At 64.1% G+C, this 55,186-nt stretch carries 55 protein-coding genes (2 of these 55 only partly in view); 20 read left to right on the top strand and 35 right to left on the bottom strand.

Annotated features, from left to right (window positions below):
• From ACZ5TH_RS11885 to ACZ5TH_RS11835, 11 genes are all read right to left on the bottom strand, one after another.
• On the bottom strand, window positions 1-528 hold the 5' portion of the coding sequence (locus tag ACZ5TH_RS11885) for a Rossmann-fold NAD(P)-binding domain-containing protein (RefSeq protein WP_464795108.1). 279 nt of this gene lie to the left of the window's left edge; only the first 528 of its 807 coding nucleotides appear in the window; it begins with the start codon at window positions 526-528; its stop codon lies off the left edge, out of view.
• Between the two features lie 18 nt (window positions 529-546).
• Window positions 547-909, bottom strand: a complete 363-nt coding sequence (locus ACZ5TH_RS11880) for a HesB/IscA family protein (RefSeq protein ID WP_464794041.1) — start codon at window positions 907-909, stop codon at window positions 547-549.
• Window positions 910-1,017: 108 nt separating this feature from the next.
• A complete protein-coding gene (locus ACZ5TH_RS11875) occupies window positions 1,018-1,497 on the bottom strand; it encodes an SUF system Fe-S cluster assembly protein (protein ID WP_449470706.1) in 480 nt (159 codons plus the stop codon).
• Window positions 1,490-2,713, bottom strand: a complete 1,224-nt coding sequence (locus ACZ5TH_RS11870; RefSeq protein ID WP_464794040.1) for a cysteine desulfurase — start codon at window positions 2,711-2,713, stop codon at window positions 1,490-1,492. The genes ACZ5TH_RS11875 and ACZ5TH_RS11870 overlap by 8 nt, the downstream gene beginning before the upstream one ends.
• Window positions 2,710-3,462, bottom strand: a complete 753-nt coding sequence (locus tag ACZ5TH_RS11865) for a SufD family Fe-S cluster assembly protein (protein WP_464794039.1) — start codon at window positions 3,460-3,462, stop codon at window positions 2,710-2,712. The genes ACZ5TH_RS11870 and ACZ5TH_RS11865 overlap by 4 nt, the downstream gene beginning before the upstream one ends.
• The gene (gene sufC, locus ACZ5TH_RS11860) at window positions 3,459-4,205 is read right to left on the bottom strand and encodes a Fe-S cluster assembly ATPase SufC (RefSeq protein WP_464794038.1); all 747 of its coding nucleotides are present in this window, start codon (window positions 4,203-4,205) and stop codon (window positions 3,459-3,461) included. Before sufC ends, ACZ5TH_RS11865 begins: the two co-directional genes overlap by 4 nt.
• A 3-nt stretch (window positions 4,206-4,208) precedes the next feature.
• Window positions 4,209-4,664, bottom strand: coding sequence for a hypothetical protein (locus tag ACZ5TH_RS11855; protein WP_464794037.1), 456 nt, complete (start codon window positions 4,662-4,664; stop codon window positions 4,209-4,211).
• Entirely contained in the window at window positions 4,661-5,149 is a 489-nt protein-coding gene (locus tag ACZ5TH_RS11850) for an endonuclease domain-containing protein (RefSeq protein WP_464794036.1), read from the bottom strand. The genes ACZ5TH_RS11855 and ACZ5TH_RS11850 overlap by 4 nt, the downstream gene beginning before the upstream one ends.
• 41 nt (window positions 5,150-5,190) lie before the next feature.
• A complete protein-coding gene (gene sufB, locus ACZ5TH_RS11845; protein ID WP_464794035.1) occupies window positions 5,191-6,675 on the bottom strand; it encodes a Fe-S cluster assembly protein SufB in 1,485 nt (494 codons plus the stop codon).
• 13 nt (window positions 6,676-6,688) lie between these two features.
• Window positions 6,689-7,099, bottom strand: coding sequence for an RrF2 family transcriptional regulator (locus ACZ5TH_RS11840; protein ID WP_449470695.1), 411 nt, complete (start codon window positions 7,097-7,099; stop codon window positions 6,689-6,691).
• Between the two features lie 113 nt (window positions 7,100-7,212).
• Complete coding sequence (locus ACZ5TH_RS11835) at window positions 7,213-8,157, bottom strand: helix-turn-helix domain-containing protein (protein WP_449470693.1); 945 nt, start codon at window positions 8,155-8,157, stop codon at window positions 7,213-7,215.
• 342 nt (window positions 8,158-8,499) lie between these two features.
• On the opposite strand from ACZ5TH_RS11835, the gene ACZ5TH_RS11830 reads away from it, so the two are divergent.
• Window positions 8,500-9,570 (top strand): quinone-dependent dihydroorotate dehydrogenase, encoded by a 1,071-nt coding sequence (locus ACZ5TH_RS11830; protein ID WP_464771623.1) that lies wholly within the window; start codon window positions 8,500-8,502, stop codon window positions 9,568-9,570.
• Window positions 9,571-9,628: 58 nt separating this feature from the next.
• Window positions 9,629-11,329, top strand: coding sequence for a gamma-glutamyltransferase (gene ggt, locus ACZ5TH_RS11825; RefSeq protein ID WP_464794034.1), 1,701 nt, complete (start codon window positions 9,629-9,631; stop codon window positions 11,327-11,329).
• A 108-nt stretch (window positions 11,330-11,437) separates the two neighbouring features.
• Here ggt and ACZ5TH_RS11820 read toward each other — a convergent pair whose 3' ends face one another.
• The 6 genes from ACZ5TH_RS11820 to pspA all read right to left on the bottom strand — a co-directional run bounded on the left by ACZ5TH_RS11820 (window position 11,438) and on the right by pspA (window position 14,062).
• The gene (locus ACZ5TH_RS11820; protein WP_464794033.1) at window positions 11,438-11,932 is read right to left on the bottom strand and encodes a hypothetical protein; all 495 of its coding nucleotides are present in this window, start codon (window positions 11,930-11,932) and stop codon (window positions 11,438-11,440) included.
• Window positions 11,933-11,999: 67 nt separating this feature from the next.
• The gene (locus ACZ5TH_RS11815) at window positions 12,000-12,422 is read right to left on the bottom strand and encodes a SufE family protein (RefSeq protein ID WP_449470688.1); all 423 of its coding nucleotides are present in this window, start codon (window positions 12,420-12,422) and stop codon (window positions 12,000-12,002) included.
• Between the two features lie 35 nt (window positions 12,423-12,457).
• Window positions 12,458-12,691, bottom strand: a complete 234-nt coding sequence (locus ACZ5TH_RS11810) for a hypothetical protein (RefSeq protein ID WP_449470687.1) — start codon at window positions 12,689-12,691, stop codon at window positions 12,458-12,460.
• A 21-nt stretch (window positions 12,692-12,712) separates the two neighbouring features.
• The gene (pspC, locus tag ACZ5TH_RS11805; protein ID WP_464794032.1) at window positions 12,713-13,093 is read right to left on the bottom strand and encodes an envelope stress response membrane protein PspC; all 381 of its coding nucleotides are present in this window, start codon (window positions 13,091-13,093) and stop codon (window positions 12,713-12,715) included.
• A gap of 1 nt (window position 13,094) precedes the next feature.
• Window positions 13,095-13,376 (bottom strand): envelope stress response membrane protein PspB, encoded by a 282-nt coding sequence (gene pspB, locus ACZ5TH_RS11800; RefSeq protein ID WP_449470683.1) that lies wholly within the window; start codon window positions 13,374-13,376, stop codon window positions 13,095-13,097.
• Window positions 13,377-13,393: 17 nt separating this feature from the next.
• Complete coding sequence (pspA, locus tag ACZ5TH_RS11795; protein ID WP_449470682.1) at window positions 13,394-14,062, bottom strand: phage shock protein PspA; 669 nt, start codon at window positions 14,060-14,062, stop codon at window positions 13,394-13,396.
• A gap of 147 nt (window positions 14,063-14,209) precedes the next feature.
• Here pspA and pspF point away from each other — a divergent pair, with 147 nt between their 5' ends.
• Window positions 14,210-15,226: a phage shock protein operon transcriptional activator gene (gene pspF, locus ACZ5TH_RS11790; protein WP_464794031.1), complete on the top strand. Its 1,017-nt coding sequence runs from the start codon at window positions 14,210-14,212 to the stop codon at window positions 15,224-15,226.
• A 108-nt stretch (window positions 15,227-15,334) separates the two neighbouring features.
• On the opposite strand, the gene ACZ5TH_RS11785 is transcribed toward pspF, so the two are convergent.
• Window positions 15,335-16,213, bottom strand: a complete 879-nt coding sequence (locus ACZ5TH_RS11785; protein WP_464794030.1) for a 3-hydroxybutyryl-CoA dehydrogenase — start codon at window positions 16,211-16,213, stop codon at window positions 15,335-15,337.
• Window positions 16,214-16,426: 213 nt separating this feature from the next.
• Between ACZ5TH_RS11785 and ybgC the strand changes: the two genes are divergently transcribed.
• The 6 genes from ybgC to pal all read left to right on the top strand — a co-directional run bounded on the left by ybgC (window position 16,427) and on the right by pal (window position 21,060).
• On the top strand, window positions 16,427-16,897 hold the full coding sequence (gene ybgC / locus ACZ5TH_RS11780; RefSeq protein WP_464794029.1) for a tol-pal system-associated acyl-CoA thioesterase: 471 nt from the start codon (window positions 16,427-16,429) through the stop codon (window positions 16,895-16,897).
• Entirely contained in the window at window positions 16,894-17,616 is a 723-nt protein-coding gene (gene tolQ / locus ACZ5TH_RS11775) for a protein TolQ (RefSeq protein WP_449470678.1), read from the top strand. The genes ybgC and tolQ overlap by 4 nt, the downstream gene beginning before the upstream one ends.
• 125 nt (window positions 17,617-17,741) lie before the next feature.
• Window positions 17,742-18,221, top strand: coding sequence for a protein TolR (gene tolR, locus ACZ5TH_RS11770; RefSeq protein ID WP_460987120.1), 480 nt, complete (start codon window positions 17,742-17,744; stop codon window positions 18,219-18,221).
• An 18-nt stretch (window positions 18,222-18,239) separates the two neighbouring features.
• The gene (locus ACZ5TH_RS11765; RefSeq protein WP_464794028.1) at window positions 18,240-19,166 is read left to right on the top strand and encodes a cell envelope biogenesis protein TolA; all 927 of its coding nucleotides are present in this window, start codon (window positions 18,240-18,242) and stop codon (window positions 19,164-19,166) included.
• Entirely contained in the window at window positions 19,163-20,485 is a 1,323-nt protein-coding gene (gene tolB / locus ACZ5TH_RS11760; RefSeq protein WP_460987118.1) for a Tol-Pal system beta propeller repeat protein TolB, read from the top strand. Before ACZ5TH_RS11765 ends, tolB begins: the two co-directional genes overlap by 4 nt.
• Window positions 20,486-20,544: 59 nt before the next feature.
• Window positions 20,545-21,060 carry a peptidoglycan-associated lipoprotein Pal gene (pal, locus tag ACZ5TH_RS11755; RefSeq protein WP_449470672.1) on the top strand — a complete coding sequence of 172 codons (516 nt, stop codon included), beginning with the start codon at window positions 20,545-20,547 and terminating at the stop codon, window positions 21,058-21,060.
• A 164-nt stretch (window positions 21,061-21,224) separates the two neighbouring features.
• Here the strand turns inward: pal and ACZ5TH_RS11750 are convergent, their stop codons facing one another.
• From ACZ5TH_RS11750 to ACZ5TH_RS11740, 3 genes are read right to left on the bottom strand one after another with little or no spacing between them, the layout of a single operon-like run.
• On the bottom strand, window positions 21,225-21,674 hold the full coding sequence (locus ACZ5TH_RS11750) for a MarR family winged helix-turn-helix transcriptional regulator (RefSeq protein WP_464771615.1): 450 nt from the start codon (window positions 21,672-21,674) through the stop codon (window positions 21,225-21,227).
• A gap of 48 nt (window positions 21,675-21,722) precedes the next feature.
• Window positions 21,723-22,025, bottom strand: coding sequence for a hypothetical protein (locus tag ACZ5TH_RS11745; protein ID WP_464787847.1), 303 nt, complete (start codon window positions 22,023-22,025; stop codon window positions 21,723-21,725).
• 23 nt (window positions 22,026-22,048) lie between these two features.
• Window positions 22,049-24,925, bottom strand: coding sequence for a M16 family metallopeptidase (locus ACZ5TH_RS11740; RefSeq protein ID WP_464794027.1), 2,877 nt, complete (start codon window positions 24,923-24,925; stop codon window positions 22,049-22,051).
• Window positions 24,926-25,171: 246 nt separating this feature from the next.
• Here ACZ5TH_RS11740 and clpB point away from each other — a divergent pair, with 246 nt between their 5' ends.
• Complete coding sequence (gene clpB / locus ACZ5TH_RS11735) at window positions 25,172-27,751, top strand: ATP-dependent chaperone ClpB (protein ID WP_464794026.1); 2,580 nt, start codon at window positions 25,172-25,174, stop codon at window positions 27,749-27,751.
• A 101-nt stretch (window positions 27,752-27,852) separates the two neighbouring features.
• Here clpB and ACZ5TH_RS11730 read toward each other — a convergent pair whose 3' ends face one another.
• From ACZ5TH_RS11730 to xseA, 4 genes are all read right to left on the bottom strand, one after another.
• The gene (locus ACZ5TH_RS11730; protein WP_464794025.1) at window positions 27,853-30,924 is read right to left on the bottom strand and encodes a TonB-dependent receptor plug domain-containing protein; all 3,072 of its coding nucleotides are present in this window, start codon (window positions 30,922-30,924) and stop codon (window positions 27,853-27,855) included.
• A gap of 318 nt (window positions 30,925-31,242) precedes the next feature.
• Window positions 31,243-32,082 (bottom strand): M23 family metallopeptidase, encoded by an 840-nt coding sequence (locus tag ACZ5TH_RS11725; RefSeq protein ID WP_464794024.1) that lies wholly within the window; start codon window positions 32,080-32,082, stop codon window positions 31,243-31,245.
• Window positions 32,079-32,291: a DUF2093 domain-containing protein gene (locus tag ACZ5TH_RS11720; RefSeq protein ID WP_449470660.1), complete on the bottom strand. Its 213-nt coding sequence runs from the start codon at window positions 32,289-32,291 to the stop codon at window positions 32,079-32,081. Before ACZ5TH_RS11720 ends, ACZ5TH_RS11725 begins: the two co-directional genes overlap by 4 nt.
• A 33-nt stretch (window positions 32,292-32,324) precedes the next feature.
• On the bottom strand, window positions 32,325-33,830 hold the full coding sequence (gene xseA / locus ACZ5TH_RS11715) for an exodeoxyribonuclease VII large subunit (protein ID WP_464794023.1): 1,506 nt from the start codon (window positions 33,828-33,830) through the stop codon (window positions 32,325-32,327).
• A 7-nt stretch (window positions 33,831-33,837) separates the two neighbouring features.
• Here xseA and purD point away from each other — a divergent pair, with 7 nt between their 5' ends.
• Window positions 33,838-35,115 (top strand): phosphoribosylamine--glycine ligase, encoded by a 1,278-nt coding sequence (gene purD, locus ACZ5TH_RS11710; RefSeq protein WP_464794022.1) that lies wholly within the window; start codon window positions 33,838-33,840, stop codon window positions 35,113-35,115.
• A gap of 78 nt (window positions 35,116-35,193) precedes the next feature.
• Window positions 35,194-35,703 carry a hypothetical protein gene (locus ACZ5TH_RS11705; RefSeq protein WP_464794021.1) on the top strand — a complete coding sequence of 170 codons (510 nt, stop codon included), beginning with the start codon at window positions 35,194-35,196 and terminating at the stop codon, window positions 35,701-35,703.
• Here the strand turns inward: ACZ5TH_RS11705 and ACZ5TH_RS11700 are convergent.
• Window positions 35,700-36,659, bottom strand: coding sequence for an acyltransferase family protein (locus tag ACZ5TH_RS11700; RefSeq protein ID WP_464794020.1), 960 nt, complete (start codon window positions 36,657-36,659; stop codon window positions 35,700-35,702). The two genes, ACZ5TH_RS11705 and ACZ5TH_RS11700, sit on opposite strands and share 4 nt — an antisense overlap.
• 114 nt (window positions 36,660-36,773) lie before the next feature.
• On the opposite strand from ACZ5TH_RS11700, the gene ACZ5TH_RS11695 reads away from it, so the two are divergent.
• Entirely contained in the window at window positions 36,774-37,499 is a 726-nt protein-coding gene (locus tag ACZ5TH_RS11695) for a GDSL-type esterase/lipase family protein (protein WP_464794019.1), read from the top strand.
• 32 nt (window positions 37,500-37,531) lie between these two features.
• On the opposite strand, the gene ACZ5TH_RS11690 is transcribed toward ACZ5TH_RS11695, so the two are convergent.
• The 4 genes from ACZ5TH_RS11690 to mutY are packed head-to-tail and all read right to left on the bottom strand — an operon-like array spanning window position 37,532 to window position 41,691.
• The gene (locus ACZ5TH_RS11690; RefSeq protein WP_464794018.1) at window positions 37,532-38,341 is read right to left on the bottom strand and encodes a 3'(2'),5'-bisphosphate nucleotidase CysQ; all 810 of its coding nucleotides are present in this window, start codon (window positions 38,339-38,341) and stop codon (window positions 37,532-37,534) included.
• Complete coding sequence (locus ACZ5TH_RS11685) at window positions 38,328-39,674, bottom strand: TldD/PmbA family protein (protein WP_464795107.1); 1,347 nt, start codon at window positions 39,672-39,674, stop codon at window positions 38,328-38,330. Before ACZ5TH_RS11685 ends, ACZ5TH_RS11690 begins: the two co-directional genes overlap by 14 nt.
• 40 nt (window positions 39,675-39,714) lie before the next feature.
• Window positions 39,715-40,617 (bottom strand): NAD(+) diphosphatase, encoded by a 903-nt coding sequence (nudC, locus tag ACZ5TH_RS11680; RefSeq protein WP_464794017.1) that lies wholly within the window; start codon window positions 40,615-40,617, stop codon window positions 39,715-39,717.
• Window positions 40,618-40,632: 15 nt separating this feature from the next.
• Window positions 40,633-41,691, bottom strand: coding sequence for an A/G-specific adenine glycosylase (gene mutY / locus ACZ5TH_RS11675; RefSeq protein WP_464794016.1), 1,059 nt, complete (start codon window positions 41,689-41,691; stop codon window positions 40,633-40,635).
• Window positions 41,692-41,717: 26 nt separating this feature from the next.
• Between mutY and ACZ5TH_RS11670 the strand changes: the two genes are divergently transcribed.
• The 4 genes from ACZ5TH_RS11670 (at window position 41,718) to smc (ending at window position 47,299) form a co-directional block, all read left to right on the top strand.
• Window positions 41,718-42,260 (top strand): DUF721 domain-containing protein, encoded by a 543-nt coding sequence (locus ACZ5TH_RS11670; RefSeq protein ID WP_196224990.1) that lies wholly within the window; start codon window positions 41,718-41,720, stop codon window positions 42,258-42,260.
• A 45-nt stretch (window positions 42,261-42,305) separates the two neighbouring features.
• On the top strand, window positions 42,306-42,986 hold the full coding sequence (locus tag ACZ5TH_RS11665; RefSeq protein ID WP_464794015.1) for a thioredoxin domain-containing protein: 681 nt from the start codon (window positions 42,306-42,308) through the stop codon (window positions 42,984-42,986).
• 45 nt (window positions 42,987-43,031) lie between these two features.
• A complete protein-coding gene (locus ACZ5TH_RS11660) occupies window positions 43,032-43,766 on the top strand; it encodes a thioredoxin domain-containing protein (RefSeq protein ID WP_449470648.1) in 735 nt (244 codons plus the stop codon).
• A gap of 92 nt (window positions 43,767-43,858) precedes the next feature.
• The gene (gene smc, locus ACZ5TH_RS11655) at window positions 43,859-47,299 is read left to right on the top strand and encodes a chromosome segregation protein SMC (protein ID WP_464794014.1); all 3,441 of its coding nucleotides are present in this window, start codon (window positions 43,859-43,861) and stop codon (window positions 47,297-47,299) included.
• Between the two features lie 15 nt (window positions 47,300-47,314).
• On the opposite strand, the gene ACZ5TH_RS11650 is transcribed toward smc, so the two are convergent.
• Together ACZ5TH_RS11650 and ubiA are read right to left on the bottom strand one after the other, a co-directional pair.
• The gene (locus tag ACZ5TH_RS11650) at window positions 47,315-48,763 is read right to left on the bottom strand and encodes a phospholipase D-like domain-containing protein (RefSeq protein WP_464794013.1); all 1,449 of its coding nucleotides are present in this window, start codon (window positions 48,761-48,763) and stop codon (window positions 47,315-47,317) included.
• Complete coding sequence (gene ubiA / locus ACZ5TH_RS11645; RefSeq protein WP_464794012.1) at window positions 48,760-49,662, bottom strand: 4-hydroxybenzoate octaprenyltransferase; 903 nt, start codon at window positions 49,660-49,662, stop codon at window positions 48,760-48,762. Before ubiA ends, ACZ5TH_RS11650 begins: the two co-directional genes overlap by 4 nt.
• A gap of 87 nt (window positions 49,663-49,749) precedes the next feature.
• On the opposite strand from ubiA, the gene ACZ5TH_RS11640 reads away from it, so the two are divergent.
• Window positions 49,750-50,496 (top strand): 16S rRNA (uracil(1498)-N(3))-methyltransferase, encoded by a 747-nt coding sequence (locus ACZ5TH_RS11640; RefSeq protein WP_464794011.1) that lies wholly within the window; start codon window positions 49,750-49,752, stop codon window positions 50,494-50,496.
• A 112-nt stretch (window positions 50,497-50,608) separates the two neighbouring features.
• On the top strand, window positions 50,609-51,982 hold the full coding sequence (locus ACZ5TH_RS11635; protein ID WP_464794010.1) for a glutamate--cysteine ligase: 1,374 nt from the start codon (window positions 50,609-50,611) through the stop codon (window positions 51,980-51,982).
• Between the two features lies 1 nt (window position 51,983).
• On the opposite strand, the gene ACZ5TH_RS11630 is transcribed toward ACZ5TH_RS11635, so the two are convergent.
• From ACZ5TH_RS11630 to ACZ5TH_RS11620, 3 genes are read right to left on the bottom strand one after another with little or no spacing between them, the layout of a single operon-like run.
• On the bottom strand, window positions 51,984-53,285 hold the full coding sequence (locus tag ACZ5TH_RS11630) for a methyltransferase family protein (RefSeq protein ID WP_464794009.1): 1,302 nt from the start codon (window positions 53,283-53,285) through the stop codon (window positions 51,984-51,986).
• Between the two features lie 44 nt (window positions 53,286-53,329).
• Window positions 53,330-53,968: a DUF1345 domain-containing protein gene (locus tag ACZ5TH_RS11625; protein ID WP_464794008.1), complete on the bottom strand. Its 639-nt coding sequence runs from the start codon at window positions 53,966-53,968 to the stop codon at window positions 53,330-53,332.
• A gap of 40 nt (window positions 53,969-54,008) precedes the next feature.
• The gene (locus ACZ5TH_RS11620; RefSeq protein WP_464794007.1) at window positions 54,009-54,584 is read right to left on the bottom strand and encodes a peptidase S14; all 576 of its coding nucleotides are present in this window, start codon (window positions 54,582-54,584) and stop codon (window positions 54,009-54,011) included.
• 136 nt (window positions 54,585-54,720) lie between these two features.
• Between ACZ5TH_RS11620 and ruvA the strand changes: the two genes are divergently transcribed.
• Window positions 54,721-55,186, top strand: partial view of a Holliday junction branch migration protein RuvA gene (ruvA, locus tag ACZ5TH_RS11615; protein ID WP_464778572.1) — the 5' portion only. 143 nt of this gene lie beyond the right edge of the window; only the first 466 of its 609 coding nucleotides appear in the window; its start codon is at window positions 54,721-54,723; its stop codon lies beyond the right edge, outside the window.

Raw genomic sequence — 55,186 nt, 5'->3', positions numbered from 1 at the left:
GCCGCTCACGATGTCATCGACATGGGCGCGGCTGAAAATCTGATCGGGCAGGTCGATCCGGTGCGCCTTGCCTTCGCGTACACGCTCGATCGCCGACCGGCCCGGACCATAGATGCCTGGCAGGCGGAAACAGCTCATGTCCTCGCGAAGCCCGCGCCAGTCGCTGTCCGCTTGCACTCGCGCCGCGCGGCGGCCCGAGCCGATGGGGCTCGCTTCGTCCACCCAGGCGCCCGCAGCATCGCCGTAAACGCTGGTCGAGGACAGATAGCCGCTCCAGAGGGCCGGGGCGGCAGCGATCGACGCGCCATAGCGGGTGAGCACAGGGTCGGCCTCGCCTTCCGGAGGGACGGAAGAGAGGATGTGGGTCGCTTTGGCGATGCTGGCGCGCACGGCATCGTCGTCATCGAAGGCTATTGCCTCGCAATCGGAGATCCGGCGCACGCCTGTCACCTCCCACCCCTCGCCGCGCAGTCGGGCGGCAAGGCGGGAGGCGGTGTAGCCCATGCCAAGGATCAGCATGTGGGGGATCGCGGGGTCCCTCCCGAACTAGACCGTGAAGCTTTCGCCGCAGCCGCAGCTGCCCTTGGCATTGGGATTGTTGAAGACGAACCCTGCGGTGAAGTCATCCTCCACCCAGTCCATCGTCGATCCCACCAGATAGAGGACCGACGCGCCGTCAATGTAGAAGGTGCCCCCGGGCGTTTTGATCTTTTCATCGAACTTCGCTTCCTCGGTCACATAGTCCACCGAATATGCAAGGCCCGAGCAGCCGCGGCGTGGCGTGGACAGCTTGACGCCGATCGCCCCTTCGGGAGCCTGGCGCATCAGGTCGGCGATGCGCGCTTCCGCGTTGGGCGTCAGGATGACAGCGGCGGGCCGGGCACGGGTCTTGGTGGTCGTCTCGGTCATTCTTCGTTCTCCTCCCCTCCCGCTGGCGGGAGGGTCAGGGTTCCGCGCGAAGCTCGCTGCGCTCGCGCCCACCCCTTGGTCCCCTCCCACCTGCGGGAGGGGAGATGGTTATAGCATCCCCAGTTCGAGCTTGGCTTCGTCGCTCATCTTCTGCGGGTCCCATGGCGGGTCCCAGACCAGATTGACCTGCGCATCGCCCACGCCCGGCACCGCGCCGACGCGCAGTTCGACTTCACCCGGCATGGATTCGGCCACCGGGCAATGCGGTGTGGTGAGCGTCATCGTGACGACGACATGGCCGTCCTCGGTGACGTCGACGCCGTAGATCAGGCCGAGGTCATAGATGTTCACCGGGATTTCCGGGTCGTAAATTTCCTTCAGCGCATCGATGACGCCGTCATAAAGGCTGCCGCCCGGCTCACCCACAGGCGTTTGCGCGGGCTTCTGTGCAAGGAAGCCGTCCAGATAGTCGCGCTGGCGCGGCGCGGCATCCGCTGCCGCCTCCTCCACGCGCGCTTTGGGCGGTGCGTTCACGGCGTCCACCTCTTCCACCAGAATCTGCCGTTCCCCGGAATTTGCCTCAGTCATTGGCGAAGATCTTCCTCACTCGCTCTATGCCCTTGACGAGGGCATAGACATCGCCCTCATCGCTATAAATGCCGAAACTTGCCCGGGCCGTCGCTTCGACGCCCAGATGGCGCATCAGCGGCTGGGCGCAATGATGCCCGGCGCGGATCGCAACACCCGTTTCGTCCAATATGGTGCCGACATCGTGCGGATGCACCCCCTCGACTTCGAAGGAGAGGATGCCCGCGCTGTCCTCCGGGCCAAAAACGCGCACGCTGTTCAGGCTCTCCAGCGCCACCCGCGCCTTGGCCACCAGCATGCATTCATGGGCATGGATCGCGTCGAGCCCGATCGCCTGCACATAGTCGATAGCGGCGGACAGGCCGACGACACCGGTGATATGCGGCGTCCCCGCCTCGAACCGGGTCGGTGCAGGGGCGTAGGTGGTCTTTTCGAAGGTCACCTTGTCGATCATCGACCCGCCACCCTGATAGGGCGGGATGGCGTCGAGCAGTTCCTTGCGGCCCCACAGCACGCCAATGCCGGTCGGGCCGTAAAGCTTGTGCGCGGAAAAGACGTAGAAATCGCAATCGAGCGCCTGCACATCCACGGCAAGGCGGGGCACGGCCTGGCAACCGTCGATCAGGATTTTGGCGCCAACGCTGTGCGCGATGTCAACCGCACGGCGGACGTCAAGGACGCTGCCCAGCACGTTCGACACATGGGCCAGCGCGACCATCTTGTGCGCGGGCGTGATCATCGCCTGCATGGCGTCCAGGTCGATCTGGCCGTCGGCGGTGAGCGGCACGACGTCAATCGCTGCGCCAACCCGTTCGGCGACGATCTGCCAGGGCACGATATTGCTATGATGCTCCAGCATCGACAGCAGGATGCGGTTGCCTGCCTTTAGCTGCGTTCCGGCCCAGCTGTGCGCGACGAGGTTGATGCCCTCAGTCGCGCCACGGACGTAGACGATCTCGCTATCGGATGCCGCGCCGATGAACTGGGCAACCTTGCGGCGGGCGGCTTCATAGGCCAGCGTCATGTTGGCAGAGCGCTCATAGACGCCGCGATGGACGGTCGCATAGTCGGGGCCATAAGCGCGGGCGATGACGTCGATGACGGCGTTGGGCTTCTGCGCGGTGGCGGCGCTGTCCAGATAGTGCCAGCTGCCGACACCGGGGAAGTCATCGCGCAACCGCAAAACGCCGTTCGGTTGTTGTGTCTGGTCGGTCATACCAGCGTCTCCAGCTTGGCGATCGCTGCGGCTTCGAGGCTGTCCTTAACCGCCTCATCGGCCACGTCGTCGAACACGCCAGCGACGAAAGCCTTCAGCAGCAGCGTCTTGGCGGTGGCCGGGTCCATGCCCCGGCTCGCCATGTAGAACAGCGCCTGACGATCCAGTTCACCCACGGTCGCGCCATGGGCGCATTTCACGTCGTCGGCGTAGATTTCCAGTTCGGGCTTGGCATTGGCCGTGGCGGTGCGGTCGAGCAGCATCGCCTTTATCGACTGGAAAGCGTCCGTCCGCTGCGCATCGCGCGCGACGTTGATGGAGCCGAGATAGCTGCCTGTTGCGCGTTGGCCGAGGATCGAGCGGATCGTCTGCCCGCTGGTCGCGTCCGGCTCGGCATGGGTGACTTTGGTGATGATCTCCAGCACCTGATCCCCGCCGCCGATGATCGCGCCGTTCAGTTCGAAATGGCTCCCCTTGCCCAGCGTCACCGCGAAGGTAACGCGGCCCAACTTGCCGCCGATGTTGAGCACATGAAAATCGCAGCGCGCGCCGTCCGCGATGGTGATGACATAATCATGCACCGCCACCGCGCCCTCGCTCGCATCCTGCAACAGATGGTGGCGCGACGTTTGTCCGGTCGCGACATCGATCCGCGTCGGCGCGGGCGTCGGCCAGATGGTGGCCACAGCTTCCAGATCGCTGTAGCGCCATTCTTCCGCCTTGCGCGTGGGAAGGGTGAGCGTCGTCACGCCGCAACCACCTCCGCATAGCCTTCGCGCTCCAGTTCCAGCGCGAGTTCGGGGCCGCCCAACTTCACGATCCGGCCGCCAGCCAGCACATGGACATAGTCCGGCTTCACATAATCGAGCAGGCGCTGATAGTGGGTTATCAGCAGCACCGCCTTGTCGGGCTTGCGCATGATGGCGTTGATGCCCGCGCCCACGATCTTCAGTGCGTCGATGTCGAGGCCGGAGTCCGTTTCGTCGAGGATCGCCAGCTTGGGATCGAGGATGCCCATCTGCACCATTTCCGCGCGCTTCTTCTCGCCGCCCGAAAAGCCGACATTCACCGGACGCTTCAGCATCTCCATGTCGAGGCCCAGCAGCGCTGCCTTTTCCTTGGCGAGCTTGATGAACTCGCCGCCGTTCAGTTCCTTCTCGCCGCGCGCGCGGCGCTGCGAATTGAGGCTCTCGCGCAGGAATTGGAGGTTGGACACGCCGGGGATTTCGACGGGATACTGGAAGCCCAGGAACAGCCCAGCAGCGGCGCGCTCATGGGGGTCCATGCTGAACAAGTTCACACCGTCCAGAGACGCCGTGCCGCCGGTCACTTCATAGTTTGGACGGCCGCCGAGCGTGTAGGCCAGCGTGGATTTCCCCGCGCCGTTCGGCCCCATGATCGCGTGGATCTCGCCCGCCTTGATGGAGAGCGACAGGCCCTTCAGGATCGCCTTGCCGTCGATTTCGTTGGTCAGGTTCTCAATCGTCAGCATTGGTTATCCCTTATGCGCGCGCTGAAGCGTCCGCGCGGTCCAGAAGGCCATGTCGCGCACATCGCCCGGCGCGGGGAACAGCGTGTCGATGTGGCGCTTGATCGGCATATAGGGCCACCAGTCGGCGCCAGGCTCGGGCGAACCCTTTTCCAGCAGCCCGGTCACGAACTCCGTCACCGGCCCCATGCGGGCGAGGTTGGGCGCTTTCGCCTTGTGGAAGGCCTTATCGGTCCTCAGCTTCTCGGTGAAGGCTACGTCGCCCTTCTCCAGCGCGGCGCGGCATTCGGCCTGATAGGCGTCGAGGTCGCCGAAATCCTTGGCGGCGCGGGCCTGAAGCTCGCCCTCTTCCAGCTCATAATCCTCCGTCAGGATGCGGATCGCGGCGGTCCATGACTGGCCATTGCTCACGTCCTCCGCGAAATCGGCGAGGGCATCCTGGATATCGTCTTCGTCGCTCAAGAGTGGGCTTCCTCTGAAAGCCCCTTCCCTTCAGGGGAGGGGTTGGGGTGGGGGCTGTGCCAGCGATCCGGCGCGCCGTCCAAGATGGCCAGCAACCGTTCGCACACGCCTTCAATATTTGTCATCACGTCATGGTTTGAGAAGCGCACGACTTGATAGCCGAGTTGCGCCAGCCGCTGGTCACGTGCTGTATCCGACCCCTCTGAGTGGGTGTCGCCATCGATTTCGACTGTCAGCGCCTTCTGTGGGCACAGGAAGTCGGCGATGCTTGCGCCGATCACAGACTGCCGGCGGAATTTTTGATCGCCGAGTTGAGACCGAGAGAGTTTCGCCCAACGGCGCTTTTCAGGCTCTGTCGGCTCACGACGCAGCTCGCGGGCGAAGCCGTCCCACTGAGCGAGGTGCCCAGCCGACAGCCCCCACCCCCGGCCCCTCCCCTGAAGGGGAGGGGAGTTCAGGCGGCGTGCTTCATCGCTGACGCTCAAGCCGCTCCCCTTCAGGGGAGGGGTTGGGGTGGGGTTATGCCTCAACCGACCGAACCCTCCAGCGAAATGCCCAGCAGCTTCTGCGCCTCGACGGCGAACTCCATCGGCAACTGTTGCAGCACTTCCTTGGCGAACCCGTTCACGATCAACGACACGGCGCTTTCCTGATCCAGTCCGCGCTGCATTGCGTAGAAGAGCTGGTCGTCGCTGATCTTGCTGGTCGTCGCCTCATGCTCGATCTGCGCCGAGGGGTTGCGCACCTCGATATAGGGCACGGTGTGCGCGCCGCACTGGTCGCCCAGCAGCAGGCTGTCGCACTGGGTGAAGTTACGCACGCCCTCCGCGCCGGGAGCCACGCGGACGAGGCCGCGATAGGTGTTGTTCGAGCGGCCCGCGCTGATGCCCTTCGACACGATGGTGGAGCGCGAGCCCTTGCCATTGTGGATCATCTTGGTGCCGGTGTCGGCCTGCTGCATATTATTGGTCAGCGCCACGGAGTAGAACTCGCCGACGCTATTCTCGCCGTTCAGCACGCAGCTGGGATATTTCCAGGTGATGGCGGAGCCGGTTTCCACCTGGGTCCAGCTGACCTTCGAATTGCGCCCCTGACAGAGCGCCCGCTTGGTCACGAAATTATAGATGCCACCCTTGCCATTCTCGTCGCCCGGATACCAGTTCTGCACGGTCGAATATTTGATCTCCGCATCGTCCAGCGCGACCAGTTCGACCACGGCGGCGTGCAGCTGATTCTCGTCCCGCATCGGTGCCGTGCAGCCTTCGAGATAGGAGACATAGCTCCCCTCGTCCGCGACGATCAGCGTGCGCTCGAACTGCCCCGTATTCTCCGCATTGATGCGGAAATAGGTGGAAAGCTCCATCGGGCAGCGCACGCCCTTGGGGATGTAGACGAACGTCCCATCCGAAAAGACCGCGCAGTTGAGCGTGGCGAAATAATTGTCGTGCATCGGCACGACCTTCCCCAGCCACTTCTTCACGAGGTCGGGATATTCGCGCACCGCTTCGCTGATCGAACGGAAGATGACGCCCGCTTCCTCCAGCTCCTTGCGGAAGGTGGTGGCGACGGACACGGAGTCGAATACGGCATCGACAGCGACCTTCCGGCTACCCTTCACCCCCGCCAGCATCTCCTGCTCGGCGATGGGGATGCCCAGCTTCTGATAGGTGGCGAGGATTTCGGGATCGACCTGATCCAGCGAGTCCAGCTCTGCCTTCTTTTTCGGCTCGGCGTAATAATAGGCGTCCTGATAGTCGATCGGCGGAATGTTGAGCTTGGCCCAGTCCGGCGACTCCATCTTCTGCCACATGGCGAAGGCTTTCAGCCGCCAGTCCAGCAGCCATTCCGGCTCCTTCTTCTTGGCGGAGATGAAGCGGACGGTATCCTCATTCAGGCCCTTGGGCGCGAAGTCCTGCTCGATGGCCGATGACCAGCCATGTTCATAGGCAGAGGCACGCTCGGCGGCCTCATGCGCTTCCAGATTGCGAACAGTGATCGTCTCTTCGGTCATGCCATTTCTCGTGTCAGGCCAATTCTCGGGTCAAACTGGCGATCGTCACCCCGGCCAAGGCGGATCGTATCGCATTGTTCGCGACATTCATGTGCGGGCGTACGCGGCAGCCATGTTCCAGCGTGCAATCATGGGCGCCCTGTTCGGCGCAGGCGGTCATGGCGATCGGCCCTTCCACCGCTTCCACGACATCCACCAAGGTGATCGCCGCCGCAGGTCGGGCGAGCCGCACGCCGCCGCCCGTTCCGCGACTTGATTCCAGCAGCCCCGCAGCCGAGAGACGGCTCACCAGCTTTTGCGCGGTGGGCAGCGGGATGCCGGTTTCGCTGGCAAGCGTGGTCGCATTCATCTTTGCCGCTCCGCAATGGCGCGCAGCGGCGGACATCAGCACCACGGCATAATCTGCGAAACTCGAAAGTCTCATCGTTGGCAAGCGTCCCGGTTGCGAACCATTCTCAAATCGGATCGAATCAATCCGATTGCGCATGTGGTCGCGCGGGCGCGTGGAATCAAGCCATTTCTATGAGTCCGCTCGTCTCAGCTGAAACGGTTCAGCACCGCCACGTCCGCACCCAGCGAGCGCCGCAGCAGGGTAAGCTGTGCCACGGCCGTCGGTTCGGTCTGCAACTGGTGCGGGGTCAAGCCGATGAAATGCTTGATCTCGCGGATGAAGTGCGACTGGTCGTAGAAGCGGCCATCCTCGCATAATTCCTGCCAGCTATGCTGGTCCAGCGCGATGCGCGCACTGCATCGCAGCGCCCGATATTTCCGCGCCAGCAGCTTGGGCGGGCAGCCATAATAGCGATTGGTCAGCCGGGCGAGTTGGCGCGGTGACAACCCCGTTCGCTCCACCAGCGCTTCAATTCGGGGCGATCCTTCCCCCATCAGCCATGCATCTATGGATTCCAGCAATTGCCAGGTCGAAATGGGCAAGGGTTTCACCAATTGTCCCAGAACAGACCAGCAATGGGCAGCTATGGCCTCCGGGTCACGCATGGTCGCCAGGCTGGCCCGAAGCGCGGCCATCGCTCCCTTTTTCTCAGGGGCCATGTCCCGTACACGATCGGCAAGCGCGTTGGCGTCGCCGCCGTCCAGGCTGACCCACCCGGCCGGGAGCAACGACACGCCCACGACGCAGGCGGGTCCATCCAGTTCAAACCGGGTCGCGCCGAGGGTCGGGCCTAGCAGGCATATATCCGGTGTGGCCTCCACCGTTCCATCATGGAAATGGTAGCTTCCTGTCCCTTGCACCATGAACCGCAACTGGGGAACGTCGGCACGTGTCACATCCAGATAGCGGTCAGCGCTTTCGGTGAAGAGGTAAACCGAGCCGAAATAGGCCCGCAGATGTTCGGGCGGCGCGAAATAGCTTAATCGAACCGGACCTTGAGCCGCTTCCACCATATAGGAAAGCGACGGGTCTCCGTCCTTTTCCCTGCCATTTGGCACCCCCCCGGATGCACTGTCGCGATGCGGCCCCATATTCACCCCACCAGCGCACTATGATGCTTCTTCGCGCCCGCGCAAGAGCGATACTGAGGAAACCACCGATTTTTCCGAACGGCTTCGAAAAAAAATGGCCCGGCGGTTTTACCCGCCGGGCCAGTAAAAGGTCTCGTCAGCCAAAGATGGCCAAGAGCCTTCGGGTCGCAGCACTTTCATAAGTCCGAATCGGACTCGGTTGATTGGATGGATCGGACATCTCGTGGGTTGAATCAGGACTAAAATGAATGATTTCGCAGCAGAATTTATCGTTGCGGGCCACCTGTTGCCCCTTTGCCACAGCGACTCGACGCCGGCCTGCCGCAATGGCATAGGCGCCCCATGTCCTATCGCCTTGTCAGCCCGCTTTTCTTCGCGCTCGATGCAGAACGCGCGCATCATTTTTCGGTCATGCTGCTCCGCTTGATGCCCGTTTCCCCTCCACCCGCACCGGACGCCGCGCTGGCCCAGACGGTGGCGGGCATCCGCTTTCCTAATCCAGTCGGACTGGCTGCCGGCTATGACAAGGAAGGGCTGGTCGCGCACAAGATGCATGCGCTGGGCTTTGGGTTCACCGAACTCGGAACGCTCACCCCGATGCCGCAGGCGGGTAATCCCAAGCCTAGACTGTTCCGCCTGGTCGAGGATCGCGCCGTCATCAACCGCATGGGTTTCAACAATGGCGGCCTGGCGGCGGCGGCCGAGCGCGTCGCCAAGCGCCGCCGTCCTGCTGGCGATGGGCCTGCACCGATCGTCGGCATCAATATCGGCGCGAACAAGGACGCTACCGACCGCATCGCCGATTATGTCACCGGCGTGACCTGCATGGCGCCGCTTGCCGATTATCTGACGGTCAACATCTCATCCCCCAACACGCCGGGACTGCGCGCCTTGCAGGACAGGGCAGCGCTGGACCAGTTGCTGGGCGCCGTCATGGCCGCGCGTGGCATGAACGGGGGCCGGGACGGAGGTCACCTGCCGCCCGTCTTCCTGAAGGTCGCGCCCGATCTGGAGCCTGCCGATGTCGAGGATATCGCCGCCGCTTGCCTGGACCATGGGGTGGACGCATTGATCGTGTCCAACACCACGATTTCGCGGCCCCCGCTCCGGTCGGTCCATGCCAATGAAAGCGGGGGATTGTCAGGCGCGCCGCTCACCGATCTGTCGCTTCAGCGGCTGTGTGACTTCCGCCGGATATTGGGCGCGCGCCTGCCCTTGATCGGCGTTGGCGGCATCGGCAATGCGGAACAGGCCTATGCCCGGCTCCGCGCGGGGGCGAGCCTGATTCAGCTGTACAGCGCGCTTGTTTATGAAGGGCCGTATCTCGCCCGGCGCATCAATGCGGGGTTGAAAAAGCTGATGGCGCGGGATGGCTTCACGCATATCAGTGAGGTCATCGGCATCGACAGCTGATCTCGATGGTTGATCTCGGGGACTTGCGGCGGCCCGGCCGGACGATAGGGTGCGGGGCATGACGCCTCGCCTCACTGGCCTGCTGGCCCCTGTAACCCTCGCCTTCCTATATGCCGCCCCTGTCACGGCGCGCGAGCCTGTCTCACTCAATGCCACGGTTTCCGCCGCCGATCCGCGCGCGGCGGCGGCGGGGCAGGAGATGCTTCGCCAGGGCGGCAGCGCGACCGACGCCGCGATCGCCATGATGCTCGCCCTTAACGTAGTCGAACCGCATAATAGCGGCATCGGCGGCGGCGGCTTCCTGATGCATCATGATGGCGAAACGGGGGTGCTGGAGTCGATCGACGGGCGCGAAACCGCACCGGCAGCGGCCCGGCCCGACCGTTTCATCGGTGCGGACGGTCAGCCACTCGCCTTCAGGTCGGCCTGGCCCGGCGGCTATTCCGTAGGCGTGCCCGGCAACCTCCGGCTCGCCTGGGAAGCCCATCTCAAATGGGGTAAGCTTCCGTGGGCGGCGTTGTTTGCGCCTGCGATCCGCCTGGCCGAAGATGGCTTTGAGGTCCGTCAGAGGCTCGACACCGCGATGAAGGCGGTCGCCCCCATCTGGGCCGACTTTCCCGAGATTCAGAAGTTCTTCTGGATAGATGGCGCGCCCGCGCCTGTTGGCACGATGCTCAAAAACCCTCCGCTCGCTGCCCTGTTTCGGCGCATCGCCGCGGAAGGGCCAGACGCTTTTTACAAGGGCGAGACCGCACGGGCGATCGCCAGCACAGTCACCAACGCGCCCAAAAATCCCGTGCCCATGACGGAGGCCGATATCGCCTCCTATCAGGTGAGGGCGCGCAAGCCGGTCTGCGGACCGTATCGCGGCTACAGCATCTGCGGCATGGGTCCGGTTTCGTCCGGCGGGATCACCGTCCTGCAAATCCTGGGGATGGTCGAACGCTTCCCACTGGCGCAATGGGGGAAGGATGATCCCCGCTCCTGGCATGTCATCGGCGAAGCCATGCGCCTCGCCTATGCCGACCGCGACACCTGGCTGGGCGATCCCGCATTCGTGTCCGTGCCGATCGCGGGGCTGATCGACCCGGCCTATCTCAAGAAGCGATCGGCGCTCATCGCGCTTGGCCGCACCCTCAACGACTATCGCCCGGGCAGCCCGCCGGGCGCCGAGGCACGGACTGCGGCCCTGCCACAGCCGGAAAGCGGCACCAGCCATTTCGTGGCGATCGACCGGGATGGCGATATCGCGGCCTGGACCTCCACCATCGAAAGCTTCTTCGGCAGTCAGCTGATCGCCGATGGCGTCATCTTAAACAATGAACTGACCGATTTCAGCTTCACGCCCGAAAAGAACGGCGCGCCTGTCGCCAACCGGGTAGAACCGGGCAAGCGGCCGCTGTCCTCCATGTCGCCGACGATCGTCTATGACGGGAAAGGAACGCCGGTCTTCACCGTCGGCGCTGCGGGGGGGCGAACGATTATCATGCAGGTGGCGAAGGCCCTGATCGCCCATTTCGACTGGGGCTTGTCCGCGCAGGATGCCATCGCGCTGGGCTTGGAGTTCTTCGACGCCAACGGCCTTGTGCTGGAGCAGGGGACGCCGCTCGAAGCGATGAAGGCGCCGCTCGAAGCCTGGGGCCACAAGGTCACGATCGCTCCGATGGGATTGAAAGCAAATGCGGCGGAGCGCGCGCCCGACGGCCACTGGCGGGGCGCGGCCGATCCTAGAAGCCCCGGGGTTTCGCTTCAGGAATAACCGTCCAAAACCCGTCATCCCAGCGAAAGCTGGGATCTCAGGCCTCACTGCGCACCCGCACGAGATCCCAGCTTTAGCTGGGATGACGGCTGTTCGCGACGCCGGCCCTCACTTCTTCAAATCCAGCCCCGCGACTTTAAACTCAAACGGGAAGGTCTTGTCCTTCGAGCCAACCACCAGATTGACCTTCAGCACCTTCGTCCTCTTGATCGCCTCATCGGCGTTGGCTGCGGGCAGCACCTCTATCCCGTCCTTGTTTTCCGTCATCCGCCCACGCCAGTCATGGCTCTTACCATCATCGGTCACCGCCGTGACGCGGCAGTCGGACAAGTCGCAGCTGAAAGGCGCGCCCACCAGCTTCACGGTCACGTCCGCGCCACCTTCCGGCATCGGTTGTACCAGCAGCACGGAAAATGTGTCTTCGGCCGTCATCGTCTGCACGCTATTCGCGCTGCCGATATAAGCGACCTTGGGCTTGCCGCCCTCGCCTCCCTCATATTTCCACGTCTGACCGATCTGCTCGCGCTGGGTCGGCCCCTCCTTATCGCTGCCAGAACAGCCCGCCAGCAGGCTGATCGCCGCCAGCGCCAATAGGCTCCGCATCGCGCATCTCCTCAACTTCCGTTTCGATCACGCAAGGAGAACGCCCAGGCGCCCGCAGGTTTCCTACTTAGCTGTATCGCTCCGCAGTCTGCCGAATGAGTGCAATCATGTTGGGGATGCCCTGTGTCCGGTTGGAGCTGAGCTGATTCTTGAGGTCGAACGGCGCCAGCGCGCCTTCGATGTCCGCAGCGCCAATCTCGGCGGGCGCCTGATCCTGCACGGTCAGCAGGACCAGCGCGATGATCCCCTTGGTGATCGCAGCATTGCTGTCCGCCAGGAAATGCAGCCGCCCATCGTCGCGCACCGTCGGGTAGACCCACACCGCCGCCGAACAGCCTCGCACCAGCGTCGCATCGGTCTTGAGCGCGTCGGGCATCGCCTCCAGCGCGCGCCCAAGGTCGATCAGCAGTCGGTAACGGTCATCCGCGTCCAGAAATTCATATTCTTCCTGAAGATCGGCAAGGGCAGGCACATCGGTCATATCCCGCATATAGGCAGAAAAGCGGCCCGCGAAAGCCGCTTTCCTTACAGATCGACGCCCGCCGCGATCGCTTCCAGCTTGCGGATACGTTCCTTGAGGTCGGCGACCTCGATGCGCGCGCTGGCCGAAGGCGGCACAGCGTCAACGTCCGGCCGCGCCAGCTCCGCACGCTTCAGTGCCAGCCAGCCGTTCCAGCCGCGCAAAGTGGCCGCCGCGACGATCAACAGTGCGATAATGCAGCTCGCCGCGATGGTCAGCGTAAAAGCCAGCTCCTGCATGCCGTCCTCCGAACGCCTTGCTCAACGCAGGCTGTCGATCTCGTCCGCCAGCCTCGTGTTGCGGCTGGTGTAGAATGTCTCGATATCCGCCAGACGCCGGTCGATGTCGCGAAACTTCGATCGCACGTCCCGTGCCGACCGCGCCGGATTGGTCCGCACGCCTTGCCAAAATTTCTCGTCATCCCGGTCGGCATAAAGGCCCAGCGGCTTGTTCTCGGCAAAATAGGCAGCGGCGAAATAGGCGATCAGCGACCAGGGAAAGGCGCCCATCAGCGTCACCAGCACCGCGCCGACGCGAACCCACGTCACGTCGATGCCGGCATAGTCGGCGATGCCTGCGCACACGCCCATCCATTTGCCATTCTGCTTGTCGAGGTAGAATTTCGTACGGCGCGCGGCCATGTCAGTTCCTCCTGCCAATATCCTGGCGGTCGAGATCATAAGCGTCGTCGAGCGCGGAGCGCGACGGACGGAAATCGGGATTATCGGCGGCAACGATCCGCTCGACCGTTTGCAGCCGGTCTTCCAGCCGCCGCGCAAGCAGGTGCATTTCGTCCAGCAACCGCTCATCCTCATCGGTGATCTTGGGCGCCTGCTTCCACTTGGTCGTATAGTGCAGGATCAACCAGGGCATGCCGATGAACAGCATGCCGCAGATCATGATCGGTAAAAACACATCCTCCATGCGTCACGCTCCCCTGTTCAAGCTGTCCTGTTCATGCTGGCTTTCATCGCGGCGAGTTCGGCATCGACCTTCTCAGTCGACTGCAACTCGGCAATTTCCTCTTCCAGCGTCTTCTGACCCTGGCCCAGATTCAGCGCATCCGCGCGCCCTTCGGCCATATCGACGCGGCGCTCCAATATGTCGAAGCGGGCGAAGGCCTCATTCACCTTCTCCCCAGCATAGGCTTCGCGCATGCGGACACGATTTTGCGCGCTTTCCATCCGCGTGACCAGACTGTTCTGCCGGGTCCGCGCCTCGCGCAGCTTCCCTTGCAGCTTGGCGATATCCTCTTCCGAAGCCTTCAGCGCCTCGTCCAGCACCTCGATTTCATGGGAAAGCTTCTCCGCCATGTCGGCCGCCTTCTGCTTTTCGACCAACGCCGCCTTGGCCAGGTCCTCGCGATCCTTGCTCAGCGCCAGCTGCGCCTTCTCGGTCCAGCTGTCCTGCAAGCCCTGCAGCTTGCCGATATGGCGGCGCATCTCCTTCTGATCAGCGATGGTCCGCGCGGCGGACGCACGCACTTCGACCAGCGTTTCCTCCATTTCCAGGATGATCATGCGGATCATCTTCGCGGGGTCTTCGGCCCGGTCGAGCAGGTCGGTGACATTGGCGGCAATGATGTCGCGCGTGCGAGAAAAGATACCCATCGGAACTGCAATCCTTCGTTCAGCGGCTTTGCCCGCCTTCTTTGCAGGAGCCGTGCCAATTCGTGAAAAGCCGGAATTTCCTGCGTTGACTCCCTCCAGCTCCAATTAATCTTGCCAATAAGTGGTGATTTTCACCATAATATGGTCATGGAACGAAACAGCCAGTTCATCGGCCAGTCGCTGCCTTTCCTTGACGCAGTCGAGCAGGCGGGGCGCGCCGCCGAACTCGATCGCCCGATCCTGGTTGTTGGCGAGCGTGGCACGGGCAAGGAACTGGTCGCCGAGCGACTCCATCGTCTTTCGCCGCGCTGGGGGGAGCCGCTCATCGTCATGAACTGCGCCGCGCTTCCCGAAACGTTGATCGAGGCTGAGCTGTTCGGTCATGAACAGGGCGCCTTCACCGGCGCCACCCGCGCCCGCGCCGGCCGGTTCGAGGAAGCTGATGGCGGCACGCTCTTTCTCGATGAACTGGCGACCCTCTCCATGGCCGCGCAGGAACGGCTGCTGCGCGTCATCGAATATGGCGAAGTCACCCGCATCGGCGCATCGCGGCCAATGACCGTGGACGTCCGCATCATCGCCGCCACCAACGAAGACCTGCCCCTGCTCGCCGAAACAGGCCGCTTCCGCGCGGACCTGCTCGACCGGCTCAGTTTCGAAGTCATCACCCTGCCACCGCTTCGGGCGCGGGAGGGAGACGTAGCCGTGCTCGCGGACCATTTCGGCCGCCGCATGGCCGCCGAACTGGGATGGCCCGAATGGCGTGGCTTCACGCACGACTGCCTCGCCGCGCTGGAAGGGCATGGCTGGCCCGGTAATGTCCGCGAACTGCGCAATGTCGTGGAGCGGGCCGTCTATCGCTGGGAAGAGCCCTCGGCTCCCGTCGGCCGGATCATCTTCGACCCCTTTGCCTCGCCATGGAAGCCGCAGGCGCCGCCGCCCAACGCCAGTGCAGAGGAACCCAAGCCCGCCCCCGCAACCGGCTTCACCGACGTAAGCGACCTGCGGGCCGCCGTGGACGCGCATGAAGCCGCGATCGTGCAGGCAGTGCTGGAACGCCACCGCTACAATCAACGCGCGACCGCCAAGGCTCTTGGCCTAAGTTATGACCAGCTGCGCCATTGTTTGAGGAAACATGGCTTGGGTGCTGAGCGCCCGCTCTAGCTACTACCGTTCGGGCTGAGCCTTTGAAGCCCTTTTGCTTCTTCTTGCGCCGCGCTCAAGGGAAGTGAAGGGCTTCGACAGGCTCAGCCCGAACGGACGGGTGATAAGTTAGCGGGTCGGGACAGGCTCTGGCCCCGAATAGTCATAAAAGCCCTTGCCGGTCTTGCGCCCCAGCCAGCCAGCCTCGACATACTTCACCAGCAACGGCGCGGGGCGATATTTGGAATCACCAGTCGTCGACCGCAGCACGTTCAGAATCTCAAGGCAGGTATCGAGCCCAACAAAATCCGCCAGCGTCAGCGGACCCATGGGATGGTTCAGCCCCAGCCGCACGCCCGTGTCGATGTCGCGAATGTTGGAAACCCCTTCGCCCAACGCAAAGATGGATTCGTTGATCATCGGCAGCAGGATGCGATTGACGACGAAACCGGGGGAATCGAACGCCTGCACGACATGCTTGCCCAGCCGCTTGGTATAGGCTTCGATCGTCGCGACCGTTTCATCGGATGTCGCCAGCCCACGGATCAACTCGATCAGCGCCATGACCTGCACGGGGTTGAAGAAGTGGATGCCCACGAACAGCGTCGGATCGGGAACCACCTGCGCCAGCCGGGTGATGGGGATGGACGATGTGTTGGTCGCCAGGATCGTGCCCGGCGTGATCACCGCAGCGACATTGGCGAAGATGCTGCGCTTGATCTCTTCCCGCTCGGTCGCGGCTTCGATCACCAGTTGAGCCTCGGCCAGCGGAGCCAGGTCACCGCTCGGCCGGATGCGGGCGAAGGCGGCTTCGGAATCTTCCTGGCTCAACTTGCCCTTTTCGACCGCACGGGCAAGCTGCTTTGAAATGCCCTGAAGCCCCTTTTGCGCGCGCGCCAGATCGACGTCGCACAGGATCACATCATAGCCAGCCTGCGCGCTGACCTGCGCGATCCCCGCGCCCATCTGACCAGCGCCGATGACGCCCACGGTCTGAATGTCGGTCATGCTAATGTCCTCGCAAAAATAATTTGTCGCCCACTAGCGCCATGGGAAGCAGGGGGCCAGCGCTTTCGAGCATCCATCACAACGGCTGCTGTGTTAATCAGGGCTAGCGCGCCGCGTTTGTGGGACGGATAGCCCTGGCTGCCCGGCAGGCCGCTTCGGCCCTGTTCATTTCCGGCTTTGCCTGCCGCCTGCTTGATGGTTAAAAGGCCGCGCATGTCCGTTTCAGCGTCCATGCCCGAGCCGGCAACCGGAAGGTTCATTGCCGCCGTGCATCACTTTCCCTTGCGTGTCTATTTTGAGGATACGGACCTGTCCGGGCTCGTCTATCACGCCAATTATCTACGTTATATGGAGCGCGCGCGATCCGACATGCTGCGCGTGGCCGGGATCGATCAGCGCGCCGCGCAGGAAGATGGCACCGGCGTCTATGCCGTCACCAGCCTCCAAATCGCCTATAAGCGCCCGGCCCGGCTTGACGATGATTTACTGGTCGAAAGCCGCGTGACGGCCATTCGCCCCGTCGCCTGCACCATTCAGCAAAGAGTCAGGTGCGGCGATGAAATACTGACGGACGGCGAAGTCTCTGTCGCCTTCCTGACCAGCCAGGGCCGTCCCACACGGCAGCCCAAATCCTGGATCGACATTTTCAGCCGTTTGATGAGAGGGGAAGACATCAACCCATGAGCCTTTCGATGCCCGACGTTGGCGCCGCTGTCGGCGCCGCCACCCAAGCTGCGACCATTTCGCCGCTCGCCCTGTTTTTGCAGGCCGACATTGTCGTGAAGGTGGTGATGCTGGGCCTCGTGCTCGCCAGCATCTGGACCTGGGCGATGATCATCGGCTTCACCTTCACCCTGCGCAAGGCCAGCCGCCACAGCAGCGCGTTCGAGGATGATTTCTGGAAAGCGGAAGATATCGACCGCTTCTATGAGGCGCGGGGCAAGTCGTCCGATTTCCCCGCTGCCAAGGTGATGGCCGCAGGCGTCACCGAATGGCGCCGATCGACCGCGCAGAAGGTGATCGACCGCGACGGCACCCGCGACCGGCTGTCGACGGCTATGTCCAGCATGATCGCGGCAGAGGTCGATCGCCTGTCCGACCGCCTGAACATCCTCGCCACCATCGGCTCGGTCGCGCCCTTCGTCGGCTTGTTCGGGACCGTCTGGGGCATCATGCGTGCCTTCACCGCGATCGCAAAGGAGCAGAACAGCTCGCTCGCCGTTGTCGCGCCGGGCATTGCCGAAGCGCTCTTCGCCACGGCGATCGGCTTGTTCGCCGCCATCCCGGCGGTCATCGCTTACAACCGCTTCAGCCATGGCATCAACCGCATGGAATCCAAGCTCACCCGCTTCGCGGACGGCTTTTATTCGACACTCAGCCGGGAGTTGGAGGCGCAGCGGTGATGGCACCTCTCACCATCATCCCACCCCATTTCGTCATCCCAGCGAAAGCTGGGATCTCGTGCCTCGCGCCCGGCCCTATCCGGCCTGAGATGCCAGCTTTCGCTGGCATGACGGAGGTCGTGTAAATGGCCATGTCCGGCCCACCCTCTCACCGCCGTGGCCGGGGCCGCGCGCCGATGGCGGACATCAACGTCACCCCTCTGGTCGACGTTATGCTGGTGCTGCTCATCATCTTCATGGTGACTGCCCCGTTGCTCGTCACCGGCGTTCCGGTGAATCTTCCGGAAACCCGCGCCAAGGGGCTCGATCAGGATCAGAAGCCGACCGTCGTCTCCATCGACCGCGACGGCGGCCTCTACATCGACGAGACACAGATCAGCGATGCTGACCTGCCGGATCGCCTCGCCGAGATCATGTCCGCCAACGCAGGCAAAGCCGAACCGCCGCAAATTTTCCTGCGCGCGGACACGGGCCTCGACTATGGCCGGGTGATGCGCGTCATGGGCGAACTCAACCGCGCCGGGCTTAACAAGGTCGCGTTGGTCAGCACCGGCGGTGACGATGCCCCAATCTCCTCAGGCGCCGTCAGCGGCGGTTCAGAATAGGGACCATAGGACTCGGGGATGGAACGTGCGGAGAAAATCGGCCTTGGCGTGGCGACGGCGGGACATGTCCTGCTGTTCGGCTTGCTGTCGGTTGGCTTTCTCGCCACCCCCAATCCGCTCAAACTAAATTCGCCGCCGATGGACGTCAGTTTGGTGGACGAGGCCGCGCTGCAATCCGCCGCGCCGCAAATCTCGACCCAGCCGCCGCCGCCCAGCATCGCGCCGGAAGCAGGCCCGACCGAGGATGCGGCACCGGCGCCCGTTCCTGAACCCGCGCCTGTGCCGGAGCCGGAGCCGACACCCGCCAAGCCCGAACCGGCCCCGGCACCGGCAAAGAAGGACGTGGCAAAGCCCCAGCCAAAGCCGAAGCCAAGGCCCGCGCCTACACGGCCAGCGGCCAAGCCGACGCCCGCCAAAGCGAAGCCCGCCGCCGCGCCGGCCCCGGCCAAGGCCGCGCAAAAGCCTGCCGCAAAGGCCAAGCCCAATGCCCCTGCCCGCGCGTCCGGTCAGGGCAAGGCGGAAAAGCCCAAGGGGTCGCTGCTCGGCAAGGATTTCCTGAAAGGCATCGACACTGAAGCCGACGCCCCGCGCAAGGCCGCGCCGCCGCCCGCTGCGACCATGGGTCCCGTCCAGAAGGCTGCGCTTGACCGCCTCATCGGCGATCAAATCTATCGGCATTTGAAGCTCCCTTCCGGCGCGGACGTGGAACAGTTGGTGGCATTTCTGGAGGTGAAGATCGACCGCAATGGCCGGGTGATCGGCAAGCCCGAAGTGATCGACGTGCAGGGCCAGACGGCCAGCAACAAGCCGCAGGTCTCCATCTACAAGGAACGCGCCGTACAGGCGGTCATGCAGGCGTCCCCTTTCCAGGGGCTGCCGGACGAATATTATGAACAGTGGAAATGGCTCAAGCCGTTGAGAGTCTACGCAAGGAAAGCGCGATGAGAAGCTTTGGAATAACCGCACTGCTCGCCCTTTGCGCAGCCTTTGCCAGCCCTGCGATGGCCCAGTTGTCGGTCGATGTGACCGGCGACATCGACAGCAACCTCAAGATCGTCGTGCCCGCCCTGCCCCCGCAGGCGGAGGTGTCTACCCCGGCCGGTTCGTCCAGCGAATTGGGCCGCAAGATCGCCGAGGTGATCGCCTCCGACCTCAAGGGTTCGGGCCTGTTCGACCCTTCCGGCCCCGGCGGCATCCCCGCCATCGCCTTCCCCGAAGTCACCAACCCCGCCTATGACAAATGGGGCGCCTATCAGGCGCTGGTGCAGGGCTTCGTCCGCACCACGGGCGGGGAAGCGGACATCACCGTCGGCTGCTATCTCTATGACGTGGCGCTCAAGCAGGAGCTCACCCGCCAGGGTTATGTCGTCGCCCCCCGCGACTGGCGCCGCGCCGCGCATAAATGCGCAGACGCCATCTATGCGCGCCTGTCGGGCGAAAGCCCCTTCTTCGACAGCCGCATCGCCTATATCGCGGAAAGCGGCCCCAAAGGGAACCGCACCAAGCGCCTTGCCATCATGGATAGCGATGGCGCCAACCACCGCTTCATCACCAATGGCCAGTCCATCGCGCTGACCCCGCGCTTTTCGCCCGACTATAAGTCGATCGTCTATGTGAGCTATCTGGGCAGCCGGGTGCGCATCTATGTCTATGACATCGGCACCGGCCGTCAGCGGCTCGTCACCGAAAGCAACAATGCCACTTTTGCTCCGCGCTGGTCGCCCGATGGCCGCAACATCCTCTTTTCGATGGCGGTCGCGGGCAATACCGACATCTATCGCGTGTCGGCGCAGGGCGGGCAGCCCGTCCGCCTCACCACCGCTCCGGGCATCGATGTCGGGGGCAGCTATTCCCCCGATGGCACCCGCATCGTCTTTGAAAGCGACCGTTCGGGTAGCCAGCAAGTCTATGTCATGAACGCCGACGGCTCCGCCCAGCGCCGCATCAGCCACGGCGGCGGCCGCTATGCGACGCCCGAATGGAGCCCGCGCGGCGACCTCATCGCCTTCACCAAGATCAGCGGCGACTTCAAGATCGCCGTCATGACGCCGGACGGCGGCAATGAACGCATCCTCACCAATGGCTGGCAGGATGAGCAGCCGACCTGGTCGCCCAACGGCCGCGTCCTGCAATTTTTCCGCACCTCCGCCGGGCGCGAAGGCACCAGCCAGGTCTGGCAAGTCGACCTGACCGGCGTCAACGAGCGCCGCATCCCCACGCCCTTGAGCGGCTCCGACCCTGCATGGGGTCCGCTGCTGCCCTGATAGGGAACCACATCATCGCGCAAGCGTAACGACCGCATGGACTTTTTGAGGAGCCTCCCATGAAACTCAACCGCCCCCTTTTGATCGCCGTGTCCGTCCTCGCGCTCGCCGCCTGCGGCAAGAAGGCGCCCAAGGACCTGCCACCCCCGCCCGCAACCGATACCAGTGCGCAGACCGGCACCGGGACCGGCACGACCACTGGTCCGGTCAAGGGCAGCCAGGAGGATTTCGTCGCGTCGGTCTCATCCGACCGCATCTTCTTCGACACCGACCAATATGATGTCGATGCGCAGGACCAGCAGACTTTGCAGAGCCAGGCGGCATGGTTGCAGCAGAACCCCAATGTTCGCGTCACGATCGAAGGCCATGCCGACGAGCGCGGCACCCGCGACTATAATATCGCGCTGGGTGATCGCCGCGCCAATGCCGCGAAAAACTATCTCGCCTCACTCGGCATCGACCCCAGCCGGATCAACACGGTCAGCTATGGCAAGGAACGTCCGGCTGCGCTGGGTTCGGATGAGGCCGCCTGGGCACAGAACCGCCGCGCTGTGACGGTGACTGTTCAATATTAAAAAGCCTTCGGGTCGCACCAGGCTTTAGGAAGCCCGCGGTTTTCGGACCGGCGGGCTTTTCTGTGTCAGGATATGGCAACGGGCGCTCCGCTCCTCCCGCTACTTACGACAGGCGCTTGGGGTAGCAACTCCGCTTTGGGAGCACTCACAAATGACGGCGCGTCCTAAGCCTGTTTGCGCCGTTCAGCGATGCGGCGAGTGAGGAGTTGCATCATGTTGACGGTGATCTCGACGGCAGCTTCGGGGACGCCGTCGAACAGCTGCTGCGACAGGTCATCGAGCCGTGCTTCGATCCGTGCTGCAAGGTCGCGACCTGCATCGGTGAACTCCACCCGGTTCGATCGCTTGTCTTCCGGATGCGGCAGGCGCTCGATCAATCCCATCGCCGCCAGCCCGTCCAGCGTCCGCACCAGCGAGGGCTGGGTAATGCCCAGCTGATCGGCAAGGTCAGCCTGCCGCACGTCGGGTCCCAGCCGCGCGAGGTGCACCAGGCACCAGCCCGCGCTAGAGGACACCCGCAATTCCGCCAGCGCTTCGTCCGCCAGTTGCCGCCAGCCGCGCGCGACCAGCGGGAACTGCTGCACCAGCCCCTGCGTCAGGCCGGAACTAGACATCAGGATAATCCCAGGGTGGCGCGGCCGGTCATTGGCGGAAACGTCCGCTTAAACGCGACGCGTGCCGGAAAAGCCCGCCGCGCCAAACGCGCCCAATTGCATGGTGCCGTTGATCGCATCACCTTCCACGACCGCTTCGCATTCCATCGTGATGGGCATGGGCATGGTCATGTTCATCTTCCAGTTGAGCTTGTCTCCGTCGACCTTGCCCTCGGCGACGTCCAGCGACCCCATCATGCCCGCGAAGGTGCCGTGAAAGCTGGCGCCGTTGCTGATGACGGTGAACACGCCCTTCTGATCGCCCAACGGCGTCTTTGCCACGCAGTCATAAGCGCCATCGACATTCGCCATCACTTCATCTCCTCAAGCTGCCATCAATCGGCAAGGGTTCCCATTTCGACGGGCAGGCCCAGCGCGTCAAGCTGCGGCCGGACCAGTTTTGCATCGCCCACGACGACCCAGATCAGCCGCACGGGATCGATCGCCTCTCGCGCAGCCTTGTCGAGGTCGGCGGCGGTCATCGCGCGGTAGAGGCCCGGCAGCGTTTCATAAAAATCGTCCGGGCGGCCGAGCAGCCGGTTGCGCATCATCGCCCCCATCAGGTCCGACGATGTTTCGAAGCTGCCCGGCAGCGACAGGATCTGGCTGTTGATGGTCTGGTTGCGTTCGGCCTCTGTCGTGCCCTTGGCGGTCAGGAAATCGGCAATGTCGTCGCGCGCGGCGGCGATGGACGCGCCGGTCTTGTCGGTCTGGACGGGAGCATAGACGAGCAGGGGGATGGTTTCCTTGACGCCGGGCAACGCGGTGCCAGCGGAATAGGCCCAGCCTTTCGTTTCACGAAGGTCCATGATCAGGCGCGAGGTGGAGCTGCCGCCCAGCACTTCGTTGGCGGTCTGCAGCGTCAATGGGTTGTCGGTGCCCTGCTTGCCCGTCAACAGGCCCGCCAGGATCATCGATTGCGGGCTTTGCGGCTTGTCGACCAGGATGATCCGCGCGGGGCGCGCCATCCTGTCCATGCGGAACAGCTTCTTGCCCTTGGCCACGGCAGGCGTCTTCCAATCGCCGAAGCGCTTTTCGAGCAGCGGCATGATTTCGGCCAGGCTGGCGTCGCCGGTCACGAAGATGGTGGCATTGTCAGGCCGCATCCACTTGTCGTGAAAGGCGGCAAGATCAGCGCGGGTCGCCGCCTTGACGCCGCTGGCTGTGCCCGATCCGGTGAAGGGGATGCCGTAGGGATGCGCGGCGCCATAGAGCAACGGCGGCAGCAGGCGCTGGGCGATCGGCATCGGTTCGGTTTTCTCAGCGGCGATGCGGGTCAGTAGCTGACCCCGGATGCGCTCCACCTCGGTCGGAGCGAAGGCGGGGTTGCGAATGACGTCGGCGAGCAGGCCGAGCGACGCATCGAGATTGGGCTTGAGCGCATAGAGGCCGACATTGGTGCTATCCATGCCGTTGCTCGCGCCGATCGACGCGCCCAGCCGTTCCTGTTCTTCCGCAATCTGCACCGAACTGCGCGTTTTCGTGCCCTCATCCAGCAGCGCCGTGGTCAGCGCGGCCGTGCCCAGTTTTGCCTTGTCGTCGGCGGCATTGCCCGCGTCGAAGGATACCGACACCCGCACCACCGGGACGGTCGCGCGCCGGGCAAAAACGACCGGAATGCCGTTCTTGAGCCGCGCTTCCTCGACAGCGGGGAAATCCAGATCCTTGACCGGCTCGATCGGCGGTTCGGCGACCCGCGTGGGTGGCGGAGGCGTGGCGGCTACCGGCGCGGGCTTTTTGGGATCGCGGAAATAGGCGGGGTGGTGCGTGGCGTTGCCCGCGAGCGCATTATCCTCCGCCGTCCGTTCACCGGGCGCCACCGTCAGCCGGAATACCGGACGCCCGAGCCATTTGCGGGCGGTGTCGCCCACCGATTGCGGCGTAGCGGCGGCGTAGAGGGCGAGGTCCTTCTTATATTTGCCCGGATCGTCGGAATAGACCGCCCCCTCTGCCAGGGTCACCGCCTTGCCGCTGAAGCCGCCGACCTTTTCCAGACCGCCGATCGTACCCGACAGCTGCTGGGTCGCGGCGCGTTGAACCTCGTCGGCGGTAGGCCCCTTGGCAAGATAGTCGGCCAGCAATTGGTCGAGCCGCCTGCCGACGGCGGTGGCGTCCTGCCCCGGCTTCACGTCAACGGTAATTTCCGCGATCGACAGCTTTTCGAACGGTTGGATGCTGGCCTTGACGCCGACGGCCACTTTCTCGTCGCGCACCAATATATTGTCGAGGCGGGAGGATTTAAGGCCGCCGAACACCGACATCGCCAGATCGAGTTGGGGCAGGTCGGCCGAATCGGCGCCCGGCACGATCCAGTTGCGGTAGAGCCGGGTCGCCGCGACATTGTCGTGCATCAGCTTGTCGACTTGCCTGTCGAGCGTCGGCACGGTGGCGTCCACATCCTTTGGCGCAGGACCGGCCGGGATGTTGCCGAACCATTTTTCGACCTTCGCTTTGGCGGTGGGCACGTCGATATCCCCGGCCAGCACCAGCACGGCATTGTTCGGGCCGTAGTGGGTCTTGAACCAGTTCTGCACGTCGGCAAGGCTGGCTGCATTCAGGTCCGCCATCGATCCGATGGTCGAGTGGCGATAGGGATGGCCTTCGGGCAGCATGGCGGCAAGCTGGGCATATTCGACCAGACCGTATGGCTCATTCTCGCCCATCCGCTTTTCATTCTGCACGACGCTGCGCTGCGCATCGAGCTTGGTTTGCGTCACCGCGCCGAGCAGGTGACCCATGCGGTCGGATTCGAGGAACAATGCCCGGTCGAGCGCGCCGGTCGGCACCGTTTCGAAATAATTGGTGCGATCGAACCAGGTCGTGCCGTTCCAGTCGGTCGCGCCGATATCCTCCAGCCGTCCAAAGAATGGCCCATCGGCATTTTCCGAACCATAGAACATCAGATGTTCGAACAGATGAGCAAAGCCCGTCTTGCCCGCAGGCTCGAAGCGAGAGCCGACATGATACCAGACCGACACCGCCACCACGGGAGCCTTGCGATCGGTATGGACGATGACGCGCAGGCCGTTTTTCAGTGTGAACTGCTCATAGGGAATATCGACGGCGGAAACGAGGCTGGAAAGCGGGGCTGAAGCCGTCTGAGCCGCTGGGGCAGCAAGCGCGACGGGGACTGGAAGGGCGATGATCGACAGGCTTATTGAAGACAGGCCAAGCGACAGAGCCAGGCGACGCGAGGTGGAGGAAAAAATCATGGGCGCCCTCATCGAAGCTGGAGATCATCGCCGGGGAGGCGGCAATGGCTGGCCGCAGCATAGCGGCGCATGGGGACGGCGCAATATGCATTGGATGGACGGCGCGTCGGGATCGGAGGCTTATCTCCCTCTAATATGGGCAGGTTTGCGCCGAGCGGTCGAGCAATGCTAAGGATAATTGCGTAGCGCCTCTTGTGTGGCTTTTATGCAACATTACATCGTGGCTAGTTTCACGAAGGGCTTCCTATGAACCTCGAAAAATTCACTGACCGCGCCAAGGGCTTCCTGCAATCGGCGCAAACCGTCGCGATCCGCATGAGCCATCAGCGGATCAGTCCGGAGCATCTGCTGAAGGCGCTGCTGGAAGACAATCAGGGCATGGCTTCCGGCCTGATCAAGGCGGCGGGCGGCGATCCCGCTGTCGCGCTGCGGGAAACCGATGCAGCGCTGGCCAAGGTGCCTGCGGTGTCGGGCAGCGGGGCGCAGCAGACGCCGGGCCTCGACAATGACGCGGTGCGGGTGCTGGACAGCGCCGAGCAGGTGGCGGCGAAGGCCGGGGACAGCTTTGTCACGGTTGAGCGGCTGCTGCTGGCGCTTTGCCTGGCGACCACGAGCGCGGCGGGCAAGGCTCTGGCGGCGGCGGGACTGAAGGCGGAGGCGCTGAATAGCGCGATCAACGATCTGCGTGGCGGGCGCACGGCCGACACGGCAGGCGCGGAGGATCGCTATGATGCGCTGAAGAAGTTCGCGCGCGACCTGACCGAGGCGGCACGCGAGGGCAAGCTGGACCCGGTGATCGGGCGCGACGAGGAAATTCGACGGACGATCCAGATTCTGGCGCGGCGAACCAAGAATAATCCCGTGCTGATCGGCGATCCCGGCGTGGGCAAGACCGCGATTGCGGAGGGCCTCGCGCTGCGCATTGCCAATGGCGACGTGCCCGATACGCTGAAAGACCGCACGCTGATGGCGCTTGACATGGGATCGCTGATCGCGGGCGCGAAATATCGCGGGGAGTTCGAGGAGCGTCTGAAGGGCGTTCTGGACGAAGTGAAGGGCGCCGAAGGGCAGGTCGTCCTGTTCATCGACGAGATGCACACGCTGATCGGCGCGGGCAAGTCTGAGGGCGCGATGGACGCGGGCAATCTGTTGAAGCCAGCCCTCGCTCGCGGCGAGTTGCACTGCATCGGCGCGACGACGCTCGATGAATATCGCAAATATGTCGAGAAGGACCCCGCGCTCCAGCGGCGCTTCCAGCCGGTCTTCGTGGGCGAGCCGACGGTGGAGGACACCATCTCCATCCTGCGCGGCCTGAAGGAAAAATATGAGCTGCACCATGGCGTGCGGATCACGGACGGCGCGCTGGTGTCGGCGGCGACGCTCTCCAACCGCTACATCACCGATCGCTTCCTGCCGGACAAGGCCATAGACCTGATGGACGAAGCCGCCAGCCGTCTGCGGATGGAGGTGGAGAGTAAGCCAGAGGAGATCGAAAATCTCGACCGGCGGATCATCCAGCTGAAGATCGAGCGCGAGGCGCTGAAGAAGGAGACGGACAAGGCGTCCAAGGATCGCCTGGACGCGCTGGAGGAGGACCTCGCGAACCTTGAGGAGCAGTCCGCGGCGTTGACGCAGCGCTGGCAGGCGGAGAAGGACAAGATCGCGGGCGACAGCAAGCTGAAGGAACAGCTGGAGGCAGCTCGCGTGGAACTGGAACAGGCGCAGCGGGCGGGCGATCTCGCCAAGGCTGGCGAGCTGGCCTATGGGCGCATTCCCGATCTGGAGCGCAAGATCGCCGAGGCAGAGGGCGCGACCGAAGGCGCGATGCTGCGCGAGGAAGTGACGCCGGAGGACATCGCCTCGGTCGTGTCGCGCTGGACGGGCATTCCTGTCGACAAGATGATGGAAGGTGAGCGCGAGAAGCTGCTCGCCATGGAGGAAGAGCTTGGCAAGCGGGTGATCGGACAGGCCGACGCGGTGAAGGCCGTAGCGACCGCCGTGCGCCGTTCGCGTGCCGGATTGCAGGACCCGAACCGGCCGCTCGGGTCGTTCCTGTTTCTTGGCCCCACGGGCGTCGGCAAGACGGAGCTGACCAAGGCGCTCGCCGGATTCCTGTTCGACGACGACAGCGCGATGGTGCGGATCGACATGAGCGAGTTCATGGAGAAGCATTCGGTCGCCCGGCTGATCGGCGCGCCTCCGGGCTATGTCGGCTATGAGGAAGGTGGCGTCTTGACCGAAGCGGTGCGGCGGCGGCCCTATCAGGTCGTGCTGTTCGATGAAGTCGAGAAGGCGCACAGCGACGTGTTTAACGTGCTGTTGCAGGTGCTGGACGATGGCCGCCTGACCGATGGGCAGGGCCGGACAGTGGACTTCACCAACACGATCATCGTGCTGACGTCGAACCTGGGCAGCCAGTTCATCGCTTCGCTGGCCGATGATGAGCCTGTCGAGAAGGTCGAGGATCAGGTGATGGACATCGTGCGAGGCCATTTCAGGCCGGAATTCTTGAACCGCCTTGATGAGGTGATCCTGTTCCATCGCCTCGGTGCGAGCCACATGGCGCCGATCGTGGACATTCAGGTCGCGCGCATCGGCAAGCTGCTGAAGGACCGCAAGGTGGTGCTGGACCTGACAGATGGTGCGCGGGCTTGGCTGGGACGGGTCGGTTATGACCCGGTCTATGGCGCAAGGCCGTTGAAGCGGGCGGTGCAGCGCTATTTGCAGGACCCGCTCGCGGACCTGATCCTGCGCGGCGAGGTGCCGGATGGCGCGACAGTGCGTGTGGATGAGGGGGATGGGGCCTTGCAGTTGCGGGTGGGGTAATGTTCATCACCCCTCCCCTGAAGGGAAGGGGCATATATCGAAAAAAGGGGCGCATCCTTTTGGACGCGCCCTCTTCCTTTTCCTGGCGTTACGACTTCAGATCAGAAGTTGGCCTTCACGCCCAGCCGGTAGGCGCGGCCGTAGATGCCGGTGCCACCCTGAACCGGGTTGTAGTTGTTGGCGCCATAGGTAACCGGATCGATCGGCGGCAGATCGTCAAAGACATTGAGCACGTTCAGATAGACCGTGAAATTGTCGTTGAGCTTGTAGCTGGTGGTGAGATCGACGGTGATATAGGGCTTTACGTCGCACTTGACGAACTGCGGCGAGAGCAGGCCGCAATCACCCGACGTGCCGGGACCTTCGATGTCTTCGGCCGACAGATTGTAGCCGCCGAAATATTCTGCCGTCGCCGAAAGGGTCCAGCGCTTCCATTCCAGCGTGTTGGTCCAGCTGCCATGCCATTCGGGCGTGCCAGATCCGGCGGTCAGGCTGTTGTTGCCAAGCGTACCTTCATAGCTTTCGACACTGCCGTCGGCGAATGTGGTGTCGAGATTGATGATGTAGGTCGCCTCCAGCGAACTGGTGAGACGCACATCGCCGAAGTCGAACCGGCCGGTCGCCGCGAAATCAAGACCTTCCGACCGGATCGTGTTGGCGTTGATTAACGGCGCCTGAACATAGGCGACGCGCGGCAGAGCGCCCGGATGCAGCGGATCTGGCGAATCCGCGATGATGTTATAGCCCGCCGGGATCGCCGCACCCGAATAATAGGCGGCCAGCGCCGGGCCATAAGGCGCGGGGATGATCGCTCCCTTCTTCTTGATATTATAATAGTCGACGCTCAGCCGGATGTTGCGGCTGGGCTCGAAGATCACGCCCGCCGTCCAGCTGGTCGATTTTTCCGGTTCAAGGTCGGGACTGGCCAACTGGGTTTGGCCATAGCTGCTGGCATTGAGATAGGTCGGGCAGCTGGCGAAGGTGGCCTTGCTGCATCCGAACTGCGCCAGATAAGAGTCGGGGAATGTGCCGGACGTATTGTTGACGAAGCCGGTCGTCGGCAGCGCGTTAGCTTCTGCGAAGCTCGGGATGCGGAAGCCCCGCGACCAGGTGCCGCGTAGCGTCAGCGCGTCGAACGGCTTGTAGCGGAAGCCGACCTTGGGCGAGAAGGCGTCCTGGCCGCTGTTATAATTGTCATAGCGGCCCGATGCGTTGACTTCGAAGCCTTCGAAAGCGGGGACGCTCAACTCGACAAAGCCCGACCGAACGACGCGCTCACCCTTGGTGCCGAAGGCATTGAGGATGAAATAGCGCTGGGTCGGACCTGCAAAGTCGTCGTTGGCGCTGGGAGCGTTGATCGATTCCAGACGGATTTGACCACCAAAGCCAAGCTGGACGGGGCCAGCGGGTAGATCGAACAGCGTGCCGTTGAAGCTGACTTGGGCGGCATAAAGTTCGGACTTGGACTTGGTGATGTTGTCGGGCGACAGATAATCCAGGACCGACTGGCTGTTCGACAGCGGATTGACGAAATTATAGCTGCCGTCGGCGACCACGTTCAGCAGGTTCTGGATGTAGACATAGCCCTTCGACGTGCGGGTGAGGTCGGTCACCATGCCGACGATGTCCGCCGCGAAGTTCCAGTTATCCGTGATCGGCCCAGCGATCGAGAAGGCTCCACGATAGGTGCGGCTGAGCGTTTCATTATATTCCGTCAGGTTGGGAATACGGCCCATGATCCGGGCCTGCAGGCCCTGCGCTGCGAAGGGGTTGTTCGGGTTCAGCGTACCGTTGGTGATGTCGCAATTGGGCTGCGGCAGGCCGTTGACTAGCGGGCAGACATAGACCGGCAGCGCCAGTGCGAAGGAGCCCGGAGCGTTGGGCAGGCCGCTATTATAGGTGCTGAAGCGGGGGAACGCGATGCCCGCCGGGCCATTGGCGCGAATGGTCGCCGGTTCGCCGGTGTAGCTCACCTTGCTCTGAAGATAGTTGGCGGTGAAGGACGCTTCGATATCGTCAGTGACGGCGACTGTCGCCTTCAATGCGCCGCCGAAACGTTCGATCCGGGGCGAGATAACGCCATATTGACGCACCAGATCGCCTTGGCAGACGGTGTTGGGCGCAAAGGCGTTCTGATCGGTATCGGCCAATTCGGCTGCGGTCAGGGTGTAGGGAGTCTCGCCAGCGATACAGCCTGCGGCGGGGTTGAGGATCTGATAGCGGCCGAGCGGATCGTCAAGCGCGCTGGTTGAATCGGTTGGCGCAACAAAGAAAGTGGTCGCGAAGGAGCGGCGGTCGCTCGTGCCGGTGGCGTCTGCCCAACCGACATAACCCGTGCTGGACGGGTTGATCGAGCCGCCATTGGGGCCGACCTGCGGCCCGCAGACGCCATCACGGCAGATGCCCGACTGATCCTGCGAATTATAGGGGTAAGGCCGGTCGCGATTGTAGAGCGCGTTCTGGCGATACCAGAAGCCGCTGGCATAAATGTTATAGCCGTCGCGGTTGAGGTCGCCGGTTCCTACGGTCAAGGTGGCGCGGTAGTTTTCGCCATCGCCACGTTCGGTGATGCCGCCTTCGATGCGACCGCCGATACCCTTGAACTGCTTTTTGGTGATGACGTTAATGACGCCCGCGATGGCGTCGGCGCCATAGGTGGACGATGCGCCGTCTCGCAGCACTTCAACGCGATCGACGATATCGTCAGGGATGGTGTTAAGATCGACAAAGTTGCGCGTCGCGTCATCCGCCAGCGGATAATAGGCGGCGCGCTGGCCATCGAAAAGGACAAGCGTGGAGCTGGTGGACAGGCCGCGCAGAGAGACTGCGGACGCGCCAGCCGCAAAGGCTCCGTTCGCCGAAAAGCTGTTGGTGAGCGCGGCGCCATTGTTGGACGATATGCGCTGAAGCGCTTCCTGCGTGGTCTGGATGCCGCGCTGTTCAAGCGACTCGGACGTCAGGACTGAGATCGGCGAAGGCGTGTTGTTCACGTCCTGCCGTAGGATGGAGCCGGTGACCACGATGGTCGCTTGAGGTTCTTCGGCCACGGTGCCAGCCGGAGTGTCCTGCGCAAAGGCAGGAGCGGCGAGCGCCGCGAAACCGGCGCCCGCGCATGCGAGCGCCTGCAGCGCTGCGCTATTGCGCAGCCACGCATTGTTCGAGATTTTCTTCACAGTCCAGTCCCTTGCTCTGGAGCGGCGCAAGCGAACCTGCGCCTAGTTACCGACGCATGGAGAGGGGCCTAGGAGCCCGACAGCAAACCCCTCTTCATCCGTGCTGTGCGATAGTCTGCGCAGTCGTTTTATGCGTGTAAAGCAATGCTAGGGAGCGGAGCGCACTTTGCTGTTTCACTGTCGTAAATTTGCCACATAGGCGATAAGCGCGGTTTTACGTTCGTTTAACAACTTTATTTGCAGTCATTTATGGCAGGCGGAACTTTGATGCTCTGTCATTGCCACAGGTTACACTAAGTTGCGCAAATGCATCTCAGTTCAGTTTGCTGGCATTGGTCCGGTGAGCAGAAGCGGGTCGATCCGCGCTTCGTTCCAGCGCAAGCCCCAGTGAAGGTGCGGGCCAGTGGCGCGGCCGGTGGCGCCGATCGCGCCGATATTCTGACCCTGACGAATGGACTGGCCGAGCTTCACGTCGATGCGGGAGAGGTGAAGGAAGGCGCTGGTGAGGCCATGGCCATGGTCGATCATCAGCAGATTTCCCTCGAGCGTGAACGGGTGATCGGCCGCCAGCGTCACCACGCCGTCAGCAGGCGCCAGAACGGGATCGCCGGTCGCCCCGGCGATATCGATGCCGCCATGATAGGCGCCGGGTACGCCCTGATAGACGCGCTGCGATCCGAACAGGCCGGAAATGCGACCGACGCGCGGCCAGAGGAAGTGCTGGCGCCAGCCTTGGGCGCCGGTTTCCTGCGCGCGGGCGGCGGCGATCTGTGCCAGTTCCGGGCGGCGCAACGCGAGGAAGGCTTCATTGTCGCGCACCGGGCGGAGGGGCGTGTTGACGCGCTCTATCCGCCAGGCGCGTGAGGCGATGCTGATGGGCTGGTTGATGATGCGACCGTCGGAGAGGCGGGCGGTGAGCTGCGCCTGCGGCCCGGCGTCACGGTCGAAGGCGATGAGGAAGCGGCCATCGGGATCGACGCGGACGAGTTGATTGTCGAGGCGTAATTCCGTCGTCGCGGGTGGCGCTGTCCCGGTGAGCGTGCCGCCCTGCTGCGCGGCGCCGTGAAGGGTGATGCTGGCGGCGGGAACGGGAGCCGGATTGCTCGCCGCGCCCACGCTGCCGGTTATCAGCAGAAGCGCGGCTGCCCAGCATTTCATCGCAGGCCGCGCGCCTTCAGCTCCGCCTGGGCCGAGGCTTCGGCGCTGGCATAGGGTTCCTGGCGGGCGATGCTCCAATAGCGAAGGTCGTCGAGCGGAATCTGCTGGCCCGTGACGGCGCAAACGACATGGTCGCCTGCCTGAAGCACGCGGAAGCTGTAGGCCATATAATGGAGGCGGGCCGGACGATCGCGGTTGGACATCAGCATGGGATCAGGCGGCCTTTTTCACATTCATGCACATCAGGAGAACAGGTCCTGCTGGCGGGTTTCGCCGCCCTCCTGCGGTTTGCGGGAGGGGCGGGATGAAGGGGATATAGCTTGCGGCGGCGCCTTCTCAAGGGCTGGCGATGACGGGCCGCCTTCCACCGTCGCCGCGACCGCGCCATCGTCGAAATGAAGCGAGACCGTGCCTGCCGCACGGGCTTCATCGACCGTCCTGACGAGGCGGTCCCCCGCCATGACGCGGGCGAAGCCGCGCTTGAGTGGCAGGTCGGGATTGACCGAGACAAAAAGGCGCGACAGGCGGTCGAAGGCGGTGGCGCGGTCGTGAAAGACGCGGGTCAGATAATCGGGACGCAGACGCTGACGGTCCAGCCGTTCCTTCGCGCGGCTCAGATGCTGGTGCAGGAGCGCGGGACGGAGCGCGCCGCTGGCTTGCCCCAGATGCGCGCGCGCGTCCGCGACACGGTGGCGCAGACCATTGCCAAGATCACCCGACAACTGGTCGAGCCGCTGCCGCTGGGGCGCAAGCAGCATGTCGGGGGTGGGCATGAGCCGGGCCTGCACCTCCAGCCGCTCGCGCGCCTGCGCGGCACCGCGACGCACCGCGCGATTCATGCGCAGGCCCTGTTCGGTCAGCATCGCCATGAGATCGGCGCGCACCGGCACCGCCATTTCGGCAGCGGCGGTCGGCGTAGGCGCGCGCATGTCGGCGGCATAGTCGCAAAGCGTCGTGTCGGTTTCATGGCCAACGGCTGAGATAATCGGGATCGAACATTCCGCCACGGCCCGGACGACGATTTCCTCGTTGAAGCTCCATAGATCCTCAACCGATCCACCGCCGCGCGCGACGATGACGAGGTCGGGACGAGGCAGCGGGCCGCCAGGCTGCATGGCCGAAAAGCCGCGCACGGCGCGGGCGACTTGCTCTGCCGCCCCCTGCCCTTGCACCAGCACCGGCCAGAGCAGGACATTGGTGGGACAGCGGTCCTCCAGACGGTGGAGGATGTCGCGGATCACCGCGCCGGTCGGAGAGGTCACGACACCGATGGTACGCGGCATGAAGGGCAGCGCACGCTTCCGGTCGCGGTCGAACAATCCTTCGGCAGCAAGCTTTGCTTTAAGCTTTTCGAGCAGCGCCATCAGCGCGCCCTCGCCCGCCAACTCCATCCGCTCGATCACGATCTGATATTTGGAGCGGCCGGGATAGGTGGTGAGCTTCCCGGTGGCGATCACCTCCACCCCGTCCTGCGGCGCGAAGGGCAGGCGCTGCGCCCCGCCCTTCCACATCACCCCGTCGATGACCGCATTATCATCCTTCAGGCAAAGATAGAGATGGCCTGACGCCGCCCGCTTGAACCCGGAAATCTCGCCGCGCAAGCGCACATGGCCGAAGCGATCCTCGACCGTGCGCTTCAATATGGCCGACAATTCGCTCACCGAAAGCGGCGGCGCGTTGTCCCCCGCCCGTTCCTCGGCTAACAGGCGGCCCGATGCATCCAAACCAGCTTCATATTCCGGGGACATGGGCGAAATGAACATCCTTTTGTTGGGCAGCGGCGGCCGCGAACATGCTTTGGCCTGGAAGCTGGCGCAATCGCCCAGCCTCACGACCCTTTATGCAGCGCCCGGCAACCCCGGCATAGCCCAGCATGCGACGTTGGTCGACCTGGATGCCACGGATCATCGCGCGGTGGTCGATTTCTGCCTGCGCCATGCGATCGGGCTGGTGGTGATCGGGCCGGAAGCGCCGCTGGTCGATGGGCTGGCCGACAATCTGCGGGTCAAGGGCTATCCGGTGTTCGGGCCGGGCAAGAAGGCAGCCCAGCTGGAAGGGTCCAAGGGATTTACCAAGGATCTGTGCAAGCGCGCGCACATTCCGACCGCCGCCTATGAGCGCACCCACAGCAAGGATGGTGCGATCGCGGCGCTTGGCGATTTCGGCCTGCCGGTGGTGATCAAGGCCGATGGCCTCGCGGCGGGCAAGGGCGTGATTATTGCGGAGACGCGCGATCAGGCCGTCGAAGCGATCGAGGACATGTTCTCCGGCGCATTTGGCGCGGCGGGCGCGGAAGTAGTCTTGGAAGAGTTTATGACGGGCGAGGAGGCGAGCTTCTTCGCTCTGACCGACGGCAGCGCCATCCTGCCCTTCGGCTCTGCGCAGGACCATAAGCGGGTGGGTGACGGCGATACCGGCCCCAATACCGGCGGGATGGGCGCTTATAGCCCGGCGCGGGTGCTGACGCCCGAGCTGGAAGCTGAAGTGATCGAGAAGATCATCCGGCCGACCGTTGAAACGTTGGCCGCCGAGGGGACGCCTTATTCGGGCGTGCTTTATGCGGGACTGATGCTGACCGATGAGGGGCCGAAGCTGATCGAATATAACGCGCGTTTCGGCGATCCGGAATGCCAGGTACTGATGATGCGCTTCGACGGCGATCTGGTCGAACTGCTGCTGGCGGTGGCGCAGGAACGGCTGGCGGAGCAGGGGCCGGTAAAGCTGGCCGACCGCACCGCATTGACGGTAGTGATGGCGGCGAACGGCTATCCGGGCACGCCGGAAAAGGGCGGCGCGATCGGCGGCATCGAAGCGGCGGAAGCTGGTGGCGCGCGGGTTTTCCACGCAGGAACAGCGGACAAGGATGGCATGCTCGTCGCCAATGGTGGGCGGGTGCTGAATGTCACGGCCAGCGGCAGCAGCGTGGGCGAGGCGCAGGCGGCGGCCTATCGCGCGGTGGATGCCATCGACTTTCCGACCGGATTTTGCCGTGGCGATATTGGCTGGCGCGAAGTGGAGCGCGAGGGGCGCTGAAGGCATCCAACGCAGGCTCTTGCCGATCGTGCGCCAGCGCCCTTAGATAAGAGCCTGAAAAAAACGGGAGGGAGCGTGATGCAGGAATTTTTCATGGACTATGGCCTGTGGTTGTTGATCGGGCTGCTGGTCCTGATCGGCGTCGTGTTCCTGCTGTCGGGGCGCAAGACGCCCATCGACAACGCCCCGGCCGAGCGTGCCCCCGTGGTGGAACGGCAAGAGCCGCCGGTAGCACCCGCCGCAGAGCCGGTGACCGTTGCACCCACGACGATCGCGGCGGAGCCTCAGCCGGTAGTCGCGCCGGTATCGCCGGTAGCAGCTGTTTCGACAGTAGCGCCCACATCGGACGCGCATGACAATCTGCTGAGGATGAAGGGGGTCGGCCCCAAGCTCAATCAACTGCTGATCGAGCTGGGCGTGACCCGCTATGCGCAAATCGCCAATTGGAGCGAAGCCGACATCGCGGCGATCGATACCAAGCTCGGTACTTTCAAGGGTCGGCCGGTGCGCGACCAATGGGTTGATCAGGCGAAATATCTGGCGGCTGGCGATACTGCCGGGTTCGAAGCGAAATACGGCAAGCTTTAGGGCGAAGCGAGCGCTGGTGTGGGAGCAGCCTGTTGGGTGCGCTGCTTCACTGGGTTCGCTCCCAACAACAGCGCGGCAAGCCTGTTGCGTGCGGCAAAGCGGCTGCCGATCGCCAGCAGCAGGATGGAAAGCGCCAGCGTTGCGAAGGGACCAATCCCGGTAAGGATCATCGATCCCATCAGCAGTGGGTGCCAAAGGTAGAAAAAGAGGCTGTTGCGGCCGATCGCGTTTAAAGGAAGCACTTCAAGTCTGATCGCCGTCGTGAGCGGCAACAGCGCGATGAGACCGAGGCACATCAGCAGGCGTGCCGGCACATAGGCCAATTCCCAACCGCTGCGATAAAGTCCGGACCACCAGGCTAGGCCCAGGCCGCACAATAGCAGGGCGGGAGCAAGGAAACGGCGCGGCAAAGCAGTCTGCGCAAGCGTCATCCCGAAGAAGAAATAGACTGAGTAGCGCAGAAAGCGGCTATCGGGCGCGAGGAGACCATCGAAGATCGGGCCATGACCCAGCCCGAACGCATACATGACAGCCAGACTGCAAGGCGCGCTGAGGGCGAGCAATATCAGTGGCGAGAAGGGCAACATCCAGGTCATAAGGATGAGGAAGAAGAGGACCGGGACGTACCAGAGATGGAAAGGCGGACGGAGCAGCACGTCGAAAGGCGTGGTCCATGACATGAGCCATTGGCTGGAAATCAGATAGATAATGGTCGCGACGAACCATGGCAGCAGCATGCGCCGTCCATAACGGGATAGGAGTTCGGTAAAACCACCGCCGCGAATGCGGGCGACGTTCAGGAGGTAGCCGGAAATGCCAAGCATCAACGGCATACGAAAGCCCGATCCTACCCACAGAATAAGGCCATGAGCGCCGACCAGTTCCATGACGTGACCAGCCATGACGAGCAGCATAAGCACGCCCTTGGCCAGGTCGATCGATGGATTCTTCGTCACGACATTTCCCGCACGCCCCAGTCGGAACGATGCCGCCACAAGCCTTGCCGCTTAGTTAACACAGATTATTTTCCTGCTTTCCAGGCACAAAAAATACTCTACCTATAACTTTCGATGGGGATGGGCGCTCTTGAGCGGCTGGAAAAGTCGCGGGCTGCAAAGGCGGTGATGGCGGTGGCTGTCTTCTGCCTGATCTTCGGCGGCTGGGCTGCTTTTCAGCATTATCGCGAGGCGCGCGCCGGTCTGCCCGACGCGCCGCCCCGGGCGGAACGCTGCGCGCTCTGGTTCATCGGCAGTTCCTCAATCCATCGTTGGACCAGCCTGGAACGGGACATGGCGCCGTGGGTCACCTATAATCGCGGCATTGACGATACGGGCTTTGGCGAAATCGTACCGCGCTTCGCCAATGTGCGAGGTGAGGCAAGGCCCGCCGCGATCATCCTCTACGCTGGCGAAAATGACATTGCGCGCGACGTGCCGGTCCGGATGGTGGTGCGCAACCTGGCCGCCTTTCTGGAACTGCGCCGCCAGATATTGGGCGATGTGCCCGTGCTGGTGCTGTCGATGAAGCCGAGCCCTGGCCGCTGGACTCACTTCCCGGCGCAGCAATTGTATAATGCAGCGGCCCAGCGGCTCCTGCCTTGGATGCGGCAGGCCTATTATGTCGATATTACCTCGCCGCTGCTTACCAATGGCAGGACGGGCGATAATTACCGGCCCGATGGCGTCCATATGAACCCGGCGGGCTATCATATCTGGGCACGGGTGGTGCGCCAACGGCTGCGTGAAGCGTTGCCTGCGGGAGTGGTGAAACGCTGCGATCCGGGAACGCCGTTTTAAACCGGTTCTCCCTGAGCCCGAACGGAGGCAGTTTAACGGACGATGCTCTGATCGCGCAGCAGTTCGCGGGCGCGGGGGGCGAGACGCTGCGTCGCGGCTTCGTGGATGCCGGGGGCTGTGCATAGCAGGCCGAAGGCGGTGGGATCCGGGCGGTTGAAGGACAGGGGAACGCCGAGCGCGTCGGTGACGGTTGCTCCGGCTTCCTGCGCGATCAGGGCGGCGGCGGCGACGTCCCATTCATTGCCCCAGCGGACGGTGGCGACGATGTCCGCCTCGTCGGCGGCGACCATCGCCATGCGGAGCGCGATGCTGTTGGGCTTGTGGACGGTGACGAGGTCGCGGTCGTAGCGAGGGAGCTGGTCGGCGGGGACGCGGGCACCGGGCAGGACGGCGCGGGTGCCTGCGGAAAGCGTGCGACCGTTGCGGGTCGCGCCCTCCCCTGCCCTTGCAATCCACAACTCGTTGCGCGCAGGGGCGGCGAGAATGCCTATGCGCACCGCGCCATGTTCGACCAGCGCGACCGACACGGACCAGCCGGGGCGGCCGCGCAGATAGTCGCGGGTGCCGTCGATCGGATCGACCACCCAGACGCGATCGAGGTCCAGGCGATGGACGGTGTCGGCGGTTTCCTCCGACAGCCATCCGGCGGTGGGGTCGATGACGCTGAGGCTCTGGCGGAGCATCTCGTCAATTTCGAGGTCCGCCTCGCACACAGGATGGCCGGGGACCTTTTCCCATTGGCGCACCTGCGTCTGGCCGCCCGCCCAGAGGGTAAGCGCTCGGTCGGCCGCGTCCGATACCGCGCCGACGAGCGCGCGCAGATCGATCTCAGCCCCCGGCAACGGTCATCCCGTCAATGCGGATCGTGGGCACGTTCATGCCATAGCGGAATACAAGGTCGTTCGCGGGAACGAGGGCGCGGAACATGTCCTTCAAATGGCTGGCGATGGTGATTTCCGAGACCGGGCGGGTGATCACACCATCCTCGATCAGGAAACCGGCGGCTCCCCGGCTATAATCGCCGGTAACGCCGTTCACGCCCATGCCGATCAGTTCGGTGACGTAGAGGCCGCGCTTTATGTCCGCCATCAGGGCGGCGGGAGAGATGTCACCCGGTTCCATATGCACATTGGTGACGCCTGCGCCGGGCGCACCGCTGCCGCCCCGGCTGGCATGGCCGGTGGGCTGGAGGCCAAGCTGGCGGGCGGAAGCGCTTTCCATCAGCCAGCCGGTCAGCACGCCCGCATCGATCAGGGCACGACGGGCGACCGGCAGCCCCTCTCCGTCGAAGGGGCGCGAGCGCATCCCGCGTGGACGGAGCGGATCGTCGATGATGGTGATGGCGCTGTCGAACAGCTTCTCCCCGAGGGAATCGAGCAAGAAGCTCGATCGCCGGGCGATGGCCGGGCCGACCATGCCGCCGATCAGATGGCCGAGCAGGCTGGAACCGATGCGCGGATCGAACAGGATGGGAAGGACGCCGCTTTCGAGTTTGGCGGGGTTGAGGCGGGCAACGGCGCGCTCCCCCGCGCGGGCGCCGATCGTCGCGGCATCATCGAGATCTACCAGATGGCGGACGCTGTGGCTGGCATGGTCCCGCTGCATGTCCGCGCCGGTGCCCGCAAGGACGCTGGCCCAGGTCGAATGGCTGGTGCCCGCATAGGCACCGGCAAAGCCGTGGCTGGTGGCGAGCGCGACCTGGCTGCGGCCGTTGGATGCGCCGCCGCCTTCGCTGTTGGTAACGCCTGCGATGGCTCGGGCGGTTTCCTCGACAGCCAGGGCGCGCTCGCGCAGCTTCGCGGGTTCAGGCTCACTCGGATCGGCAAGGTCCAGTGCAGGCAAAGCGCCCCGCAGCAGCCGGTCTTCGGGCGCAAGACCCGCATAGGGATCTTCCGGCGCCTCCCGCGCCATGGCGATCGAACGATCGACCAGCGTGCTCAAGGTCGCGGGATTCATGTCCGACGCGGCGATGCTGGCGGAGCGCTGGCCAACGAAGACGCGCAGACCGATTTCCTCGCCTTCCGATCGCTCCACATCCTCCAGCGCGCCAAGGCGCACCGCGACCGTGGTCGAGGCATTGCAGGCATAGATGGCGTCGGCCGCGTCCGCCCCGGCCCTGCGAGCCGCCGTCACCAGATCCTGCGCGCGCGACTGGGCTTCTTCGAGGCTGAGCATGGGTGCGGGGCGTTCCTGCTGAGGGGTGAGGCCATGGGCCTTACGCGCTTGAACCCGGCTGGGCAACCTGCGCATCGGCCCAGTGTTTGAGGAGATGGTGGGCAACGGCCATTGGAGGAGGCGAGGTGAAGAGCGCGTCTGCATCCCCTGCCAGCGCCGCTCGGACCCCGGCTGCGTCACACCAGAGGGCATGCTGAATTTCGGTCTCGTCCAGCGTCAGCGCATCGTCGTCAGCCTGCGCGATGCAGGCGATCATCAGCGAGGAGGGGAAGGGCCATGGCTGGCTCATCACATAGCGGACGGAATAGACGGTAACGCCCGCTTCCTCCTTGATTTCCCGCGCGACGGCTTCCTCGAGGGTTTCACCCGGCTCCACGAAACCGGCGAGGGCGGAATAGAATCCCTGCGGCCAGCTATGCTGCCGTCCGACCAGCACCCGGCCGTCATGTTCGGCGAGCATGATGACGACCGGATCGACGCGGGGAAAATGTTCCGCATCGCAAGAGCAGCAGCGGCGCGCCCAGCCTGCCTTTTCCGGACGGGTGCGCGATCCGCAGACGGAGCAAAAGGGATGGCGGCCATGCCAGTGGACGAGGCTGCGCGCCGCGCCATAGAGCGCGACTTCGTCGGCGGGCACTTCGGTAACGATGGCGCGGCTGCGGGCGCTGGGGACGAAGTTCGTGCCGCTTTCCTCGGTAAGGCGGGCGAAGATCGGGCGCTGCGCTTCGTCTATGCCAAGTAGCAGATGCTCCTCCACCTTAGCATCGGCAGGCAGCGGCTCCATGAGCAGATGGCCGTCCTGCGTGACCGGGTCGAGGCCATCGAGGACGAGACAGCGGGCATCGGGCGAGGCAAGCGCCTGCGCCACAAGGTCCGGCTTCATCCGGATATGATCGGCGCGATCGAGGCGGCCGCCAGCATAGCCAAGCTGGTCAGGGGACATGAGATTCGCTCTCCTTCATTGCTGCTTGGCCTTCATTGCTGCCTCGGCGGCGCGGCGGAACAGGGTGGGCAGGCCCGCCTCCCCGATGCGGGGGAGCGGCCACCATTCGCCCTCACCCGTTGGCATGCTTTCCTCTGCCACATGGGCGACATGAACCGTCAAGGCCAGCGAGAAATGGGTGAAGACATGGACAACGGGTTCCGGCAGCGCCTTCCAGATTGCCGCAAGCGGCGGAGTGGCGTCGGGCGTGGCGCTCCAATGGGAGGAAGGAAGCGCGCGCATGCCGCCGAGCAGGCCCTTGGCCGGGCGGCGGATTAACCAGACATGGCCGTCCGCCCGCTCGATCCACCAGCTGTGGCCGAGGCGGTGCGGTTTCGCCTTCTTCGCGGCCTTGACCGGAAAGGCGGCGGGATCGGCCGTGCGAAAGGCCGCGCAGTCCTGCCGCAGCGGGCAGATGCCGCAGGCGGGGTTGCGAGATGTGCAGATGGTCGCGCCAAGGTCCATCATCGCCTGCGCGAAATCGCCAGCGCGGGCATCGGGGGTGATGCTGTCCGCAGCAACGCGGATGGCGGGGCGGGCAGCGGGCAGCGGCGTGTCGATGGCGAACAGGCGGGAGACCACGCGCTCGACATTGGCGTCGACCACCACGGCGCGGCGGCCGAACGCGATGGCGGCGACGGCGGCAGCAGTATAGGCACCGACGCCGGAGAGGGCGCGCAGTCCCGCTTCTGTATCGGGGAACTCACCGCCGTGCTGGCTCGCCACGGCGCGGGCGCAGGCAAGCAGATTGCGGGCGCGGGCATAATAGCCAAGGCCCGCCCACGCTGCCATGACGTCTGCGTCCTGGGCTGCGGCGAGTGCTTCTACTGTCGGCCAGCGATCGGTGAACTTCGTGAAATAGGGGCCGACGGCGGCGACCGTGGTTTGCTGAAGCATGACTTCGGACAGCCACACGCGATAGGGGTCCGCCGCATTGGCGCCCGGCGGGGCGCGCCAGGGCAGGCGACGGGCATGGACGTCATAATGTCCGAGCAGATCTGCTGCGATTTTCATGAGGTTCCGCTCGACGTCCATGGCCGCCCTATGCCATTAAGCGGAGCATGACGGAACGGCCCGCGACACCCAAATTGAAAAGCCGTGCCCAGGCAGCGGCCGAACGGCCTCGCGTCGGCGGCCCGCGCCAGATTGCTGACCTGATGCCGCAGATCGGCGCTGCCGCTTTCCGCAAGTTCGGCTTTGTGCAGTCGAGCATCGTCACGCGCTGGGCCGAGATTGTTGGGCAACATTATGCGGAGATTTCCGCCCCCGAATCGATCCGCTTTCCGGTAGGCAAGAAAGCAGGCGGGACGCTGCAACTGACGGTGATGAGCGGCCATGCGCCGATGATCCAGCATGTGCTGCCCGACATCATCGATCGGGTGAACCGCTTCTTTGGCTATGCCGCCGTGGCGAAGGTCGCGATGAAGCAGGGCGAGGTGCGCGGTTCCACGCCCGAACGCCGCCCGCCGCCGCGTAATTTGCGGCCGGTGCCGGTGGAACTTGGCGATTCGCTGCGCGATATTGGCGACCCGGAATTGCGCGCCGTTCTGGAATCGCTGGCCCAAGGGCTTGTCAATTCCAATGGTTTGCCGAAAATCAGCTGAATCATTCAATTGCCGTACAGGGGCGGCCCTTCACTGGAAGAACGCATGACGAAATCGCGCTTGCTAATCCTTGGCCTCTTCGCGTTGATCACCCTCCCCGGCACGCTGATCGCCGCGCCCGCCGTCAACTGGACGACACGGGTCGCGCTGTCGCCCATTGGGGGACATGTGATGGGCAACCCGGCCGCTCCGACCAAGCTGGTCGAATATGTGAGCTATACTTGTTCGCACTGCGCCCATTTCGTGGGCGAGGCGAGCGCGCCGCTGAAAGCAGACTATGTGAAGGGCGGCCAGGTGAGCGTGGAAGCGCGTAATGCGGTGCGCGACAAATATGACCTGACAGCCGCGTTGCTGGCGCGATGCGGCGGCCCTAAACGCTTTTTTGGCAATCATGAGGCGCTGTTTGCAAATCAGGACGCCTGGATGGAGCAGCTGCAGGCCTATGACCGTGGCGCGGCCAAACCATCCGAACAGATCGCCCTGTTGCGCGACATTGGGCGCAACACGGGCCTTTACACATTGATGGGCAAGCGCGGGTTCACGCCTGCGCAGCTTGACGCCTGCATCGCCAATCCAGCGGCGATGAAGCAAATATTGGCGATGACCGACGAAGCATGGAACAAGGTGAAGATTGGCGGCACGCCTAGCTTCACTATCAACGGGACGCGCGTGGACGGGTCGAGCTGGGCCAGCTTGCGCGATGCATTGCCCGCCGCCGCGCAGTAAACTAAACCCCTGATCCTGATGCCCGAGCAACGGAGCCTGCACACAGTGAAAGCCATTACCGGACTTGCCCTTATCGCCCTCTCGCTGTCTCTTTCCGCCTGCGGGAAAAAGGACGCGGCCAGCAACTCGTCCGCAGAACCGGTCGCTGCTGTTGCTGCCCCTGCCGGGACCAGCTGGTCCGCCACAGTGACGCAGACCCCCGAAGGCGGATTCGTCATGGGCAACCCGCAGGCAAAGGTGAAGCTGATCGAATATGGGTCCTATACCTGCAGCCATTGCCGCGATTTTTCGGCGGAGGCTTCGGAGGAGATCCGCAAGATCGTGGACACCGGAAAGATGAGCTTCGAGTTCCGCAACTTCGTGCGCGACCCGATCGACATTTCCACGTCGCTGCTGGCCCGTTGCGGCGGCAAGGACGTCTTCTATCCGCTGAGCGAGCAGTTCTTCGCCAACCAGAATGCGATGTTCGAAAAGGCGCAGTCGCTGGGCGACGCCAAATATCAGGCGTTGATGAGCGCACCGCCTGCGCAGCGTTTCGGCAATCTGGCCGCCGCCGTGGGGCTGGTCGACTTCGCCAAGCAGCGTGGGATTGCCGAGGATAAGGCCAAGCAGTGCCTGGCCGATACCGCCGCCGCCGAAAAGCTGGCCAAGGGCGTCGAGGCGGCGAACAATCAATATAAGATCGAGGGCACGCCGACCTTCATCCTGAATGATGTGAAGATCGACAATGTCGCAACCTGGGCGACATTGCAGCCCAAGCTCAAGGAAGCGGGTATCTGATTGGCTCAAGGGGGGCGGACATTTGCGATGAGTTTGCCCGCTGAAGGCGGGGCAGCATCACGCTGCCCCGGCAATTGGCCCGGCGGCTGGCCATGCAGATAAAGCGCCTCAAGCTTTCGGGTTTCAAAAGCTTCGTCGATCCGACGGAGCTGCGCATCGAGCCCGGCCTGACCGGGATTGTCGGGCCTAATGGCTGCGGCAAGTCCAACCTGCTGGAAGCGATCCGCTGGGTGATGGGAGAATCCAGCGCCAAGTCGATGCGCGGCGGCGGCATGGAAGATGTGATCTTCGCAGGCACATCCACCCGGCCGCAACGCGACTTTGCCGAAGTGTCGCTGCAAACGGTGCAGGAGCAGGGTGAGCTGTTCAACGCGGTCGAAGTGGGCGCGGACGGCGAACTGGAAGTTATCCGCCGGATCGAACGCGGTGCGGGGAGCGCCTACAGGGCCAATGGCCGCGACGTGCGGGCGAAGGATATCGCGCTGGTATTTGCCGACGCCGCGACGGGGCCGCATAGCCCGGCGCTGGTGAGCCAGGGGCGGATCGCCGCCGTCATCGCCGCGCGGCCGCAGGAACGGCGCGCGATGCTGGAGGAAGCGGCGGGGATTTCCGGGCTGCACGTCCGGCGCAAGGATGCCGAGCAGAAGCTACGCGCGGCCGAGGCCAATCTGGTGCGGCTGGACGAGATACTGACCGACATGGAAGCGCGGGCCAGCAGCCTGCGGCGGCAGGCCAAGGCGGCCGAGCGCTATATCAAGCTGTCCGAGCAGATCAGGGTCGCCGAAGGGCGCGTGATCTTCGCCCGCTGGCGCGAGGCTGCGGCGAGTGCGGATGCCGCTCGTAAGGAAGCGGCGGAGGCGGAGGGCGCCGTTGGCGCGGCGCAGGAGGCGCAGGCGGCGGCGGCGGTTCATGCCAATGCGGCAGTGGATGCGCTGGCGTCCAGACGGACGGCGGCGCAGGCCGCGCGAGACGAGGCGAACGAGGCGGGGCATCGGCTCGCGGCGCTGAGGACTGAGCGCGATGGGGTGGTGCGGCGGCTGCATGATCTGGCGCAACAGGCCGAGCGGCTGGAAGAGGACCGGGCGCGTGAGGGCACGCTAGCCAACGATGCGGCCGAGGCGATTGCGCGGCTTTCGGCCGAGATTTCTGTTCTGAAGGAACGGACTACCGAGACTGAGGCAATGCGGCCTGACTTTGCCGGGCGGATCGCGCGGGCAGAGGATGCTGCGCGCGATGCCGAGCTGGACCTCGCCAAGGCGATGGCGCGGCAGGCGGGCGAGCAGGCCGAATTGCGCGTAGCCGAAGCGGCGTTGGCGGCGGCGCGGAGCCGTTTGGAACGGGCGGAGCGGGAAGCCACGCGGCTGGAAGCGGAAGCGGGCGCCCTGCCCGATGCGGCGCCGCTGGAGGCGAAACGAAGCGAGGCGCTGGCGGCACAGGCGACGGCTGGATCGGAGCGCGATGCGGCCGAGGCGGCGATCGGGCAAGCTGAAACGGCGCGGCAGGCGGCAGCCGAAGCGCGCGCGACGGCCGAAGCGGCGCTATCCTCCGCACGGGCGGGACTGGCGGCGCTGGATAGCGAGGCGGCGGCGCTCAAGCGGGCGGTCGAGAGCGGAAGCGGGCGCGAACGGGCACTGGACCAGTTGAAGGCCGCGCCGGGATTTGAGCGGGCGCTGGCCGCCGCGCTGGGCGATGACTTGGAGGCGCCGGTCGGCACGCAGGGCACGCGGCGTTGGACTGGGGCGGCGGCGCTGGAGAGCGATCCAGCCCTGCCCGCTGGATGCGCTTCGCTGGCAGATCATGTGCGCGCGCCTGCGGAACTGGCGCGGCGGCTTGCGCAGGTCGCCGTCGCCGAAACGGATGATGGACAGACGCTGGCGGTGGGGCAGCGGCTGGTGACCAAGGATGGTCAGCTGCGGCGCTGGGACGGCTATGTCGCGGCCGAGGGCGGCGCGGCGGCGGCCGAACGGCTGATCCGGCTCAATCGGCTGGAAGCGATCGCGGCGGCACGACCGGCGGCCGAAGCGGAGGTCGAGGCGGCACGCGCCGCGCAGGATAGCGCGGCTGGTGAAGAACGGGCGGCGGCCGAGGCACTGGGGGCTGCGAGGACGCAGCTTGGCGCGGCCGACCAGCGGTTGCGCACCGCGCTTCGTGCTGCCGACGAAGCGGCTACGGCGCTGGAGCGGCTTTCCGGGCGGCGTGAGGCGATCGAGGAAAGACTTGCCGAAGCACGCGCTGATCTGGGCACTGCCCGGGCCGAGCATGACAAGGTGGACGTAGCCCGCGCGGCGGTGCCGGACGGGGCCGGGACGCGGACGCTGGTGGCATCGTTGTCGCAGGCGAGCGAAAAGGCGCGCATGGCTGTGAGCCAATTGCAGGCGGATCAGGCCCTGGCCGACCGCGCTTTGGCGAGCGATCGTGAACGCATGGCTGCGGCTGACGCGGAAGCCAAGGGCTGGCGTGCACGGGCGGGCGAAGCGGCGAAGCGGATAGCCGCCATGGTGGAGCGCGGCGAGGCGATCGCATCCGAGCGCGATGGACTGGCGCAACAGCCCGACACGCTGGCGACGGCAATCGCTGCCTTGTCCGAACAGGGCGCTGGGCTGGCCGACGCAGCGGAAGCGGCACGGCGGGCGGAGAGCGAGGCCGAGGCAGCGCTGCGCGTCGCCGAGGAACGGGCCGCGCAAACAGGCGAGGCGCTGGCGCAGGCGCGCGAACGGCGTGCGACTGCCGCCGCGCGAGCCGAGGCAGCCGAGGAGAAGCGGGTCGAGACCAACCGCTTGTCGGGCGAACGCTTTGAGTGTCCGCCCCCCGTGCTGCCCGAGAAGCTCGGCTTTGCCAGTGCCGACATAAGGATCGCGCAGAGCGAGCAGGGTGAACATGACCGCCTTGCCGCCGAGCGCGAGCGGATCGGGCCGGTCAATCTGGTGGCGGCGCAGGAGCTGGAGGAGCTGGAAACGACGCAGGCGACGAGCCGGGCCGAAAGCGAGGAGCTGAGCCAGGCGATCAACCGGCTGCGTGGGTCGATCGGCAGCCTCAATCGTGAAGGGCGGCAGCGGCTATTGGCGGCGTTCGAGGCGGTCGATGGGCATTTCCGGCGGCTGTTCACGACGTTGTTCAATGGCGGACAGGCGCATCTGGAACTGATCGACAGCGACGATCCGCTGGAGGCGGGGCTGGAGATCATGGCGCAGCCGCCGGGCAAGAAGCTGGCTGCGCTGACGCTGCTTTCGGGGGGCGAGCAGGCGCTAACCGCCGTCGCGCTGATTTTTGGCCTGTTCCTGACCAACCCGGCGCCGATCTGCGTGCTGGATGAGGTCGACGCGCCGCTGGACGATGCCAATGTCGAGCGTTTCTGCGACCTCCTCGATGTCATGGTCGGGCAGACCGACACGCGATATCTGATCGTCAGCCATAATGCGGTGACGATGGCGCGCATGCACCGGCTGTTCGGTGTCACGATGGTGGAGCGCGGGGTGAGCCGCCTCGTTTCCGTCAATCTTGGCGGCGCGGAAGCGTTGCTGGCGGCAGAATAGGAAAGCGGCGGCGCTTCAGCGCTTCTTGCGCATGCGGCGGAACAGGCTGCGGTCGGCAACCGGCTCGAACATCTCCTCAGGCCCTTCGGGGTCCAGCACTTCATTGTCGGCCAGCCACGCCTGCACGTCGTTGAGATTCGGCGTCACATAGGGACGCAGGGTGCGGCCGGGCTTGTCGCGCAGTTGCTCAATCGCGGCAATCAGCCCGCGCTCGGCGATGACGGCCGCCACCCGCTCGACGGGCAGGTCCAGATGTTCGGCGATCAGGTCATCACGGATGCCTAGGATGGTCGTTTCGTGCCCCGCATTGACGGGCAGTGCCCCGTCGATCGTCACGTCGCACTCGGTATCGAGCCGCATCGAGCGGTTGTTCATGTTGGACGAGCCCACGCGCACGGTTCGATCATCCACGATCATGATCTTGGCATGGACGTAGATGGGCTCACCACGCACGGTAAAGGGATGGTAGATGCGCAGCTTACCGTATGTGTCGCGGGCGCGCAGGGCCTCAAACAGGCGCGCGCGGGCGGTATCCATCGCCTGCTGTTCCAGCCAGCCATCGGCCTGTTCCGGATTGATGATGACGATATCCGGCCCATCGGGATCACCCAGCCGCGCGGCGATTGCCTCCGCAATGCGGCGGGAGGCGAAATACTGGCTTTCGGCATAGATGGTCCGCTTCGCCGACGCGATCTGGTTCAGATAGAGTCGCTCAATCTCTCGCAACGGCTGCTGGTCGTCCATTTCCGGCGCGGAACGGGAAATGGCAATATCGACATTTTCGAACTGCACCGGCAGCGCGTCGGGCCAGCAATCATGCTCGCCGAAGATCGGCTCCAGATCGCCGCCGCCAGCCCCCTTCCAACGGGCGCGGGCATGGTCGCCCAGCACCATCGCGACATCGCCCTGTAAGGCCGTGGTCGCGTCATGCCATGGCCCATAGGCGGAACCGTCCGGATGGCGGCGGCCGGGATCCTCGTCCCGATGATGGCGCGTGTCCCAACGGTCGCTGGTCATGTCGATGCCGCCGCAAAAGGCGAAACAATCGTCGATCACGACGATCTTCTGATGGTGCGAAGCCGCTGGCGGGTGATGGCTGTCCAGCTTCACCTGTATGCGCTTGTGCGCCATCCATTTGACGGTGGTGAAGAGGTTGGCAGGCTGCACCATCGACTTCATCGCGCCGATGTCCCAACGCAGGAGGAAGATTTCGAGGTCAGGCTTTTGCGCGACAAGCCAGCTGATGAAGTCGCCGATGATGACCGGGGCTCCGTCCTTGACCTCATCCTCGCGGATCAGACTGATCGCCGCGTCGAAGTCCCAGCCGATGAGCATGATCCGACGCTTCGCCTTGAGCATGGCGGCGCGCGCGTGGCGAAAATAGCAATCCGCGTCGATAATGACGCTGGCTTTTGCGGCGCGGGCGATGCGCCAGCAATCCTCACCCTCTTGCGGCATGCTCATGCACTCCCCACGACGAGGCAGCCGAGGAACATCAGCAGCCCGGCAAAGCGGTTGGAGCGGAACTTGGTTAGGGGATCGGCTCCATCCTCCTTGAGCGTGCCCACCTGCCAGAAAAGATGAGCCGCCATCGGCAGCAGGGCGGCGAGAGCAAGCCATTGCGGCCGCACCTGCCAAAGGGCGGCAGCCCAGAGGGAAAGCGCAAGCAGGTAGCAGAGCGTCACGCCGCCGCGCACATGGCGGCCCATCGACAAGGCGCTCGACCCGATACCGATCAACGCATCATCCTCCCGGTCCTGCAGAGCATAGATGGTGTCATAACCCACGACCCAGAAGATGGTGCCTGCGTAAAGGAGTAGCCCCGGCAGGCTAAGCGCTCCTGCGACCTCGCTCCAGCCGACCAGCGCCGCCCAGGAGAAAACGATGCCTAGCCAAAGCTGCGGCCAGCCGGTGATCCGCTTCATGAAGGGATAGGCGGCGACCAGCGCGAGACTGCCGAGCGACACGATCTGCGCATAAGGGCGCAGTTGCAGCAGAACCGCGAGGCCGACGAGGCAAAGCAGGATGAGCCATGCCCAGGCGGTACGCAGGGAAAGAGCACCGCTCGCGAGCGGCCGGGCGGCGGTGCGGGCGACTTTCCGGTCAAGATCGCGATCGACGATGTCGTTGAACACGCAACCGGCGCCCCGCATCGCGATGCTGCCGAGCAACAGCCAAAGGATCAGAGGCCAGCGCTCCCCTGCCCCGCCCGCCAGAACCACCGCCCAGGCGCCCGGCCAGAAGAGCAGCCACCAGCCGATCGGACGATCGAGCCGAGCCAGCAGCGCAAGCGCGCGGGGGATCGCGGGCAAGCGCGCGAGCAGGCCGCGGGCCTCGGTATCGGGGACTATGGTGTCGCTCAACGTCACGCTCGCTTGTCGAAGGGCCGTTCTTCCTCTTTAGAGAAGTGGAGGGCTTCGACAAGCTCAGCCCGAACGGAGCATTGCTATATGACCGCAACCCCTGCCTGGCCGCCGCAGAGCGCGCCGCGTCTGCATGTCGAAACGCAGTTGGGCGACGGCGTGGCCGTGCCGATCGATGGCAACCCGGCCCATTATCTGATCAGCGTGATGCGGGTGAAGCCGGACGACATCGTCCTGCTGTTCGATGGCAGGTCCGGCGAATGGGCCGCGCGGGTGCGGGACATGCGCAAGCGCGATCTGGTGCTGGAATGCGTCAGCCAGACCAAGGCACCGGAGGATGTGCCCGATTTCTGGCTATGCTGCGCCCCGATCAAGAAAGGCCGCATCGACCTGATCGCGGAAAAAGCCTGCGAACTAGGTGTCGCCAAGTTGCAGCCAGTGTTGACCCGCCGGGCGGTGGTGGACAAGCTCAACCTCGACCGGCTGCACGCGCATCTGGTCGAGGCAGCCGAGCAGTGCGGGCGCACCGCGCTTCCTGATCTCGGCGGCATGGTGAAGCTGGACGCGTTGCTGCGCGATTGGCCGGAGGATCGCTGGCTGTTTTTCGCCGATGAAAGCGGGGGTGAGCCGCTGCACGAGACGCTGCGCGCGCATCAAGGCCCTGCGGCGTTCCTGATCGGGCCGGAGGGCGGCTTCGACCCGGCAGAACGGGAGGCGATCCGCGCTGGGGCTAGGGCCGTGCCCGTGTCCCTTGGCCCTCGCATCCTGCGCGCGGAGACGGCGGCGATCGCCGCGACGTCGGCGTGGATGACGCTGAACGGCGACTGGCGATAGGATAGCTGTTCCAGTTGCAATCCGAAATGGGATTGCAGCCCCGGTGGACGCAACCTATTTGTCCCCCGCGCGCTGTCGATTGACGCGCAAGGGGGACAGGCTAAGGCGGGGCATGAGCACGAGAACCGACTCAGGGGGCAACGATCCCGTCATCGAAAGCCGCGAACAGCTGATCGTGGCCTTTTCCAAGGGCGCAAAGCCCAAGGATCGCTGGCGCATCGGCACCGAGCATGAGAAGTTCGTCTATTCCAGGACGGATCATCATGCGCCGTCCTACAGCGAGCAGGGCGGCATCCACACGCTGCTGATCGGCCTCACCCGCTATGGCTGGAGCCCGGTGTTTGAGGGCGATAACATCATCGCCCTGTCCGGAGCCGATGGAACGGTCAGCCTGGAACCGGCGGGTCAGCTGGAACTGTCCGGTGCGCCGCTGGAAAATCTTCACCAGACCTGCGCGGAGACGCAACGGCATCTGGAACAGGTCAAATATGTCGGCGACATGCTGGGCCTGGGGTTCCTGAGCCTGGGCATGTGGCCCGACAAGACACGCGACGAACTGCCGGTGATGCCCAAGGGGCGTTATGACATCATGCTGCGGCACATGCCGCGCGTAGGCACGATGGGCCTCGACATGATGCTGCGAACCTGCACCATTCAGACGAACCTCGACTATGGCAGCGAGGCGGACATGGTGCAGAAGTTCCGCGTCGGCCTGGCCCTGCAACCGCTGGCAACTGCGCTGTTCGCCAATTCGCCCTTTACCGAAGGCAAGCCCAACGGCTTCCTGTCCTATCGCAGCCATATCTGGTCGGACACCGACCCGCACCGCACGGGCATGCTGCCCTTCGTGTTCGAGGACGGCTTTGGCTATGAGCGGTACGCGGACTATGCACTCGATGTGCCGATGTACTTCGTCTATCGCGACGGCCGCTATATCGATGCGGCGGGCCTCAGCTTCCGCGACTTCCTGGAGGGCAAGCTTTCCATTCTGCCCGGCGAGAAGCCGACCGAGAAGGATTGGGAAGATCATCTGTCGACCGCCTTCCCCGAAGTGCGGCTAAAGAGCTTCCTTGAAATGCGCGGGGCCGATGGCGGACGCGCCGATCGCATCACTGCCCTCCCCGCTTTCTGGGTTGGCCTGCTCTATGATCAGGGCGCGTTGGACGCAGCCTGGGATCTGGTGAAGGACTGGACCATGGAGGACCGCCAGACGTTGCGCGACGCCGCGCCGAAGCTGGCGCTGGATGCGCCGTTGCCGGGCGGGCGCAAGCTGCGCGACATCGCGGCCGAAGTACTGGATATCAGCCGCAGCGGGCTGAGGGCGCGGGCGCGGCTGAACGATATCGGCGACAATGAAACCGCCTATCTGGCACCGCTGGACGAGATCGTCGCGGCTGGGCGGACGCATGCCGAAGGTCTGCTCGCGCGCTATCATGGCGAATGGGCGGGCGATCTTTCGCGCGTCTACGCCGAGGAAAGCTTCTAACCTATTCCGCTGGCGTCAGGGCTGTTTGAGTCTTGCGGCGGCGGCCCGTTGCCCACGCGAACAGACGTGGCACAGGCGCGTTGCGCTCCATCCATTCGCTGTAGTCGCGATAGGCGGGATCAGTGGAGAGGTGGGCTTCTTCCGTCCGGGCGCGCCAATAATAGACGGCGTTGGTCGCCGCCAGCATCGCGCAATTGCGCACCATGTCGGTGAGGCTTCCCGAGACCGTGAGGAAGGGCAGCGCCGAAAACCACCAGAAGAGATTCTTCGACAGGTAAGCGGGGTGACGGGTCCAGCGATACGGCCCATGGGTCAGGATGCCGCGATGGGTGAGGTTGGAAAAGCGGATGCCGAACACCACCGTCGCCCAGGCATAGATGGCGGTTAGCAGGACGAGCCAGCTGCCCAATATCCATTGCAAGGTCGTATGTCCCTGCGTCCAAACGTCCCATTCCGCGCCGCCTGCATGATAGTCGAGCGGCCCCCCCGACCCCATCAGCACGAAGGGCGGGTAGCAGATCAGCGCCGCAACCCAACCGGTCAGCAACGGATTGGCCGAGCGTATGTGGGAATCGAGCGGCTTGCATGTCAGCAGGTAGCCGACCGTCGCCATACAGACATCGATCATGAACATGACCGCGATCAGGAAGGCGGCAAGGTTCACTGGATTGGCGAAGGCATGATCCAACCGCCAGTCCACCACGCTGGCAAAATTGCCAGGCACGATGGAGAGCATGAAGGCAAGGAAGAAGCCTTTGACCGCCCATGCGCGGGCATGATTGGCGACCTGCGCCATGTCCGGCGCGCCCGCTGCTCCCCCGATGATCCATTGTCCAAAGGCATGGGTGGCATCGCGGGGTTCGACCAGCCGCCGATCCAGCCAGACGACATAAGGGACAGAGAACAGCACAAGCCAAGGGGCCGCGCCCATGAACAGGTTCATGGAATAATGATAGGTTCCGCTCCAGTACCAGCGGGCCAAACAGTAGAAGATCGCGATCGCCATCCATGTCGCCCAAAGGCCAGCGATCTTGACGAGGCTGATCTCGAGGACGGCGCGCCATGGTCGGGGAGGTGCCTGCCAGTCGATACCTGTCGATGCATTGCGATGAACCTTGTCCACCAGCAGCGACCACAAGATCATCGGCAGCCCGCAGGCGATCGCCGCCGCGAAGCCCGCATTGGGGCCATTCATCCCATAATGTCGCGCCACCACCGCCCAAAGGGCAAGACCGGCCAGCCCGGCGAAGCCTACGCCATGGCTGACGGCAGAGGGCGGACAAGGATCGGTAGCGGAAGACATGCCCGGCTTATGACGGGAAATGGTAAGCAAGCCGTGAAGCCGCCTCAGACGCCGCCCAGTACATTGATCGTGAAGGCCAGAATACCAAGGTTGAACAGGAACGCCGCGAGGCAATGCGCGGTCACCACCTGACGCATGGATGTGCCAGTCACCGTGACATCGGACGTCTGGAAGGTCATGCCGAGGGTAAAGGCGAAATAGAGAAAATCGCTGTAACCGGGCTCCTTCGTACCCGGGAAGTCGATGCCCTGCTGATCCTTCCCGCGCGGATCGGCCAAGTAGAAGAGATGCGCATAATGCATCGCATAGACGAGGTTGGAAAAGAGCCAGGCAAGCGCCAGCGTCACCAGCAACAGCGCAATGGTCGCTGCGTTGGGGCCGTCATGCTGGCTGACGGCCGCCCCCACCGCGACCAGCACCACCAGTGACACGATACCCGTCAGGAGCAGCATCAGGCGGCGATTGGCATCATTTTCCTGCGCGGCGCGGCGCATGCGTTTGGCGTCGGCTTTCAGAAGCGGCGCGGCCACAGCAATGAAGGCGAGAGAGGCGCAATCGAACCCGGCCATCAGCGCCTGATGCCAAGGCATCAACCAGCCGAATGGCAAGCCGGTCGCCAGCAGCACCAGGAACATGCCGTAACGCAAGGGAAAAACCGAAGAGTGGGAGGAAGAAGACTTCATCCGCGCAGAAAGCCGCAAAATGACGAGGCTGGCAAGCGGCTCAGAGCACCGCCGCCACCAGACCAAGCGTCGCGGCTTCATTCGCTTCGAGATACCAATTTTCCGGTGCCCGCTTCAGCACTTCGTCAAGCGAGATGCTGGAGCCCAGGATCAGGTTGGAAAAGCCTTCATTCTGGATGGCGATCGACGCCTCAATCTCGTTCAGGGCAGCCCTTAGCGGTGCAATGCAGGTGGACAGCGGGCCTTGAAGGTTGATCTCCTTGGTGATGAGCCGTTCATGGATCATCACTCGCGTGCCCCGCGTGAGGTAGCGGTTCTCCTTGGCGAAAAAGCCCATGAAGGTCGCGCCCGCCGAATAAACAGCGGTTTTCCCGAGGAACACCAGCCGCCGCGCGGCGCTGAGTTCCGAATGGAATCGGATATCCTCGCCCATCATCCGGGCGATTTCGGGATCGCCGCCAAGCGTCGAAATTTCTGTCACCACCAGCCCCTCGGAGGGCGCCCCCGCCAGCGCGTCCTTGAAGTACAGATACATGGACTGGTCGACGGGACCGGAGAGGCGGATAGCGGGACAGGCGAAGTCCTGGGGTGAGAGCAAGGGCGCTTGCGTCGACATCAATGGGTTCCTGATAGACTAGGGATCGGGCTGCACTACGTCCGGCGGAGGAATTGGTGCCAAGGCAGGCGCGCTTTTGACTGGCGCTATCCTTTAGAGGCTGTAAAGAACAGATCATGACCAAAGGGTGCGGGGCATGATCGCGAAACTCAAAGGGCGGCTGGATAGCACGGGCACCGACCATGCGATCATCGACGTGGGGGGCGTGGGCTATCTCGTCGGCGCATCATCGCGCACCTTGTCGGCGCTGGGGCCGGTAGGCGAAGCGGTGACGGTGCATACCGAAATGCTGGTGTCGGAGGATTCGATCCGGCTGGTCGGCTTTGCACGCGGCGAGGAACGCGACTGGTTCCGCCTGCTGATCGGCGTGCAGGGCGTGGGATCGCGCGTGGCGCTGGCGATATTGTCGGCGCTCGAACCGGCCGAACTGCATCGCGCAGTGGCGACCGGGGACAAGGCGATGGTGGCGCGCGCCAATGGCGTGGGGCCGAAGCTGGCGCTGCGGATCGTCAATGAGTTGAAGGACAAGATCGGCGCGGCGCCCGGCGCTGGCGGCGTGTTGGGCGCGGGCATCGCGCCCGTCATGGCCGGAGGATTGGGCG

The sequence above is a fragment of the Sphingobium sp. TomTYG73 genome, from assembly GCF_055394245.1.
Note: the sequence above shows the minus strand (reverse complement) of the source record. Positions and strands in the feature narration are given on the sequence as shown.

What these genes read in the sequence shown, in the direction of transcription:
- pal (WP_449470672.1), top strand. Translation starts at nt 20,545, where the DNA reads ATGAAACTCAACCGCCCCCTTTTGATCGCCGTGTCCGTCCTCGCGCTC.
- ACZ5TH_RS11720 (WP_449470660.1), bottom strand. Translation starts at nt 32,291, where the DNA reads ATGCTGATGTCCAACCGCGATCGTCCGGCCCGCCTCCATTATATGGCC.
- ACZ5TH_RS11640 (WP_464794011.1), top strand. Translation starts at nt 49,750, where the DNA reads ATGACCGCAACCCCTGCCTGGCCGCCGCAGAGCGCGCCGCGTCTGCAT.
- pspF (WP_464794031.1), top strand. Translation starts at nt 14,210, where the DNA reads ATGGAACGAAACAGCCAGTTCATCGGCCAGTCGCTGCCTTTCCTTGAC.
- tolR (WP_460987120.1), top strand. Translation starts at nt 17,742, where the DNA reads ATGGCCATGTCCGGCCCACCCTCTCACCGCCGTGGCCGGGGCCGCGCG.
- ACZ5TH_RS11810 (WP_449470687.1), bottom strand. Translation starts at nt 12,691, where the DNA reads ATGCAGGAGCTGGCTTTTACGCTGACCATCGCGGCGAGCTGCATTATC.
- ACZ5TH_RS11765 (WP_464794028.1), top strand. Translation starts at nt 18,240, where the DNA reads ATGGAACGTGCGGAGAAAATCGGCCTTGGCGTGGCGACGGCGGGACAT.
- ACZ5TH_RS11840 (WP_449470695.1), bottom strand. Translation starts at nt 7,099, where the DNA reads ATGAGACTTTCGAGTTTCGCAGATTATGCCGTGGTGCTGATGTCCGCC.
- ACZ5TH_RS11705 (WP_464794021.1), top strand. Translation starts at nt 35,194, where the DNA reads ATGCAGGAATTTTTCATGGACTATGGCCTGTGGTTGTTGATCGGGCTG.
- ybgC (WP_464794029.1), top strand. Translation starts at nt 16,427, where the DNA reads ATGTCCGTTTCAGCGTCCATGCCCGAGCCGGCAACCGGAAGGTTCATT.
- ACZ5TH_RS11625 (WP_464794008.1), bottom strand. Translation starts at nt 53,968, where the DNA reads ATGAAGTCTTCTTCCTCCCACTCTTCGGTTTTTCCCTTGCGTTACGGC.
- tolQ (WP_449470678.1), top strand. Translation starts at nt 16,894, where the DNA reads ATGAGCCTTTCGATGCCCGACGTTGGCGCCGCTGTCGGCGCCGCCACC.
- ACZ5TH_RS11835 (WP_449470693.1), bottom strand. Translation starts at nt 8,157, where the DNA reads ATGGGGCCGCATCGCGACAGTGCATCCGGGGGGGTGCCAAATGGCAGG.
- ACZ5TH_RS11620 (WP_464794007.1), bottom strand. Translation starts at nt 54,584, where the DNA reads ATGTCGACGCAAGCGCCCTTGCTCTCACCCCAGGACTTCGCCTGTCCC.
- ACZ5TH_RS11875 (WP_449470706.1), bottom strand. Translation starts at nt 1,497, where the DNA reads ATGACTGAGGCAAATTCCGGGGAACGGCAGATTCTGGTGGAAGAGGTG.
- ACZ5TH_RS11650 (WP_464794013.1), bottom strand. Translation starts at nt 48,763, where the DNA reads ATGAGCATGCCGCAAGAGGGTGAGGATTGCTGGCGCATCGCCCGCGCC.
- ACZ5TH_RS11740 (WP_464794027.1), bottom strand. Translation starts at nt 24,925, where the DNA reads ATGATTTTTTCCTCCACCTCGCGTCGCCTGGCTCTGTCGCTTGGCCTG.
- ACZ5TH_RS11630 (WP_464794009.1), bottom strand. Translation starts at nt 53,285, where the DNA reads ATGTCTTCCGCTACCGATCCTTGTCCGCCCTCTGCCGTCAGCCATGGC.
- ACZ5TH_RS11830 (WP_464771623.1), top strand. Translation starts at nt 8,500, where the DNA reads ATGTCCTATCGCCTTGTCAGCCCGCTTTTCTTCGCGCTCGATGCAGAA.
- ACZ5TH_RS11870 (WP_464794040.1), bottom strand. Translation starts at nt 2,713, where the DNA reads ATGACCGACCAGACACAACAACCGAACGGCGTTTTGCGGTTGCGCGAT.
- ACZ5TH_RS11725 (WP_464794024.1), bottom strand. Translation starts at nt 32,082, where the DNA reads ATGAAATGCTGGGCAGCCGCGCTTCTGCTGATAACCGGCAGCGTGGGC.
- purD (WP_464794022.1), top strand. Translation starts at nt 33,838, where the DNA reads ATGAACATCCTTTTGTTGGGCAGCGGCGGCCGCGAACATGCTTTGGCC.
- nudC (WP_464794017.1), bottom strand. Translation starts at nt 40,617, where the DNA reads ATGTCCCCTGACCAGCTTGGCTATGCTGGCGGCCGCCTCGATCGCGCC.
- xseA (WP_464794023.1), bottom strand. Translation starts at nt 33,830, where the DNA reads ATGTCCCCGGAATATGAAGCTGGTTTGGATGCATCGGGCCGCCTGTTA.
- ggt (WP_464794034.1), top strand. Translation starts at nt 9,629, where the DNA reads ATGACGCCTCGCCTCACTGGCCTGCTGGCCCCTGTAACCCTCGCCTTC.
- pspC (WP_464794032.1), bottom strand. Translation starts at nt 13,093, where the DNA reads ATGGCCGCGCGCCGTACGAAATTCTACCTCGACAAGCAGAATGGCAAA.
- ACZ5TH_RS11815 (WP_449470688.1), bottom strand. Translation starts at nt 12,422, where the DNA reads ATGCGGGATATGACCGATGTGCCTGCCCTTGCCGATCTTCAGGAAGAA.
- clpB (WP_464794026.1), top strand. Translation starts at nt 25,172, where the DNA reads ATGAACCTCGAAAAATTCACTGACCGCGCCAAGGGCTTCCTGCAATCG.
- pspB (WP_449470683.1), bottom strand. Translation starts at nt 13,376, where the DNA reads ATGGAGGATGTGTTTTTACCGATCATGATCTGCGGCATGCTGTTCATC.
- ACZ5TH_RS11880 (WP_464794041.1), bottom strand. Translation starts at nt 909, where the DNA reads ATGACCGAGACGACCACCAAGACCCGTGCCCGGCCCGCCGCTGTCATC.
- pspA (WP_449470682.1), bottom strand. Translation starts at nt 14,062, where the DNA reads ATGGGTATCTTTTCTCGCACGCGCGACATCATTGCCGCCAATGTCACC.
- ACZ5TH_RS11745 (WP_464787847.1), bottom strand. Translation starts at nt 22,025, where the DNA reads ATGGCGAATGTCGATGGCGCTTATGACTGCGTGGCAAAGACGCCGTTG.
- ACZ5TH_RS11665 (WP_464794015.1), top strand. Translation starts at nt 42,306, where the DNA reads ATGACGAAATCGCGCTTGCTAATCCTTGGCCTCTTCGCGTTGATCACC.
- smc (WP_464794014.1), top strand. Translation starts at nt 43,859, where the DNA reads ATGCAGATAAAGCGCCTCAAGCTTTCGGGTTTCAAAAGCTTCGTCGAT.
- ACZ5TH_RS11820 (WP_464794033.1), bottom strand. Translation starts at nt 11,932, where the DNA reads ATGCGGAGCCTATTGGCGCTGGCGGCGATCAGCCTGCTGGCGGGCTGT.
- sufC (WP_464794038.1), bottom strand. Translation starts at nt 4,205, where the DNA reads ATGCTGACGATTGAGAACCTGACCAACGAAATCGACGGCAAGGCGATC.
- ACZ5TH_RS11685 (WP_464795107.1), bottom strand. Translation starts at nt 39,674, where the DNA reads ATGCTCAGCCTCGAAGAAGCCCAGTCGCGCGCGCAGGATCTGGTGACG.
- ACZ5TH_RS11785 (WP_464794030.1), bottom strand. Translation starts at nt 16,213, where the DNA reads ATGACCGACATTCAGACCGTGGGCGTCATCGGCGCTGGTCAGATGGGC.
- tolB (WP_460987118.1), top strand. Translation starts at nt 19,163, where the DNA reads ATGAGAAGCTTTGGAATAACCGCACTGCTCGCCCTTTGCGCAGCCTTT.
- ACZ5TH_RS11670 (WP_196224990.1), top strand. Translation starts at nt 41,718, where the DNA reads ATGACGGAACGGCCCGCGACACCCAAATTGAAAAGCCGTGCCCAGGCA.
- ACZ5TH_RS11695 (WP_464794019.1), top strand. Translation starts at nt 36,774, where the DNA reads ATGGGGATGGGCGCTCTTGAGCGGCTGGAAAAGTCGCGGGCTGCAAAG.
- ACZ5TH_RS11750 (WP_464771615.1), bottom strand. Translation starts at nt 21,674, where the DNA reads ATGTCTAGTTCCGGCCTGACGCAGGGGCTGGTGCAGCAGTTCCCGCTG.
- sufB (WP_464794035.1), bottom strand. Translation starts at nt 6,675, where the DNA reads ATGACCGAAGAGACGATCACTGTTCGCAATCTGGAAGCGCATGAGGCC.
- ACZ5TH_RS11635 (WP_464794010.1), top strand. Translation starts at nt 50,609, where the DNA reads ATGAGCACGAGAACCGACTCAGGGGGCAACGATCCCGTCATCGAAAGC.
- mutY (WP_464794016.1), bottom strand. Translation starts at nt 41,691, where the DNA reads ATGGACGTCGAGCGGAACCTCATGAAAATCGCAGCAGATCTGCTCGGA.